54 protein-coding genes (2 of these 54 cut by a window edge) are annotated in these 57,122 nt (G+C 71.2%); 37 read left to right on the top strand and 17 right to left on the bottom strand.

Annotation, left to right across the window (positions count from 1 at the left end; translation table 11 throughout):
• Together FYW99_RS00520 and FYW99_RS00515 are read left to right on the top strand one after the other, a co-directional pair.
• Positions 1-674 carry the 3' portion of a serine/threonine-protein kinase gene (locus FYW99_RS00520; RefSeq protein ID WP_150248697.1) on the top strand. The gene continues 1,474 nt to the left of window position 1, outside the view, so only the last 674 of its 2,148 coding nucleotides appear in the window; its start codon lies off the left edge, out of view; its stop codon occupies positions 672-674.
• A gap of 287 nt (positions 675-961) precedes the next feature.
• Positions 962-3,211: a WD40 repeat domain-containing protein kinase family protein gene (locus FYW99_RS00515; RefSeq protein WP_190394501.1), complete on the top strand. Its 2,250-nt coding sequence runs from the start codon at positions 962-964 to the stop codon at positions 3,209-3,211.
• A 150-nt stretch (positions 3,212-3,361) separates the two neighbouring features.
• Here the strand turns inward: FYW99_RS00515 and FYW99_RS00510 are convergent, their stop codons facing one another.
• Positions 3,362-4,036: a hypothetical protein gene (locus tag FYW99_RS00510; protein ID WP_150248694.1), complete on the bottom strand. Its 675-nt coding sequence runs from the start codon at positions 4,034-4,036 to the stop codon at positions 3,362-3,364.
• Between the two features lie 199 nt (positions 4,037-4,235).
• Between FYW99_RS00510 and FYW99_RS00505 the strand changes: the two genes are divergently transcribed.
• Positions 4,236-4,709 carry a GerW family sporulation protein gene (locus tag FYW99_RS00505; protein WP_150248691.1) on the top strand — a complete coding sequence of 158 codons (474 nt, stop codon included), beginning with the start codon at positions 4,236-4,238 and terminating at the stop codon, positions 4,707-4,709.
• 123 nt (positions 4,710-4,832) lie between these two features.
• Here the strand turns inward: FYW99_RS00505 and eccD are convergent, their stop codons facing one another.
• Positions 4,833-6,167 carry a type VII secretion integral membrane protein EccD gene (gene eccD, locus FYW99_RS00500; protein ID WP_150248688.1) on the bottom strand — a complete coding sequence of 445 codons (1,335 nt, stop codon included), beginning with the start codon at positions 6,165-6,167 and terminating at the stop codon, positions 4,833-4,835.
• A gap of 219 nt (positions 6,168-6,386) precedes the next feature.
• On the opposite strand from eccD, the gene eccCa reads away from it, so the two are divergent.
• The 11 genes from eccCa to FYW99_RS00445 all read left to right on the top strand — a co-directional run bounded on the left by eccCa (position 6,387) and on the right by FYW99_RS00445 (position 23,065).
• The gene (eccCa, locus tag FYW99_RS00495; RefSeq protein WP_394350323.1) at positions 6,387-10,352 is read left to right on the top strand and encodes a type VII secretion protein EccCa; all 3,966 of its coding nucleotides are present in this window, start codon (positions 6,387-6,389) and stop codon (positions 10,350-10,352) included.
• 403 nt (positions 10,353-10,755) lie between these two features.
• Complete coding sequence (locus tag FYW99_RS00490; protein WP_150248683.1) at positions 10,756-11,880, top strand: hypothetical protein; 1,125 nt, start codon at positions 10,756-10,758, stop codon at positions 11,878-11,880.
• 339 nt (positions 11,881-12,219) lie between these two features.
• Complete coding sequence (locus FYW99_RS00485) at positions 12,220-12,555, top strand: hypothetical protein (RefSeq protein ID WP_150248680.1); 336 nt, start codon at positions 12,220-12,222, stop codon at positions 12,553-12,555.
• Between the two features lie 40 nt (positions 12,556-12,595).
• On the top strand, positions 12,596-12,886 hold the full coding sequence (locus tag FYW99_RS00480) for a WXG100 family type VII secretion target (RefSeq protein ID WP_017563398.1): 291 nt from the start codon (positions 12,596-12,598) through the stop codon (positions 12,884-12,886).
• A 14-nt stretch (positions 12,887-12,900) separates the two neighbouring features.
• Positions 12,901-13,245: a hypothetical protein gene (locus tag FYW99_RS00475; RefSeq protein ID WP_150248677.1), complete on the top strand. Its 345-nt coding sequence runs from the start codon at positions 12,901-12,903 to the stop codon at positions 13,243-13,245.
• Between the two features lie 74 nt (positions 13,246-13,319).
• A complete protein-coding gene (locus tag FYW99_RS00470; protein ID WP_150248675.1) occupies positions 13,320-15,842 on the top strand; it encodes a serine/threonine protein kinase in 2,523 nt (840 codons plus the stop codon).
• A gap of 192 nt (positions 15,843-16,034) precedes the next feature.
• Positions 16,035-16,964 (top strand): AEC family transporter, encoded by a 930-nt coding sequence (locus FYW99_RS00465; RefSeq protein WP_061079666.1) that lies wholly within the window; start codon positions 16,035-16,037, stop codon positions 16,962-16,964.
• 264 nt (positions 16,965-17,228) lie between these two features.
• Positions 17,229-19,139 carry a serine hydrolase domain-containing protein gene (locus FYW99_RS00460; RefSeq protein ID WP_223838596.1) on the top strand — a complete coding sequence of 637 codons (1,911 nt, stop codon included), beginning with the start codon at positions 17,229-17,231 and terminating at the stop codon, positions 19,137-19,139.
• Between the two features lie 298 nt (positions 19,140-19,437).
• Positions 19,438-19,770: a hypothetical protein gene (locus FYW99_RS00455; RefSeq protein ID WP_150248672.1), complete on the top strand. Its 333-nt coding sequence runs from the start codon at positions 19,438-19,440 to the stop codon at positions 19,768-19,770.
• 63 nt (positions 19,771-19,833) lie between these two features.
• Positions 19,834-22,494 carry a TPR repeat domain-containing protein gene (locus tag FYW99_RS00450; protein WP_150248669.1) on the top strand — a complete coding sequence of 887 codons (2,661 nt, stop codon included), beginning with the start codon at positions 19,834-19,836 and terminating at the stop codon, positions 22,492-22,494.
• Positions 22,495-22,552: 58 nt separating this feature from the next.
• Positions 22,553-23,065, top strand: coding sequence for a hypothetical protein (locus FYW99_RS00445; protein ID WP_150248666.1), 513 nt, complete (start codon positions 22,553-22,555; stop codon positions 23,063-23,065).
• Positions 23,066-23,157: 92 nt separating this feature from the next.
• Here the strand turns inward: FYW99_RS00445 and FYW99_RS00440 are convergent, their stop codons facing one another.
• From FYW99_RS00440 to FYW99_RS00425, 4 genes are all read right to left on the bottom strand, one after another.
• Positions 23,158-24,570: a dihydrolipoamide acetyltransferase family protein gene (locus FYW99_RS00440; protein WP_150248663.1), complete on the bottom strand. Its 1,413-nt coding sequence runs from the start codon at positions 24,568-24,570 to the stop codon at positions 23,158-23,160.
• Between the two features lie 21 nt (positions 24,571-24,591).
• Complete coding sequence (locus tag FYW99_RS00435; RefSeq protein WP_150248660.1) at positions 24,592-25,572, bottom strand: alpha-ketoacid dehydrogenase subunit beta; 981 nt, start codon at positions 25,570-25,572, stop codon at positions 24,592-24,594.
• A gap of 3 nt (positions 25,573-25,575) precedes the next feature.
• Positions 25,576-26,691: a pyruvate dehydrogenase (acetyl-transferring) E1 component subunit alpha gene (gene pdhA, locus FYW99_RS00430; protein WP_150248657.1), complete on the bottom strand. Its 1,116-nt coding sequence runs from the start codon at positions 26,689-26,691 to the stop codon at positions 25,576-25,578.
• Between the two features lie 492 nt (positions 26,692-27,183).
• Positions 27,184-27,801: a sigma-70 family RNA polymerase sigma factor gene (locus FYW99_RS00425; protein ID WP_061079657.1), complete on the bottom strand. Its 618-nt coding sequence runs from the start codon at positions 27,799-27,801 to the stop codon at positions 27,184-27,186.
• A gap of 281 nt (positions 27,802-28,082) precedes the next feature.
• Here FYW99_RS00425 and purS point away from each other — a divergent pair, with 281 nt between their 5' ends.
• The 6 genes from purS (at position 28,083) to FYW99_RS00395 (ending at position 33,505) form a co-directional block, all read left to right on the top strand.
• On the top strand, positions 28,083-28,328 hold the full coding sequence (gene purS, locus FYW99_RS00420) for a phosphoribosylformylglycinamidine synthase subunit PurS (protein WP_013156400.1): 246 nt from the start codon (positions 28,083-28,085) through the stop codon (positions 28,326-28,328).
• A 241-nt stretch (positions 28,329-28,569) separates the two neighbouring features.
• Complete coding sequence (locus FYW99_RS00415) at positions 28,570-29,049, top strand: ATP-binding protein (RefSeq protein WP_150248654.1); 480 nt, start codon at positions 28,570-28,572, stop codon at positions 29,047-29,049.
• Positions 29,050-29,433: 384 nt separating this feature from the next.
• Positions 29,434-30,129 carry a phosphoribosylformylglycinamidine synthase subunit PurQ gene (gene purQ / locus FYW99_RS00410; RefSeq protein WP_097635783.1) on the top strand — a complete coding sequence of 232 codons (696 nt, stop codon included), beginning with the start codon at positions 29,434-29,436 and terminating at the stop codon, positions 30,127-30,129.
• A 28-nt stretch (positions 30,130-30,157) separates the two neighbouring features.
• On the top strand, positions 30,158-30,676 hold the full coding sequence (locus FYW99_RS00405; RefSeq protein WP_150248651.1) for a hypothetical protein: 519 nt from the start codon (positions 30,158-30,160) through the stop codon (positions 30,674-30,676).
• 71 nt (positions 30,677-30,747) lie between these two features.
• Positions 30,748-33,042 carry a phosphoribosylformylglycinamidine synthase subunit PurL gene (purL, locus tag FYW99_RS00400; protein ID WP_150248648.1) on the top strand — a complete coding sequence of 765 codons (2,295 nt, stop codon included), beginning with the start codon at positions 30,748-30,750 and terminating at the stop codon, positions 33,040-33,042.
• Positions 33,043-33,265: 223 nt separating this feature from the next.
• Positions 33,266-33,505, top strand: a complete 240-nt coding sequence (locus FYW99_RS00395) for a hypothetical protein (protein ID WP_150248645.1) — start codon at positions 33,266-33,268, stop codon at positions 33,503-33,505.
• A 107-nt stretch (positions 33,506-33,612) separates the two neighbouring features.
• On the opposite strand, the gene FYW99_RS00390 is transcribed toward FYW99_RS00395, so the two are convergent.
• Together FYW99_RS00390 and FYW99_RS00385 are read right to left on the bottom strand one after the other, a co-directional pair.
• A complete protein-coding gene (locus FYW99_RS00390) occupies positions 33,613-35,184 on the bottom strand; it encodes a GMC family oxidoreductase (RefSeq protein WP_150248642.1) in 1,572 nt (523 codons plus the stop codon).
• A gap of 29 nt (positions 35,185-35,213) precedes the next feature.
• A complete protein-coding gene (locus FYW99_RS00385) occupies positions 35,214-36,740 on the bottom strand; it encodes an aldehyde dehydrogenase family protein (RefSeq protein WP_150248639.1) in 1,527 nt (508 codons plus the stop codon).
• Positions 36,741-37,070: 330 nt separating this feature from the next.
• On the opposite strand from FYW99_RS00385, the gene FYW99_RS00380 reads away from it, so the two are divergent.
• The gene (locus tag FYW99_RS00380) at positions 37,071-37,733 is read left to right on the top strand and encodes a class II aldolase/adducin family protein (protein ID WP_150248636.1); all 663 of its coding nucleotides are present in this window, start codon (positions 37,071-37,073) and stop codon (positions 37,731-37,733) included.
• Positions 37,734-37,744: 11 nt separating this feature from the next.
• Here FYW99_RS00380 and FYW99_RS00375 read toward each other — a convergent pair whose 3' ends face one another.
• From FYW99_RS00375 to FYW99_RS00360, 4 genes are all read right to left on the bottom strand, one after another.
• A complete protein-coding gene (locus FYW99_RS00375; RefSeq protein ID WP_150248633.1) occupies positions 37,745-37,939 on the bottom strand; it encodes a type II toxin-antitoxin system Phd/YefM family antitoxin in 195 nt (64 codons plus the stop codon).
• 80 nt (positions 37,940-38,019) lie between these two features.
• On the bottom strand, positions 38,020-38,613 hold the full coding sequence (locus FYW99_RS00370) for a hypothetical protein (RefSeq protein ID WP_150248629.1): 594 nt from the start codon (positions 38,611-38,613) through the stop codon (positions 38,020-38,022).
• 69 nt (positions 38,614-38,682) lie between these two features.
• Positions 38,683-39,240 (bottom strand): hypothetical protein, encoded by a 558-nt coding sequence (locus FYW99_RS00365; RefSeq protein WP_150248625.1) that lies wholly within the window; start codon positions 39,238-39,240, stop codon positions 38,683-38,685.
• A gap of 24 nt (positions 39,241-39,264) precedes the next feature.
• Positions 39,265-39,459 (bottom strand): helix-turn-helix transcriptional regulator, encoded by a 195-nt coding sequence (locus tag FYW99_RS00360; RefSeq protein ID WP_223838657.1) that lies wholly within the window; start codon positions 39,457-39,459, stop codon positions 39,265-39,267.
• Between the two features lie 420 nt (positions 39,460-39,879).
• On the opposite strand from FYW99_RS00360, the gene FYW99_RS00355 reads away from it, so the two are divergent.
• On the top strand, positions 39,880-40,287 hold the full coding sequence (locus FYW99_RS00355) for a VOC family protein (protein WP_150248619.1): 408 nt from the start codon (positions 39,880-39,882) through the stop codon (positions 40,285-40,287).
• A 25-nt stretch (positions 40,288-40,312) separates the two neighbouring features.
• Here FYW99_RS00355 and FYW99_RS00350 read toward each other — a convergent pair whose 3' ends face one another.
• Complete coding sequence (locus tag FYW99_RS00350; RefSeq protein ID WP_150248616.1) at positions 40,313-41,080, bottom strand: alpha/beta fold hydrolase; 768 nt, start codon at positions 41,078-41,080, stop codon at positions 40,313-40,315.
• Positions 41,081-41,240: 160 nt separating this feature from the next.
• Between FYW99_RS00350 and FYW99_RS00345 the strand changes: the two genes are divergently transcribed.
• From FYW99_RS00345 to FYW99_RS00330, 4 genes are all read left to right on the top strand, one after another.
• Positions 41,241-41,774 (top strand): DinB family protein, encoded by a 534-nt coding sequence (locus FYW99_RS00345; RefSeq protein ID WP_150249786.1) that lies wholly within the window; start codon positions 41,241-41,243, stop codon positions 41,772-41,774.
• An 86-nt stretch (positions 41,775-41,860) separates the two neighbouring features.
• Entirely contained in the window at positions 41,861-42,082 is a 222-nt protein-coding gene (locus tag FYW99_RS00340; RefSeq protein WP_071623115.1) for a type II toxin-antitoxin system VapB family antitoxin, read from the top strand.
• Complete coding sequence (locus FYW99_RS00335; protein WP_150248613.1) at positions 42,079-42,492, top strand: PIN domain-containing protein; 414 nt, start codon at positions 42,079-42,081, stop codon at positions 42,490-42,492. Before FYW99_RS00340 ends, FYW99_RS00335 begins: the two co-directional genes overlap by 4 nt.
• 372 nt (positions 42,493-42,864) lie before the next feature.
• Entirely contained in the window at positions 42,865-43,623 is a 759-nt protein-coding gene (locus tag FYW99_RS00330) for an SURF1 family protein (RefSeq protein WP_150248611.1), read from the top strand.
• Here FYW99_RS00330 and FYW99_RS00325 read toward each other — a convergent pair.
• Positions 43,599-44,006 carry a DUF3817 domain-containing protein gene (locus FYW99_RS00325; protein WP_150248609.1) on the bottom strand — a complete coding sequence of 136 codons (408 nt, stop codon included), beginning with the start codon at positions 44,004-44,006 and terminating at the stop codon, positions 43,599-43,601. The two genes, FYW99_RS00330 and FYW99_RS00325, sit on opposite strands and share 25 nt — an antisense overlap.
• Positions 44,007-44,146: 140 nt before the next feature.
• Complete coding sequence (locus tag FYW99_RS00320) at positions 44,147-45,676, bottom strand: glycosyltransferase family 2 protein (RefSeq protein WP_150248606.1); 1,530 nt, start codon at positions 45,674-45,676, stop codon at positions 44,147-44,149.
• Between the two features lie 348 nt (positions 45,677-46,024).
• Here FYW99_RS00320 and FYW99_RS00315 point away from each other — a divergent pair, with 348 nt between their 5' ends.
• From FYW99_RS00315 to FYW99_RS00305, 3 genes are all read left to right on the top strand, one after another.
• Complete coding sequence (locus tag FYW99_RS00315) at positions 46,025-46,756, top strand: WbqC family protein (RefSeq protein ID WP_150248603.1); 732 nt, start codon at positions 46,025-46,027, stop codon at positions 46,754-46,756.
• A 96-nt stretch (positions 46,757-46,852) separates the two neighbouring features.
• Positions 46,853-47,566 (top strand): PIG-L deacetylase family protein, encoded by a 714-nt coding sequence (locus FYW99_RS00310; RefSeq protein ID WP_150248600.1) that lies wholly within the window; start codon positions 46,853-46,855, stop codon positions 47,564-47,566.
• Positions 47,567-47,694: 128 nt separating this feature from the next.
• Positions 47,695-48,678 carry an NAD-dependent epimerase/dehydratase family protein gene (locus FYW99_RS00305; RefSeq protein WP_150248596.1) on the top strand — a complete coding sequence of 328 codons (984 nt, stop codon included), beginning with the start codon at positions 47,695-47,697 and terminating at the stop codon, positions 48,676-48,678.
• 371 nt (positions 48,679-49,049) lie between these two features.
• Here the strand turns inward: FYW99_RS00305 and FYW99_RS00300 are convergent, their stop codons facing one another.
• Complete coding sequence (locus tag FYW99_RS00300; protein ID WP_150248593.1) at positions 49,050-49,424, bottom strand: DUF202 domain-containing protein; 375 nt, start codon at positions 49,422-49,424, stop codon at positions 49,050-49,052.
• Positions 49,421-49,777 carry a YidH family protein gene (locus tag FYW99_RS00295; RefSeq protein ID WP_150248589.1) on the bottom strand — a complete coding sequence of 119 codons (357 nt, stop codon included), beginning with the start codon at positions 49,775-49,777 and terminating at the stop codon, positions 49,421-49,423. Before FYW99_RS00295 ends, FYW99_RS00300 begins: the two co-directional genes overlap by 4 nt.
• A gap of 281 nt (positions 49,778-50,058) precedes the next feature.
• Between FYW99_RS00295 and trxA the strand changes: the two genes are divergently transcribed.
• The 8 genes from trxA to FYW99_RS00255 all read left to right on the top strand — a co-directional run.
• Complete coding sequence (trxA, locus tag FYW99_RS00290; protein ID WP_150248586.1) at positions 50,059-50,430, top strand: thioredoxin; 372 nt, start codon at positions 50,059-50,061, stop codon at positions 50,428-50,430.
• 507 nt (positions 50,431-50,937) lie between these two features.
• Positions 50,938-51,810 (top strand): phosphate ABC transporter ATP-binding protein PstB, encoded by an 873-nt coding sequence (pstB, locus tag FYW99_RS00285; protein WP_013156377.1) that lies wholly within the window; start codon positions 50,938-50,940, stop codon positions 51,808-51,810.
• 336 nt (positions 51,811-52,146) lie between these two features.
• Positions 52,147-52,938: a response regulator transcription factor gene (locus FYW99_RS00280; protein WP_150248583.1), complete on the top strand. Its 792-nt coding sequence runs from the start codon at positions 52,147-52,149 to the stop codon at positions 52,936-52,938.
• A 401-nt stretch (positions 52,939-53,339) separates the two neighbouring features.
• On the top strand, positions 53,340-54,506 hold the full coding sequence (gene pstS, locus FYW99_RS00275; RefSeq protein ID WP_150248580.1) for a phosphate ABC transporter substrate-binding protein PstS: 1,167 nt from the start codon (positions 53,340-53,342) through the stop codon (positions 54,504-54,506).
• Positions 54,507-54,619: 113 nt separating this feature from the next.
• The gene (gene pstC, locus FYW99_RS00270) at positions 54,620-55,627 is read left to right on the top strand and encodes a phosphate ABC transporter permease subunit PstC (RefSeq protein WP_150248577.1); all 1,008 of its coding nucleotides are present in this window, start codon (positions 54,620-54,622) and stop codon (positions 55,625-55,627) included.
• A complete protein-coding gene (pstA, locus tag FYW99_RS00265; protein ID WP_150248574.1) occupies positions 55,624-56,535 on the top strand; it encodes a phosphate ABC transporter permease PstA in 912 nt (303 codons plus the stop codon). Before pstC ends, pstA begins: the two co-directional genes overlap by 4 nt.
• A gap of 155 nt (positions 56,536-56,690) precedes the next feature.
• Entirely contained in the window at positions 56,691-56,909 is a 219-nt protein-coding gene (locus FYW99_RS00260; RefSeq protein ID WP_150248571.1) for an EF-hand domain-containing protein, read from the top strand.
• Positions 56,910-56,940: 31 nt separating this feature from the next.
• On the top strand, positions 56,941-57,122 hold the beginning of the coding sequence (locus FYW99_RS00255; protein ID WP_150248569.1) for an HAD family hydrolase. It continues 478 nt past the right edge of the window; the window shows 182 of its 660 coding nt (coding positions 1-182); it begins with the start codon at positions 56,941-56,943; its stop codon lies off the right edge, out of view.

The following is a 57,122-nucleotide window of genomic DNA, read 5'->3' as shown; positions in this document are numbered from 1 at the left end:
ACATCGGCGCGATGGCCTTCTCCCGGGACGGGGGTTCGCTGCTGCTGACCGACGGCGGGGCCGGTGCCGACTCCGACCTGCTCCGGGTGGACCTGGGAACCGACCAGGTCACCGACGCCTACGAGGGGGGCGGCGACGCCCTCAGCCTCACGGTCTCGCCGGGCGGGACGTACGTGGCCGCCGTCGGCTACGCGGGCGGGGTGAAGGTGTGGAAGGCGGACGGCGGTGAGCGGGTCATGGCCGCCGAGGGAGCCAAGGCGGGCTTCGGCAACAACCTGGAGCTGCCCAACGACGAGGGCGACGTCGTGTACATGACCGGGACCGGCGTCGTCCACGTGAACTTCCTCGACGACGGGGAGCCGCGCGTCCTCGAACCCGCCGAGGTACCGGAGAACGGGCTGAGCGAGATCGCCCTGAACCCCGCGGCCGACCGCCTGTACGCCAACTACACCTCCGGGGAGGTGATCATCACGGAGGAGAGCGAGGAGCACTACGGGACGAAGGTGTGGGAGTTCTCCACCGGACGGGAGCTGACCGCGCGGGAGGACGCGGAGTACGTCAGCTGGATCACCGTGCACCCGGAGGGCGAGGTGGTCACGGGGCTCCCCCTGGACCATGCGCCGCTGTGGATCATGGAGCCGGAGGACCTGAGCCTGCGCGACAGCATCGGGTGAACCCTGTGGGTGCTGTGGAAGCGGTGGGAGAGGTGAGCACGGCGGGAGCGGTGAACGCGGTGGGAGCCGCGCCAGTCGCGTCCGTCTCGCTGGTCCCGGCTTTTCCAGCCGCCCCAGCGGCCTCCGGACTCCCACCCATCCTAGGAACTCCAAACCCTCCATCCGCCTCGATAGTCCCGATAGCCCTGACAGCCCCGAGTTTCCCAACCGTCCCCGTCCCCCTGGACCTCCCGCTTCCCTCAACCGACTCGTTCCTGCCGCCAGCCGCCCCGAGCCCGTGAGACGCCATGCTCCCTCTGCACCCCCATGACCCGCCCTCCGTCGGCCCCTTCCGCCTGCGCGCACGCCTCGGGGAGGACGCGTACGCACGCGTGTACCTGGCCTCGGCGCCCGGGGAGGCCCCCGTCGCGGTGCGGGTCGTGCGCTCGGAGTACGCGGTCGACCCGAGCTTCCGCACGGCGTTCGCCCGGCTGGTGGAGGACGCGTACGACCTGGAGGCCCGGTTCGTGTGCCGGGTGCGCGCCGCCGACACCGAGGGCGCGGTCCCGTGGGCCGCGGTGGACCGGCCGCTCGGCCCCGCTCTGGCCGACCTCGTGCGCGAGCGCGGGCCGCTGCCCGCGGGCGCGCTGCACGGCCTCGCGCTGGCACTGGCGTCGGGCATCGCCGACCTGCACGCGGCGGGCCGCGTCCACGGATCGCTGTGGCCGGAGGGCGTGGTGCTCTCCCCCGGGTCGGCGCTGCTCGCCGACCCCGGGCTGGAGTGGGCCGTGGCCGAACTCCGGCAGCGCGCGCCCCACCCGTCGTTCGCCGCTCCCGAGGGCGGGGCCTCCCCGGCCACGGACGTGTTCGCGTGGGCGGGCACGGTGACGTTCGCGGCGAGCGGGGTGGAGGGCGCGTCCGGGCTGCCCCGGGTCCCGCTCCAGCTGCGCGGGCTGGTCGAGGCCTGCCTGCGGCGGGGGCCGGAGCTGCGGCCGAGTTCGGCGGACCTGGTGCGCATGCTCGGCGGCGAGGGGTCCGCCGGAGCGGTGCCGTGGCCGCCGGAGGTGCTCGCGTCCGTGCGGGGGGTCGCGGAGCGCCAACGAGGCGCCCTGGACGGCGCGGTGGACGGCGCGGTGGGCGAGGCCGGTGACGCGGACGCGACCCAGCCGATCACCGGTGCGCCCGCGGACCGGAGGAGGACCGCCAGCGGGCCCGCGACCAGCGATGTGAGCGGGACCGTCCCCGAGGACCCCGGAACGCCTGAGGGCCCCGAAGCGCCCGGAGCTCCCGGAGCTCCCGGAGCTCCCGGGGACACCGGCGCGGCCGGGGACACCGGTGCGGCCGGGGACACCGGTGCGGCCACGGGACAGAAGCGGCGCAGGCGCGTTCTGGCGCTGTCCGCCGCCGGGCTGGTCCTGGCCGTGGTGGCCGGGACCGCCGTGTGGAGGTACCGCGAGCCCGCCGGAGAGGAGGCTGCGGGCTCCGGGCGGGAGACCGGCATGATCACCGACGCCTCGTGCCGGGACGGCACGGCGTACCCGCCCCCCGAGGAGGAGGTGGACGGGGAGGCCGTCAACGCGTGGGAGACGGCGTTCAGCCCCGACGGGAGCCTGCTGGCCGTCACCGCCTCCGGCCCCGGACTCATGGTGTGGGACTGGCGCGCACGCGAGGAGGTCGCGCGGCTCTCGAACGCGGCGGCCCTCGGAACGGGCCCGGTGTTCGCCCCGGTCGGCTGCATGGTCGCCGCGGTCGTGCCCACCGCGTACGAGGACCAGGAGTACCCGGTGGCGGTGGCCACCGCCTTCGACCTGCCGTCGGGAACCACCACCGCACACCTGGGGCCGCAGCGGGGGCCGGTGGACGGGGACTGGCCCGCCCCACCGCGCGACGCCCAGCGGGTGTCGTTCAGCCCCGACGGCTCGCTGCTGGGCGTGACCCTGGAGCGGAACGCGGACGTGAACGCGGACAGCGTGGGCCTGGTGGACACGCGGACCGGGGAGCCGAGCGGCTCCCTCGCCCCCGACCTCGCCTACGGGACGGCGTTCGCGGGCCCCGGGCGCGTGGTCACCGACAACGGCGGGACGATCACCGTCTGGGACGCGGGCACCGGCGAGGAGCTGCACACCGTGCGCGGGACCTCCGACACCGGGTTCGCGGTCGTGCCGGACGGAGACGAGGTGCTCCACCTCGACGGCGACCGGATCGTGTGGTGGGACTACGCCGAGCGCACCGAGGCGGCGTCCTTCCCGATCCCGGGGTTCGCCGAGGCGGAGGAGCCGTACTTCCTGGACCTCGTGCTCTCCCCCGACCGGTCCAGGGTCTACGCCAGCTGGTTCCACGTCGAGGGCGACCTCGCGGACGGGGAGGTCCACCACGCCAGCCACGTGTGGGACGCGGCGACCGGCGAGGACCTCGCCGCGGGCAACCCGGACGCCGTCCCCTTCTGGCGCGTGTCCGTCCACCCGGAGGGCGAGGTGCTGGCGGTGACCACCCCCGAGGAGCGGGTCGTCCTGGTGGACCCCGAGACCATGGAGGCGCTGGGGCCGCCGCTGTGGTGACCTCCGGAGACGCTGCCGCACCTCCGGCCCGCCCTGCGCGCCGTGATCTTGTACTTGTAGCGAGGTTCGAGCGTCGACATCGGCTATGAGTACAAGATCATCGCAGTTCAGAACCCGCGCACAACACCGGCGACAGTTCCGGCCAGTCCACTAGGCACCGGTGGCGGCGAGGATCTCCTCCGCCGCCCTGACGGCGCGCGCGACCATCTCCTCCTCGTCGACGTAGGGGACGCCCTCGTAGTCGACGACCTCCGTCGCCGAGTAGTCGACGCTCACACCGACCTGGCCCTGGACCACCTGGAGGTCGACGTCGGTGCCCTCCGGGTCGATCTCCACGACCGCGTAGTCACCGATCTCGATCGAGGGGTCGGCGTCCTCCTCCGCGGGTGCCGAGGTGTCTTCCCTGTAGAGGCCCTCCTTGATCTCCAGGCGGTAGGTGATGCTGTGGCTGCGCGGCGGCGGACCGATGCTCGTGGCCACGGTGATGCACGACATGGAGAGGCCGCCGAGGCTCTCCACGTCCTCGGGGTCGGGGATACCGGCATCGGACTCCTGGCTGCCGGCCCGGTCCTCGGGCGGACCGAGCAGCTCGGTGCTGGTCTCCTCGGAGAGCACCTGGCACAGGTCGTCGGGGGCGAGTTCCATCGGGTCGACCAGCTCGACCGCCGCCTCGGAGGCCCCCTCGGGCGGGGAGTCCTGGGTGTCGGCCCCGGCGGCGTCGGGGGCGTCCGCGGCCTGCTCGGGCTCGCCTCCGCCGCAGGCGGTCAGCAGGAGGGCCAGGACCAGCGCGGTCGCGGTCTTCGTCGTGTGGGGCGCAGGGGGCACCGGGGGTTTCCTTCCTGGGGAACGCGGACGGCGGACACCATATCGCCCTCCCCTCACATTCCGTCACACAGCGTCCCGGAGAACGCGTCCTCCCACCGGCTGCGACCCGGTGTCCGGAACAGGCCAGGAACGTCCCGGGCACCGCGGCCGCGTTACACAATGGGGCGGGTACGCAACCGCCACGAAGGGACCCGCCGCCATGCCGGACAACGTCCTGGGCCGCCGTGCCCGCCGCACCAGTCCCGCCCTGTCCGCGCTGGCCAGGCTGATCGAGAACACCGGCGCTTCGGCGCGGTCCTCGTCGGTGTTCGGCGACCCGGTGGTCGCGGAGGGGTCCGCGGTCGTCCCGGTGGCCCGGGTCACCGCGCTGACCATGATGGGCGGGGGTTCCAGCCGCCTGTTCACCGCGGGCGGGGACGGCGCCGGGGGCACCGGCTTCGTCCGGGTCCGGCCCGCGGGCTTCCTGCTGATCGACCGGGAGGGGGCGCGGTACCGCCCCATCCGGCAGCCCGCCTCGCTCCTCGTCATCCCGCTGGCCGTGGTGACGGCCGCCGCGGCCACCCGCATCGTGGGCGTGTCGCTGCGCGAGGCGCGCCGCCGCCGCGCCCTGACCGCGATGCAGAAGTCCTGCGAGACCGCGCGGACCCCCTGCGGGACCGAGCACACCGACTGACCGGCCGCCCCGGAAGTCACCCCTGGACGACGCCGGACCGCTCCAAGACCCCGGCCCTCAGCAGGAACCGCGTCGCGCCGGACGCGGATTCCTCGACGAGGCGGCGCGGCGCAACCGGCTCCGTTACGCGGTCATCCGCTCCACGAACGCGAACAGGCCCATCCCCCAGGCGAACACCGCGCACATCGCGATGATCACCAGGATCTCCGTCCAGTTGAGGAGGCGGCGCAGCGAGGCCCGCGGCACGTCGGTCAACCGCACCCAGCTCAGCACGCCCAGCACGATCCCCGCCACGAGCACGACCAGCGGCAGCCACGGCGCCAGGAACGGGTACTCGCCGACCGCCGCGACACCAGCCGCGCCCAGGCCCAGCACCCCCGCCAGGCGCAGCGGCAGCACGTGCCGGATCCGGTCGAACAGCCGCGAACGCAGCACCAGCAGCAGCGAGAGCAGTACGCACAGCAGCAGGTCGGGCAGGCCCGTGGCCAGGTAGGCCAGCAGCACGGTCGTCGCGCCGCCACTCACCGCCGCGCCCAGCACGATGCCCAGCAGGATGCGGTCGGTGTTGCCGAAGGTGTCCTCGAACCGCTCCGTGGTGACCTGCCCCGAGCGCCCCACCTCGTAGTCGAGCCCGGACAGCCCGCCCATCACCATCGCCACGCGCGGCAGCGCGCCCACGCACAGCGCCAGGACCAGCCCCATGGACCGGGCCCCCTGCGCCGGCTCCACGAAGACGCCCACCACCACGAGCACTCCGGCCGTCACCGCGACCACGCCGAGCGCGCAGATGTAGGCCAGCCCCGTCTCGTGCATCGTCCAGCCGATCACCGCCACCAGCAGGGCGCCGGACAGCGCGAAGGCCGCCAGCACCAGGAGGTTCGCGTCGGTCAGCAGGTTGGCGGCGAGCACGGCGGTGACTGCGCCCCACGCGCAGGCCGTCGCGAAGAGCACGTGGGCGACGGCGGGCAGCGGCCTGCGCGCGGCGAGCAGCATCACCGCGACCGTGAACAGGGTTCCCGCCGAGGCGATCCCCATGTGCCAGGCGGACGGACTCAGCCGCATCATCAGCCCCAACAGCAGCAGAGGGCCGATGGCCGCGACGAGGAGGCCGAAGGCCAGCGTCGTCGCCGGGTTCCAGATGTGCGCGGTCGCGTCGACGCGGTCCTCGACCGCGCCGCGGACGTCGTCCACGTGCGCGGGCCTGCCCTGCGCGGTGCGGCGGCCCAGCATCAGCACGTCGCCGTCGTAGACGCCGGCGCTCTCCAGCGGCTGGTCCGGGTGGACGGGCTCGCCCTCCACGGTCGTGAGCGTCCACCCGGCGGGTTCGGTGCCCTCGTCCTCGGGCGCGCAGACCTCGAGGATCCGGGGCATCAGCGTGGCCACGGGAACCGTTCCGGGAAGTGCCAGATCGGCCCAGCGTTCCGGTCCGGTCACCGTGACCCGGCAGTATCCACTCACACCAAGAATTCCTTTGTCGTTCGTCGTGGGAGGTTGTCACCCTCGGGGGGAGGGACGGACGCGAATTAGGCGATTCGCGGGGATCGCGAGATCATTCCTAGCGTAGCCACCCAGACACCAGCCCCCGTAGGCGGACCGAAAGAGATCCCTGTGGCGACGAGACCCGTACCCCGCCCAGCTCGCAGCGTCCCGACTGCCCCCGGGAACACTCCGCTCGTCATCGCGACCCCTCCGCAGATGCCGGAGAACCCGCCCTCGTCGAGTTCCGGCGCGATGATCATCATGCCGATCATCACCGGTTCGGGCTCCCTGCTGATGTCCATCACCATGGGCCACCGGCCGCTGATGGCCGTCGCGGGCGTGATGATCATGATCGCCAGCGTGGTCGTCGGCATCATCATGTTCGTGGCCCAGCACAGCGGCCCGCGCCAGCGGATCCGCGAACAGCGCGAACGCTACGTCGACTACCTCGACCAGCTCCGCGAGATCGTCCGGGACGTGGCCTCCCTCCAGCGCGCCGACAGCGCGTTCCGCCACCCCGACCCGCAACTGCTCATCGATCCGGCGCGGTCGCGGGCGCGCCGGTGGGAGCGGCGGGCCTCCGATCCGGACTTCCTGGACCTGCGCGCGGGCACCGGGACGCGCCCCCTGGCCCGGCGGCTCAGGCTCAAGGTCGACACCTCCTCGCCGCTGATCGTCTACGACCCCGTCTGCCAGGGGGCGGCCGACCAGCTCATCGAGCTGTACGCGGACGTTTCCGAGATGCCGCTGGTGCTGCCGCTGCGCGAGCACGGCGTGGTGTCGGTCGTGGGCGACCGCGAGGCCGCGCGGGGGCTGGCCCGCTCGCTCGTCGCGCAGATGGCCACCTTCCACTCCCCGCACGACCTGCGGATCGGCGTGGTGCGCGACAACAAGCTGCGCTCCCACTGGGAGTGGCTGAAGTGGCTGCCGCACAACACCTTCGACGACGCCAAGGACGGGCCGATGCCCGCCCGGTTCGTCGCGGTCAACACCGTGCAGATCGCCGAACTGCTCTCCGACGAGATCGAACGGCGCACCGTCGACCTCCAGCGGCGCCGCGGCGCCCCGCCCGGTCCGGGCACCCAGCGCCTGGTCGTCGTCCTGGACGGCGAGTACCAGTCGACCCTGTCCGGCCTGCACGCCGAACCGCCGGTGACCTCCCTGGCCGACCTGGGCATCCACGTGATCGCCCTGGTGGCGGACCGGCGCGAGGAGCCGGAGGGGGTGGACCTGCGGCTGCGCATCGACGCCGACGGCACGCTGACCGAGGTCACCGAGCACGCCGACGTCTCCGGGGACTCCCCGCGCGTCCCGCTGGAGGGCCGTGCGGACCGCTCCGGCGTCGCGCACCTGACCTCCCTGGCCCGCGTCCTGGCCCCGTACGGCATCGCCGTCACCGACAACGACGACGCCATGCACGCCACCGTGGGGCTCCCGGAGATCCTGGGCGTGGCCGACGTCGCCCAGCTGGACACGCGGCAGACCTGGCGCAGGCGCAGCACCGGCGACTACCTGCGGGTGCCGATCGGCGTCGGGCCGAGCGGCAACACGGTCCTGCTGGACCTGAAGGAGTCGGCGTTCGGCGGCATGGGCCCGCACGGCCTGGTGGTCGGCGCGACCGGTTCGGGCAAGTCGGAGATGCTGCGGACCATGGTGGCGTCGCTGGTCATCAACCACTCGCCGGAGTCGCTCGCGCTGCTGCTGGTGGACTTCAAGGGCGGCGCGACCTTCGCCGACACCGACCGGCTCCCGCACAGCACCGGCCTGATCACCAACCTGGCCGACGACGACTCGCTGGTCCTGCGCTTCCGCGAGGCCACCTACGGCGAGCTGGTGCGCCGCCAGCAGATCCTCAAGAACGCGGGCAACCTGCCCAACCTGCACGCCTACGAGGCGGCCCGGGAGAACGACCCCGGGATGGAGCCGCTGCCGCACCTGCTGATCATCATCGACGAGTTCTCCGAGCTGCTCACGGCGCACCCCGACTTCGCCGAGCTGTTCGTGGCCATCGGGCGCATCGGCCGGTCGATCGGCGTGCACCTGCTGCTGGCCACCCAGCGCCTGGAGTCGGGCAAGCTCAAGGGCCTGGAGTCGCACCTGTCCTACCGGGTGGGCCTGCGCACGTTCTCCGAGGCGGAGAGCCGCGAGGCCATCGGCGTGGGCGACGCCTACCACCTGCCGCCCGAGCCGGGCTCCGGCTACCTGAAGGTGGACACGTCGGTCTTCGAGCGGTTCAAGGCGGCGATGGTGTCGCAGCCCTACGAGCCGCCGGTCCAGGAGAAGCAGGAGGAGCACGAACCGGTGCTGCCCCTGCTGTCCTTCAACGGGCTGAACAAGGTGACCGGTGCGGGCTCGCTGGTCGAGTCCCTGATGGAGTCGGCCCGCGGCAGGGGCGAGGAGTCCGGGCCCAAGGCGGACAAGCGCACCACGCTCCAGGTCACGGTGGACCGGCTGGTGGCCTCCGGCGCGGAGAAGGTCCGGCCGATCTGGCTGGAGCCGCTGCCGGAGCTGCTCACCCTCGACAGGGTGCTGGAGGACCTTGGCGAGGGCGAGGACCTGGAGGGCACCGGAACCGAACCGCGCCCGTCGGACGTGCGCGCCGTCATCGGCCTGACCGACATCCCCCGGGAGCAGCGCGTCGTTCCGGCCGAGATGGACTTCACCGGCGCCGAGGGCAACGTCATCGTCCTGGGCGGCCCCCAGTCCGGCAAGTCGACGCTGCTGCGCACGGTGGTCGCGAGCCTGGCGTGGCGGTACCCGCCGGGCCGCGTGGGCGTGTACGCGATCGACTTCGGCGGCGGCGCGCTCCAGGCTATGGAGGAGCTGCCGCACGTGGCGGGCGTGGCCGGGCGGGCCGACCCGGAGAAGGTGCAGCGGGTGCTGGTGGACGTGCGCGCCCAGCTGGACCGGCGCCAGCGCGTGTTCCGCAAGTACCGGCTCGACTCCCCCGCCGCGCTGCGCCAGGCCCGCGCGGACGGGACGGTGCCCGCGAACGTGGTGGGCGACCTGTTCCTGCTGGTCGACGGCTGGTCCTCGGTGCGCGACACCTTCGACGAGGCCGACGAGGTCCTGATGGACATCGCCACCCGGGGCCCGTCCCTGGGCGTGCACACGATCCTGACCGGCGCCGCGTCCTCGCAGATCCGGTCCCGGTTGCAGGCGCTGTTCGGCGGCCGGTTCGAGCTGCGGCTGAGCGACCCGATGGACTCGGGGATCGGACGCAAGGCCGCCGAGGCCCTGCCCAAGGACACCCCGGGGCGCGGCCTGACCGCGGAGGAGCACCACACGCACGTGGCGCTGCCGCGGGTGGACGCGGTGGCCAGCGACGAGGACGTCACCGACGGGATCCGGGACCTGGTCAAGCGGATCGGGGAGCGCTGGCCGCAGAAGGCCGTCCAGGGCGTCAAGACGCTGCCCTCCAAGGTGGACCTGGCCGACCTGCTCAAGGGCCGCCGGGCGCCGAAGGGCCGCGGCACCGAGCTGGTGGTGGGCCTGGCCGAGAGCACGCTGGCACCGGTCACCACGAACCTGTCCCGGGACCCGCACCTGGTGGTGTACGGCGATCCGCAGACCGGCAAGACCGCCCTCCTGCGCGGGCTGGTCAAGCAGGTCGTGCAGCGCCCGCCCACGGAGATCGGCGTGGTCATGGTGGACTTCCGCCGCAGCCACCTGGAGCTGGTCCCGGAGGACCACCTGCTGGCCTACTGCACGAGCGCGGAGCAGACCCAGGCGGTCGCGGCGAACCTCGCGGGGTCGCTGAAGCAGCGCCTGCCGGGGCCGGACGTGACCCCCAAGCAGCTGCGGGAGCGCAGCTGGTGGAAGGGCCTGGACCTGTTCATCGTCGTGGACGACATGGACATGCTGGGGGCGAGGGCGAACCCGCTCGCGCCGCTGGTGCCCTTCATCGCGCAGGGCTCCGACCTGGGACTGCACATCATCGCGGCGCGCCGCACGGGCGGTTCGGCGCGGGCCATGTTCGAGCCGGTGCTCCAGGCGCTCAGCGACATGGCCACGCCGGGCGTGCTCTTCTCCGGCGACCGGATGGAGGGGCGCCTGGCCAACGGCACCGCGTCCAAGCAGTTGCCGGTCGGCCGCGCCCAGCTGGCCCGCCGCGGTCAGCGTCCGGACCTGGTCCAGGTGGGGTGGAGCGAGCCGCCCGCGTGACCCGGAGGCCCGCGCCGCGACAGGCGGTGCGGGCCTCCGGATGGTGCGGGCCTCCAGGCGGCGCGAGGGGGCACGCACACGACGCGGGCCCGTCGCCGTGGCCGGATGTGGCCACGCGAACCCGGGCGGACCGCGTGCTCCCGGGGCAGTGTTCGCCGCCTCCGCGGTCCGGGGAGGCCCGCGTGACGGGCCTCCCCGGCGGCGCTCGGGACCGCCGCGGGGCGGGGCACGGCGGCTCGCGGCGGCTCGGTGACGCTCCGGCCGGGGCGTCGTGTCGTCCCGGACCGGATAATGGGTACCGCGTTCCGGACCGAACCCCGGCGGCCCCGGGGTAGTCCCACCCCGTGCCCCGTGCCCCCCGTGGCTTCCCGACCGACCCCGTCGTCCCCCGAAAGGCAGCTCCATGCGGCGCCCCCTCGCCCTGACCTCGGCAGTGTGCCTGCTCGCCCTGACCGCGTGCACCGGCACGTCCGGCGACTCCGGCGGCGAACCCGGAGGCGCGGAGGAACTGGCCGAGGAGGGGTTGTCCGGCCTGGCCCTGCTGCACCGGGGCTTCGAGGGCGGCGATCCGGAGACCGACCAGGTCCTGGTCTTCCACGACCCCGAGACCGGGCAGCCGCTCCAGCGGATCGCGCTGCCCGACGGCGCGGTCGACCCGATGGCCCGGGACCTGTCCGTGCACGCGCAGTTCTCCGCTGACTGGACGTACTTCGCCTACGTCACCGAGGAGCCCAACGCCGTGCAGGTGGCCACGCTCACCGACCCTCAGGAGTCCGGCGCCGAGGAGGTCTCCTACCAGCCGGTCGAGTCCGTCCCCTCCTCGGAGGGGGAGGTCCTGTCCCGTCCGGTCATCAACGGCGACCGGCTGTGGTTCGTCTCCGACACCCCGCAGGACGGCGTGCCCCCGCAGGTGCTGTCGGTGCCGCTGGAGGCCCCGACGGGCACCCCCAACCAGGAGGGCAGCCTCCTGATCGGCGAGAACCAGCGGCCCAGCGACTGGGCGCTGACCCCGGACGGGTCGCTGCACATCCGCAACAGCGTGCAGACCCGGCAGAGCAACGCCGTCGACGGCGGCAGCCTCGTGGTGCGGGAGACGGCGGACAGCGTCGTCAACGCGACCCTCAACGTCGACGGCGGCCAGTGGCAGACCTTCGACAACTCCCTGGTGTGGGGCGGGGGCACCGCCCTGCTGCGTCCCGACGCCCCCGCCGACGGCGGGGAGCCCCCGGCGGGCGCGTACCTGGTGACTGTGGAGGGACAGGGCCACACGGCCACACGGTTGCTGGAGGAGAGCGACGGGCCGGTGGCGCAGTACGCGCCCTCGCCCGAGCGCGACGCGGTCCTGCTCCAGACCAGCGGGGCCTGGCACCGGGTGGACCTGGCCGAGGGGGAGGCGGGAGAGGCCGCGGAGCTCTTCCCCCGCTTCCACGACTCGTCCATGGACGGCTGGCCGCTGGCGGTGCGCTGGGTGACGGAACCGGTGACCGCGGACCCGAGCGCGAGCCCCGGTGCGGACGGCGGCCAGTGAGAGCGGCGACGGTCCGCGTCGGCCGAACGCCCGACCGGACCGGTGGACGGCCGGGCCGGTCCTCCCCCGCCCCGGCCGGGTCCGTGCACGGCGGCGTCCGACCGGACCCGTGGCCGGAAGCGGTCAACCGCCGCGCGCGGGACGCTGCCTGCGATCGGGCCGATCGCCGCCCACAGACCCATGTCACAAGAAGCGCACCTCCGTTGACCGAGAGGTGCGATCCTTACTATCGTCCGTATTCTCCCCTCTTTACCGTGGCCACACGAATCCCCGCTCACACGCGGCCCGAAACGGCGAAGAGGCGGCCCCTTCCACCCCCACATCCCGGGAAAGGCCCAGATGTCCCACGTCGGTCTTGAAAACGTCAACAGCCTCGCGGTCGGCGGTGAGCAGCTCGGGCAGGAGTCCGAGGGCATCCGCACCCAGATGAACCAGCTCATCCAGGACATGAGCAACGACGCCGACGCCCTCCAGGGCGAGGCCCTCGCCCGTTTCCGCGAGGCCCGCGAGCAGCTCACCGAGCGCTTCGACGAGCTGATGTCCTGGTGCAACCAGAACGGCATCAAGCTGAACGAGGGCCAGGGGCAGTTCAACATCACCGACTCCGACTCCAGTTCCGACTTCTCCCAGGCCGGAAGCGACCTCGGCGGCCTCTCCCGCCCGGTCAACGCCTGAGGCGTTCCCCCTCCCCCCGTTCTCCGCAGAAAGGTTTCCCATGAGTCAGTTCGACGTGTACGGCGACGTCGCGGGCCTCCAGGGTCTGGCCGAGGACCAGCAGGCCCACCTCGGCCGCTTCTCCGCCATCATGAGCCAGATCAACGAGCAGTCCCAGAGCACCGTCAGCCAGTGGGAGGGCTCGGGCAGCTCCCAGTTCCAGTCCAAGGCCACGGAGTTCGACACCCAGTTCTCCGAGGTCAACGCCGCCTTCGCCAAGGTGATCGCCGCGACCGGCAACACCGCGGACAACTACGGGAGGCTGACCCGCTACCTCGACGGACTGTTCTAGTAGGCTGAGCGGCGATGTCGTCCCCATCCCCCGCGTCCGCTCCGGCGGACCCGGATCCGCAGCTTCCCGAGGCGTTCCACTACACGCCCAACGAGGAGAAGTACGTCCTCCAGGCGGACGCCCTGCGACACCGGCAGCTGCGGTCGGCCCTCATGTACGGTTCGAGCCGGTACTGGCGGCGGCGGCAGCAGGTGTGGCCCGCGGTGATCGGCGGGCTCATCCTGGTCGCGCTGATCTGCGGGGTCATCGCCCTCATCGGGGCCTTCGGCAGGCAGCAGGAGGTCAACGAGGAGCGCGGTTGGGGCGCCCGCCAGCAGATGTTCCAGAGCCCGGCCACCGAGGAGCCCTCGTCTCCGTAGCACCCGGTGCCGCCTCCCCCGTCTCCTGACGGGGATCCTCCACACCACGAACACCACCAGGGGGTCGCTCTCCCATGTCCGGCTCCGAGCACGCCGCCTGGGCGCCCGGTTACGGCAACCCGGCCCTGCTCCGCCAGGGGCGCCGCGCCCGGATCGTGCGGGCCACGCGCTCCACGAGCGGTGCCGACGTCGTGCTCAAGGTCCTGCCCGAGCACCTGGGACGCGCCGAGCTGAACCAGCTGCGCGACCTCAGCGGGGTCCCTGGTGTGGTCCCCCTGCTGGACGCGGGGACCACCGCCGAGGGCGACCTGTTCGTGGTGCTGCCGTTCTACGAGGACGGCTCCTTCGGCGACATGCTCGCCCGGAGGGGGCCCGCTCCGATCCAGGAGGCGGCGGCCGTCTCGCGGAGCGTGGCGGCGGCGCTGGGATCGATGCACGGGCGCGGGCTGCTGCACGGGGACGTGTGCCCCGGCAACATCCTGCGGGCCGGCCGGACCCCGGTGCTGACCGGCTTCGGTTCCGTCCACCGGTCCGGGGAGGCCCTGCCCCCGCCCGACCCGGCGACGGAGTCGTTCCTGCACGCGGCGCCCGAGGCGCTGCGGGGCGGGCCGCGCACGCCCGCCTCCGACGTCTACCAGCTGGCGTCCACCGTCTGGACGATGCTGGTGGGGCACACGCCGTTCTCGTCGACGGACGGAACGCCGTTCGATCCCCGCGGCTACGCCGAGCGCGTCCTGACGCAGGACCCCAAGCCGGTTCCCCGCTCCGACATCTCCCGCAAGCTGCGGGGAGTGCTCACCCGGGCGCTGGCCAAGCTGCCCGAGGAGCGCTTCGCGACCCCGGCGGCGTTCGCCTCGGCCTTCGAGCAGGCGCGCATGTCCCGGCCCGCCACGGCGCCGGGCGCGACCGGCGGCCAGGAACCCCTGAGCGGTGCGCAGGCGCCGATGAGCGGGCCCCAGACGCCGATGTCAGGGCCGCAGGCGCCCGTGACGGGCTTCCAGACCCCGGCCGCGGACGCACAGACCCCGCACTCCGGACCGCAGCACCCCGCGGCACCGGCGCAGACGCCCGCGTCAGGGCCGCAGACGCCCATGCCGGGACCCCAGTCCTCCGTGTCCGGTGCCCAGAGCCCGGCGTACGCGCCTGATCCGGCGGCACCGCGCCCTTCGGCGTCCGGGCCGCAGCGACCGGTACCGGACCCCGAGGCTCCCGTGTGGGAACAGCGCCCCCACACACCGGACCCGCAGGCCCCGGTGCCGGGTGCGCAGGCGCCGATGAACGGGCCCCAGACGCCGATGTCAGGGCCGCAGGCGCCCGTGACGGGCTTCCAGACCCCGGCCGCGGACGCACAGACCCCGCACTCCGGACCGCAGCACCCCGCGGCACCGGCGCAGACGCCCGCGTCAGGGCCGCAGACGCCCATGCCGGGACCCCAGCTTCCGCCTCCGCCGTACGCCACCGGTCCCCAGCAGGACGCCTACACCCCCTGGACGGGCCCGCAGGCCCCTCCCCCTGCGCCTTCCCGGCCACAGACCCCGTCCGGCGCGGACGCCCCGCCCTCCCCGGCCCCTCCTCCCCCGGGCCCGCAGACCCCGCCCGCCACGGCGTGGTTCCGGCCCTCGGGCCCCCAGGCCTCGCACGCACCCGCCGCCCCGCACGTCGCTCCGGCCGCCCCGCAGCACGCACCGCCCCTCCCCGGGGGCGCGGCCCCGCACCCGGCGACAGGAACGCAACAGCCCCAACAGCCGCAGCCGCCACAGTCACGTGAACTCAGGCCCCGGCACACCGGGCTGGAGGGGAGCAGGCTCCCGGCCGTCGACGCGGGCGGCACCGCCGAGATCATGATGGCGAAGCTGCGCGGCGAGGAGATCTCCGCGCTGCGCGCCTGGTCGCGCCTGGAGGGCTGGACCGGCACCGCCGAGTCCTCCTCCCTGCCCGTGGACGAGTCCGCGCTGGCCGAGGACGACGCCCCCTCCTGGGGGCCGGTGCCCGAGACCGAGCAGGACCAGCCGCGGTGGCGCCGCCACCTCCACATCGCCGTGACCGTGTGCGGCATCCTCATGGTCACCAGCCTCTCCGGGGCGTTCGCCGCTCTGGAGTCACCGGCCCCGGTGGTCGCGGCCGCCGAACAGGAAGCCGAACCGGAGCCCGCGGCCGAGGAGGAGGCCGCCGGGCCGGTCGTCGACCCCTCGGCTCCGCCCGAGGTCTCCGCGCCGACGAACGTCGTCCTGGCGGACAGCCTCAACGCCGTCGAACTCAACTGGACCGACAACAGCGGTGGCACCGCCTCGTTCTTCGTGCTGGGCGGCCCCTTCGGCCACGAGGCCGCCACCCTGGCCCGGACCGGCCCCGGCGTGGTGTCCGCGCAGGTCGCCACCGGCTACACGGGCATGGAGTACTGCTTCACGGTGATCGCCGTGGACGGCTCCGCGTCCGCCGCCGAGGAGGTCTGCACGACCCGCGCCGCCGACCGCGCCGAGGCCGAGCGCCTGGCCGAGGAGGAAGCCGCGGAGGAGGCCGCCCGGGAGGCGGAGGAGGAGGCCGCCGAGGAGGAGGAGCCCTCGCCGTCCCCCGAGCCGGAGGAGACCGCGGAGTGAGGCGTCGCGCCGGAGCCCGTAGCGCCCCGACTCCCACTGCGCCCATGGCAGGCCGAAACCCCTACCGCGCACCACGAACCGCACCGTAGGCCGCCACAACGCCCACGCCGGTGTGATCTGCGACGTATCGCCGGAACGCGACCTTGGATAGCGTCTTCGGGTTGTGTCGCGCGTGCGCAGTGGGGGCGCCTCTTGTCCGGGGTCTTGATCGGTTTCGGTGTCATCACCAGCATCGTCGTCATCGGCTACATGCTCGGGCGCATCCCCCTCCTCGGCCCGGGGGCCAAGGAGGTGCTCACCAAGCTCGCCTTCTACGTGGCCAGCCCCGCGCTGCTGTTCACGATCCTGGCCGACGTCGACCTCTCCGTCCTGGTGTCCGGGCCGGTCCTGGTCAGCGTCCTCAGCGTGGCCGTCGTGGCGCTCGCCTTCGTCGTGTTCGGACTCGTCCGGCGCCAGGGCGTCGGACTGACCACGGTCGGCGCGCTCGCGTCCTCGTACGTCAACGCGGGCAACCTGGGCATCCCCATCTCCGTCTACGTGCTCGGCGACGCGTCCCTGGTCGCACCCATCCTGCTCACGCAGCTCCTGGTCCTGGCCCCCGTCGGGCTCACCCTCATGGACCTGGCCGACGGCGACGTGCGCGGGGTGGGCCCCGTCTTCCGGCGGGCGCTGGGCACGCCGGTCCGCAACCCCGTGGTGATCGCGTCCCTGGCGGGTGTGGCCGTCTCCGCCTCGGGCTGGGTTCCGCCCGAACCCCTGATGGAGCCCTTCCACCTGATCGGCGGCATGGCCGTCCCCGCCATGCTGCTGGCCTTCGGGATCTCCCTGCACGGCAGCCCGTTCCCCGGCCGGGGTCCGGAACGGGTGCCGATGCTGGTCGCCGTGGCGCTCAAGTCCGTGGTCCAGCCGCTGGCGGCGTGGGCCCTGGGCGCCCTGGTCTTCGACCTGGACGCCTCCAGCCTGTTCTCCGTCGTCGTGCTGGCGGCCCTGCCCACGGCCCAGAACGTCTTCAACTACGCCACCCAGTACCGCACCGGCGAGGTGATGGTCCGCGAGGTGGTGCTCGTGACCACCTTCCTCACCATCCCGGCGCTGCTCACCGTCACCTTCCTGCTGGGGTGAGCCGGAGTCGAGTCGCCTCGGAGGCGCCGCGCCCCTCGACGCCGTCTGCGGGGGCTCCTCGCGCGCCCGTGAGGTCGCGGACGACGCCGCAGCCCGACAACGCGGACACGGAGGCGACCACGCCCGTTCCCCCCTCCGCTCCGGACCCGGAACCCTCCCGGTGGTGGAGCTGGCTGTAGTACCGGAACGCCCGTCCGTACCAGTGCTCCGAACAGCGCCGAATCCTAGGTTCGAGGGGTAGCGAAAACACCCTGGGAGCCCCTGATGCCACGAGTCCCCCGCGTCCTGCCGATGCTGGCCGCGCCCCTGATGATCGCCGCCGTCCTGGCGCCCGGAGCGGCCTCGGCCGCCGCCGCGCCCGGCGTCGCCGCGGCCCCGCCGGGCGCCCCGGCCGAGGCCGTACCGCTCAACTCCGAGACCGCGCGTGAGTTCGTGGACACCCGCGTCGCCGAACTGCTGGAGGAGCACGGGGCGCCCGGCGTCGCCGTGACCGTCGTGGCCGGGGGTGAGCAGATCGCCTCCGCCTCCCACGGGTACGCCGACCTCGCCACCGAAACCCCCATGGACCACACGGTCCACACGCTTCCCACCGGCTCGGTGTCCAAGTCCTTCACCGCGGCCGCCGCCCTCCTCCTGGCCGAGGACGGGGAGATCGACCTGCACGAGGACGTCAACACCTACCTGCCCGAAGCCGCCCGGCTTCCCATGGACGGCGTCACGATGCACCACCTGCTCACGCACACCGCCGGGTTCGCGGACGTGCTCGACTTCCCCTCGGCCGGGGACACCGAACGGCACCTGACCCTTGAGGAGGTGTACGGCACGCTCAAGCCCGAGGCGCTCTACGAGCCCGGCCGGTTCACCGCCTACTCCAACCACGGGAACGGCCTGGCCGGGTACGTCGTCCAGGAGGTGAGCGGCCAGCCCTTCGAGGAGTACGTCGACCAGAACCTGTTCGAGCCGCTGGGCATGGACAGGAGCGCGTTCCTCCAGATCTACGACGCCCGCGAGGTCTACGAGGTCCCGACGTTCCACCTGCCCGACGGCAGCGCGGCCGGGGACCTGCACGTCTCCCAGGCGCCCGCGGGCGCCTCCCTCGCCTCGACCGACGACATGGCCCGGTTCATGCTGGCCCTGCTGGACGGGGGCGAGATCGACGGCGAGCGCGTACTGCCCGCCCACGTCGCCGAACAGATGCTGGCCAGCCAGCACGAGTCCCACCCGGAGGCCCCCGCCGTGGGCTACGGCACCTACCAGTGGCGGGGCGGGGAGTCCCCGGTCATCGGCCACGCCGGCGACCTGACGGGCATGCACACCGCCTACACCCTGGTCCCCGGGATCGACGCCGGGATGTTCGTCGCGGTCAACGGCGACGACTCCGTCGCGGGAAACCCCCTTGAGGACCTGCGGATGGCGGTGACACAGGAGTTCTCGGACACGTTCGACCCGCAGGTCCCGCCGACCGGGGAGGCCGACACCGGCGCCGACCTCGGCGCCTACACGGGCACCTACGTCAGCAGCCGCCGCGCCGCCAGCGGGCCCGGCCAGATCGTCGCCCTCTTCGACAACATGACCGTGCGCGACGCCGGGGACGGCACCCTCTCCGTCAACGGCGCGATGGCGGCGGACGACCGCTGGCTGCCCCTCGGCGGGGGACGGATGTCCGCGGAGAACGGTGAGGACCGGCTGACGTTCCTGGAGGAGGACGGCGAGGTCGTCGCCCTGGCCACGGACAGCAACGCCACCCAGGTCTACGAGCGGAGCACTCCGCTGACCAGCCCGATCACGCACGGCGTGGTCACCGCCGCCGGACTGCTCGTCCTGTTCACCGCGCTCGTGCAGTTCCGCCGCGCACCGGACCGGTTCACCGTCCTCGCCCGCGTGCTGGCCTCGCTGACCGCGCTGAGCTGCTTCGCCGCCGTCGGGTTCATCGTGTACGGGCTGCTCGACAGCCACACGCTGGAGCAGTGGATCTTCGGTGAGTCCCTCGCGCTCACCCTGCCGCTCACCGTGGCCGTCCCGCTCACCCTGGCCACCGCGGCCGTGGCCGTGACCGCCTGGGTCAGAGGGTGGCTGCGCCCGGCCGGGCGGGTCCACCTCTCCCTGGTCGTCCTGGCCGCGACGGCCGTCATCGTGACGGGGGCCCAGTACGGCTTCGTGCTGCTGGTGCCCTGAACAGACCCGGGTCCGGAGCCCCGTCCTGGTTCCGGACCCGACGCGGGCTCCGGCGCGGGCTGAACCCGGCGCGGGCTGAACAAGGAACTAACATCCCGGGGCGAAAGGTACACACGCGGCACCTCTCCCGATACCATCCCCACAGTTCAGGGGAACGGCGGAACTCCTGCCCCCGTCCGTGCGTCCCACCCGTCATCCGGACCCGCTCCAGTGGCTTCGACGGCCACGGGCGGGCCTCCGTGCGTGGAGGACGTCGTGTCCCCCGCGGGATCCGCGTTCGAGGAGAGGAGACCCCCACATGACCACCGAAGCGGGCGGCAACCCGATCGAGGGCATGCGTGGCGGCGAGTACGCCGAAACGCTCGCGGCCGCCATGGCCGGGCTCGCCGACGCGTTCGACCTCCTCATGGAGGACGCCGAGAGCGCCTCGGGCCACGACGACGTCAGAGCCGGGTTCGGCACGTTCAAGGAGAACACCGCCCAGGCCCTCATCGACGTCCAGGCGCTCGGGCTGGCACTGGCCGACAACGTCCAGGCGGGCGCGGCGGAGATCGCGCAGAACGACCTGGACAGCTCGGAGGACTTCAACCACCCCTGGGAGTCCCACCGCGACATCAACTTCGAGGGCTGACGGCGCCTCCCGCCGACCCTTCCCCGTCTCCCCCGCCCGTCCGCCGCCCCTCCGAGGAAGACCGTGGCAACCTTCTCCGTCATCTTCGTCCCCCGCGACTTCTACTACGACTCCAAACCCGTCTACGACTGCGCGGCGGACCTGGAGATCCTCAACGCACGTGTCCTCGGCCGGGCCGACGACCTCAACGGGAGCTTCGACTCCGCCGCCGGCGAGTTCACCGACGTCATCGCCTGGGACGTCCGGAGCATCTCCGACGAGGACCTCCAGAACTGGCGGGACGCCGCCGTCTCCATCACCTACGCCGCCTCGGTCGCCGAGATGTGGGCGGACGCCGTCAAGGCGTTCCACGACGAGCGCGACGCGCAGATCACCAGCTGGGAGGGCAGCAGGACGGAGAAGGAGAACGCCGTCCCCTCCAAGTACCAGGACGACCACATCACCTCCTCCCACCCCCAAGCCGACGGCTTCCTCTGGACGGACTGGGGCGCGGGGGACGAAGCACGCTGCCGGGCCCTCTACGACGAGCTCGTCACCGTGCAGGAAGGCCTCATCTCCCGCGAGCAGACCAACTGGCAGGGCCTCCAGGACAGCGCCGAGGAGATCCGGACGATGCTCGAACAGGGGCCGACCCCGGAGAACGTCCGCAAGCTCATGGACGCGGGCAACGCCAACTGGGCGTTCCTCAACATCGACCCCTCCCGCTACTCCTCGCTCATCGAGGACAGCGAGCTCACGCCCGAGAACGCCGAGGAGTACGCCGACGAGCTCGCCGCCTACTGGTCCGGCGACAAGCCGCTGGACGACCGCTACCACGAGATGATGCTCGTGCTCTCGATGCTGGGGACCGGCGCCCGGCAGAACCAGCAGAACGGCACGGAGCTCAGCCCCGAGGAGATCGCGTTCCTGGAGGAGTTCTACGAGCAGCTGGAGGAGCCCTACCGCAGGGACGGGGCCGGAGCGGGCATCATGGTCTACCCCGAGCTCATGGCCGAGTCCGACATGAGCGACGAGGAGCGGGAGGACGCCCTGGGCGTCCTCGGCAACGGGCTGCTCGCGCTCTCGGACCCGGCGCTCGGCGGAGGGTACGACAACCTGCCCGAGAGCTTCCGGTACGCCGTCGAGGGGTCCTGGATCAACCCCGACGCCGAGAACAAGCTCCCCGGCACGCCCGTCAGCATCGGGATGGACATGAAGGCGCTCTCCGCCTTCATGGAGCACACGGACGAGGACCTGGAGGGCGGCTACGGGCTGTCGACGAACCTGCACCTGACCACCGGCGCGTTCCTCGACGCCTGGGGCGACGACCCCGACCCCGACGGGGTGATGCCGGACTCCGAGCAGGTCTCCCACATCATCGACGTGGCCAGCCGCAACACCGACGCCAACTACTACATGCTCACCGGCGAGCACCTCAACGGGGAGGAGGGCGTCGACCACGGCGACGAGGACCTGCGCACGCGGGCGCTGGAGGGCACGCTCACCCACGAGTGGCACGACGACGGCCACACCGCGCGCCAGCTCACCGACTGGCTCGCCGAGGACATCCACAGCGAGGACCCCGACGTGCGCCAGCGGGCCGGGGACGGTTTCGCCGGGTTCATGGAGACCATCACCGACGCGGACATGCACGAGGCCCTCGTCAACACCGGCGTGGACGTCACCGAGGGGGACAACGAGTACTCCGACGCCTCGTTCACCCAGTTCAACGGAGAGCTGGCCGACAGCCTCGCCGACGTCTTCGACGCGCACATCTACAGCTTCGCCAACAGCGACGTGCTCGACAGCGATGACGTGCCTAACTCGGGCATCGGAGAGTTCGAAGCGGATCGGAGCTTCGTGGACATGGGACCCGACGAGCGGGCCATGTACATGCAGCTCCTCATGGGCAACGACGAGACCGCCGGGCGCGTGGTCAACTCCGTGGACGCCTACCAGCAGATCGAGTCGTTCGCGTTCCTGGAGACCGGGAACGAGACGGCCGCCGCACGCGGTGCCGGACAGCTCCAGGGACTGCTGGAGCGGGCACTGTGGCTGGAGTCGGAGGACCGCACCGCCGATCTCGGTGAACAGGTCGATCGCCAGAAGCAGATCACCGAGTTCGTGGTGGGGCAGGCGGGAAGTTTCTCTGAGCGGATTCCGGTCATCGGCACGGCCGTGTCCATGGGGCTGGAACTCGGCCAGGACAGCATCGTGAACGCGATCGTCGACGGCGAGTACGACGTCTCTCCCCGATTCCCCGTCTACACCAGCGAAGAAAGCATCGTGCGGAACTTCCGGATGGAAACCCTCGACTACCTGGCACAGAACTCCCCCCAGTCGTTCCAGGACGACACCCAACGCGGTGATTTCAGGACTCTGGTCGACAGCGGCGTGGTGACCGTCGAGCGCGACGGCCAGGCGCTCGACGCCTCCGACATCGGCAACGACTTCGTCTTCGGCCAGGACGTGACGGTCAGCGTCGCGGCGAACATCGACTGGTCCGAGCTCAACAGCAACGACCGCGACGGCGTCGACGACGCCCTCTCCGGAATCATGGACACGACGCATATCTACGGCGAGTACATCGACAAACACGGGGAGCCCGTCAGGCACGACGGCACCAGCGCAACATGGGCCGGTCAATTCGTCGACGTGTACACGGGTGCCTACGGCGAGACGAGGGACTACTTCAACGGTGAGGTCTCAGGTTTCGACAAGCCGGACGAGGAACCTGAGGGATGACGAACCAGCGGACCACCACACCGATCCGTATCCAACCCGATCCGATCCGGAGAAACCGTTGACTCGTCACGAGGGCCGTACGCCCGCCTTCCTGACAGCCGTCCTGGCCATGTGCGCGGCTCTGACCGCATGCTCCGCGCCTGAGCCAGAACCCGAAAGGAGAGGGCCGCCTCCGGGCTACGTCTCCCAGTCCTGGGTCGAGCGCGAGGTCATGGTGCGTACTCTCGACCGCATGCTCAACGAGAACGACCAGGAGGAAGTCCTCGACAACAGCACCGGCAGTCAGGAATTACTGTTCGACACTCGCATCCTCCAGGAGACCGAAGACGGATACGTCGTCGAGCTCGACAAGGACGAATGGCGAACCGACGAAGCCCTTCACCTCGGCGAACTCGATGCTGCCTTGGCCAATGCCACCGGGTTCAACGAGGTCACCTGGTGCGGCGAACCCGTCAACGGTGAGGATTTCGTCGACGCCTACATGGAGGAGCACTGGGAGACCCTCGACTCCCACGAGGAGTACACGGCCAGCATCGCCGACTACGTCGACTGCGGGGACGGCACCCCGTAACCCTCCCGGGCCCTCCGGGACGGGCTCCCCTCACGGAAAGGGACCGGTGCGGCGTACGCGCACCGGCCCCTCACCCGCTCTTTCGAAAACCCCTAGCCCCAGGCCAGGGCGGTCAGCTCCGGGTCCTCCAGCGCCGTGCCGATGTCGCGCAGCACCTTGGAACCCAGCTCCCCGTCGACCAGCCGGTGGTCGAAGGACAGCGACAGGGTCGTCACCTTGCGGATCCTGAGCTTGCCCTTGTGCACCCAGGGCATGTCCCGGATCTGCCCGAAGGCGAGGATGGCCGCCTCTCCCGGGTTGAGGATCGGGGTGCCCGCGTCCACGCCGAACACACCGACGTTGGTGATGGTGATGGTGCCGCCGGACATGTCCGCCGGGCTGGTCTTGCCCGCGCGGGCGGTCTCGGTCAGTCGCTTCAGCCCCGCCGCGAGCTCCGGCAGGGTCATGGCGTCGGCGTCCTTGACGTTGGGCACCACCAGGCCGCGCTCGGTGGCCGCCGCGATCCCCAGGTTCACGTAGTCCTTGACCACGATCTCCTGGTTCTCCTCGTCCCAGGAGGCGTTGACCTCCGGGTGCCGCCGGACCGCCATGAGCAGGGCCTTGGCGACCAGCAGCAGCGGGGACACCCGCACGTCGGCGAAGTCGGGTCGCTCGCGCAGGCGCGCGACCGCCTTCATCGTCCTGGTGACGTCCACCTGGAGGAACTCGGTGACGTGCGGAGCGGTGAACGCGCTGCCGACCATCGCCGCGGCCGTGTGCTTGCGCACGCCCTTGACGGGCACGCGCCGCTCCCGCGCGGTGCGGTCCGCGGCCGCCGCGGGGGCGGCCTCCACGGTCTCCGCGGCCCGCGGGCCCTCCGGCGCCTGGCCGACCGCGGCCCGGACGTCCTCGCGGGTGACGACGCCGTTCTCCCCCGTGGGGGTGACCGACGCCAGGTCCACGCCGAGGTCCTTGGCCAGCTTGCGCACCGGCGGCTTGGCGAGCGGGCGGCCCGGCGCCTGAGCCGGAGCCGCCTGTGCCGGGGCCGGAGCCGCCCGCGTCTCGCCCACCGCGGGCGTGTTCGCGGGCGCGGGCTCGCTGATCCGCGGCACGGGCGGTGACACGGGCGCCGAGGGGCCCGGGCGGCGGCGCGGGCGGCGCTGGGTGGAGGCCGCCTTCTCGCCGTAGCCGACCAGCGGCTTCTCCCGCTCCTCGGAGCCGGTGTCCGCAGCGGCCTCCCCAGCGGAACCGCCGGAGCCGTCGTCCACGGTGATGATCACCGCGCCGACCTCCACGGTCTGGCCCTCCTCGGCCAGCAGCTCGCGCACGGTCCCCGCGAACGGGCTGGGGAGCTCGACGACCGCCTTGGCGGTCTCGATCTCGCAGATCATCTGGTTGACCTCGACCTCGTCACCCGGCTTGACGTACCAGGTGAGGAGTTCGGCCTCGACCAGGCCCTCTCCGACGTCGGGCAGCCTGAACGACTGCACTCCGCCGACGGCGGGTTCGTTCTTGGAAATCGCCATGTCCTTCGGTTTCCCCGATCCCTAGTACGCGAAAGCCCGGTCGACCCCGTCCAGAACCCGGTCCAGGTCCGGCAGGTAGTGCTCCTCCAGCCGGGACTGCGGGTAGGGGGTGTCGAACGCGGCCACGCGGATGACCGGCGACTCCAGGTGGTAGAAGCACTCCTCGGTGACCCGGGCGGCGATCTCCGCGCCCGGGCCGCCGGAGAGGGGCGCCTCGTGGGCGACGACCAGTCGCCCCGTCCTCTTCACCGAGGCGAACAGGGTCGGGTAGTCCACGGGGGACAGCGAACGCAGGTCGACGACCTCCACGGAGTGGTCGGTGTCGGCCTCGGCGGCCTGGAGGGCCGTCTTGACCATGGGCCCGTACGCCAGGAGGGTCACGTCCGTGCCCGGGCGGATCACGCGCGCGGCGCCCATGGGAGCGGCCTCGGCGATGGGCGCGTCGGTGTCGACCTCGGCCTTCTCGTAGTAGCGCCGCTTGGGCTCCAGGAAGATCACCGGGTCGTCGGAGCGCACCGCCTGCTGGATCATCCAGTAGGCGTCCTCGGGGTTGGCGACCGACACCACGCGCAGCCCGGCGGTGTGGGTGAAGTAGGCCTCCGGGGACTCGCTGTGGTGCTCGACCGCGCCGATGCCGCCGCCGTAGGGAATGCGCATGACCACGGGCATGCTGAGCTTGCCCGCCGAGCGGCGCCGCATCTTGGCCAGCTGGGTGAAGGTCTGGTTCGCGGCCGGGAAGAAGAAGCCGTCGAACTGGATCTCCACCACGGGGCGGTAGCCGCGCATGGCCATGCCGATCGCGGTGCCGACGATGCCGGACTCGGCGAGGGGGGTGTCGATGACCCGGTCGGCGCCGAAGTCCTTGTGCAGGCCGTCGGTGACCCGGAAGACACCGCCGAGCCTGCCGACGTCCTCGCCCATGACGAGGACCTTGGGGTCGTGCTCCATGGAGGCGCGCAGGCCGGCGTTGATGGCCTTGCCGATGGTGAGGTTGGTTCCCATGGCCTAGCGGCCCCCTTCCGCGCCCGCGCCCTCGAAGGAGGCCAGGTAGTCGGCGAACTCGGACCGCTGGTGGTCGATCTGGACGTTGGGCTCGGCGTAGACCTCGTGGAAGATGTCGAGGGGCTCGGGGTCGGGCAGGGAGCGGCACTCGGTGCGCACCTGCTCGCCCAGCCGGTCCGCCTCGGCGTCCACGGACGCGAAGAACCCCTCGTCGGCGTGCCCGCCCCGCTCCAGGTAGCGCCGGACCCGCAGGATCGGGTCCTTGGCCTTCCACTCGTCGAGCTCGGCCGACGCGCGGTAGCGGGTGGGGTCGTCGTTGGTGGTGTGGGCGCCCATCCGGTAGGTGAACGCCTCCACGAGCGTGGGGCCGTTGCCCTCGCGGGCGTTGGTCAGGGCGGCGCGGGTCACGGCCAGGCAGGCCAGGACGTCGTTGCCGTCCACGCGCAGGCCGGGGAAGCCGAACCCGGCGGCGCGCCGGTAGATGGGCACGCGGGCCTGGCGCTCCAGCGGCTCGGAGATCGCCCACTGGTTGTTCTGGCAGAAGAAGACCACCGGGGCGTTGTTGACCGAGGCGAAGTTGAACGCCTCGTTGGTGTCGCCCTGGCTGGTGGCCCCGTCACCGAAGTAGGAGATGACGGCGGTGCCGTCCTCACCGACGGCGCCGTCGCGCTGGACGCCCATGGCGTAGCCGGTGGCGTGCAGGGCCTGGCTGCCGATGACGATCGTGTACAGGTGGAAGCCGTGCTCGTGGGGGTCCCAGCCTCCGTTGGTGACGCCGCGGAACATGCCGAGCAGCTCCCGGGGCTCGATGCCCCGGCACCAGGCGACGCCGTGCTCGCGGTAGGAGGGGAACGCCATGTCGTTCGCGCGCAGCGCGCGTGCGGAGCCGATCTGCGCGGCCTCCTGGCCCAGCAGCGAGGCCCACAGGCCCAGCTCGCCCTGGCGCTGGAGGGAGACCGCCTCGCTGTCGACCCGGCGCACCAGGACCAGGTCGCGGTACAGGGCGCGGATCTCCTCCGCGCTGATGTCCAGGGGGTAGTCGGGGTGCCCCGTCAACTCCCCTTCCGGTGTCAGGAGCTGGATCAGCTCCGGTTCCTCGTGCACGGTCGTGTCCGACACGTTGCTCCCTCGGGTTCTCGGGGCCGAATTCGCGTGGGTGAACGCTGATCGGCCGAATCACGGTCCTCGTCCCACCCGGGGTGGTGGGCGGGAGTCGGACAGCCCTCTCCATATCGTGACAGACCTCACCATGGAGAGCGCAAGCCCTCAGCGCCACCTTTTCAGCTGCGCGCCCCATGATCCCCGATCGCCCAACAGGGCGATTACCAGGGCTTCCTAGCATTGGCAAGGCTCAGCGGCAGCGGTGTGGACGCCGGGCGGCGACCGGCGCGCAACGCCGGGACGGCCCCGTTGGACGGGGCCGTCCCGGCGTGTCGGAAGTGCGCGGGCTGGTCGTGTGGGGAGCGGACGGGAGGAACCGGCCCCGGCGGGCGAGATTCCTCCGGTCGTCGGACGATTTCGGGGACAGGGGCGGCGTGGCCCGGACCGGGCCACGGGGGGCGGTCCCGGACACGGGGGCGCACGACGGGGTTCCGGCCCGCCGGCGGGGTCCTATCCGGCGCTGGGGACGCGTACCCCGCGGTCGCGGGCGTAGTCGGCGAGCATCTCGCGGAGCTGGCGGCGGGCGCGGTGCAGTCGGGACATCACCGTCCCCAGGGGCGTCCCCATGCGCTCGGCCACCTCCTTGTAGGCGTAGCCCTCGATGTCGACGAGGTAGATGACCTCCTGGAACTCCTCGGGCAGGCGGGCGAGCGCCTGCTTGATGTCGGAGTCGGGCAGGTGGTCCAGGACCTCGTTCTCGGCCGACCTCATACCGGACGACGTGTGCGCCTCGGCGGCGGCGAGCTGCCAGTCCTTGATCTCGTCGGTGGTCTCCTGGCGCGGTTCGCGCTGCTTCTTGCGGTAGCTGTTGATGAAGGTGTTGGTCAGGATTCGGTAGAGCCAGGCTCGCAGGTTCGTACCCGCACGGAACTGGTGGAAATTCGCGAAGGCCTTGGCGAAGGTCTCCTGAACGAGGTCCTCCGCGTCGGCGGGGTTGCGGGTCATCCGCAGGGCCGTGGGGTAGAGCTGGTCGGCGAACGGTGTCACCGCGGTGGCGAAGTCCAGCGTCTGCTCCCCGTCGCGGGTCCCACCGGTCGTGGAGGCCTGGTCCATTTCGATAGTCGTCAAGATTCCCCCTCAGGACGACCGGACGGTCACTTCCACTGTGTAAGACGCCGCCGTAGGCCTCCAATGATGACATCAATCCACGTGATACGAGTCACGGGACCCCCGAAACGGTCACCCGCACTGTTCAACGTGAGGTAAAGGCCCGGCGCGCCTCCTGGTCAGGATGCCTACCCGTTTGTGCGTGCCGTACGCTTGCGTCGTCCCTCTCCCCGCCGGTCCGGGGAGGCGGCCCGCCCGCCGCAGGCACGTGCGGCACACCCCTTTTCCTTGTGGAGGACCCTGTGGCCCGCGTCGTTGTTGACGTCATGCTCAAGCCCGAGATCCTGGACCCCCAGGGCCAGGCCATCGCCGGGGCCTGCTCCCGGCTGGGCTTCGAGGGGATCGAGCAGGTCCGCCAGGGCAAGCGCTTCGAGGTCGAGGTGGAGGGCGCGGTGGACGAGGCCAAGCTCGCCGACGTCCGCCGCCTGGCCGAGACCCTCCTCGCCAACACCGTCATCGAGGAGTACAGCGTTCGCGTGGAGGACTGACCCCGCGCGTGTGATCCGGGGCACTCCTCGTGCCGTGCCGCCCCCCGAAGGCCGCCATCGCGCGAAACCCGCGGGAAATCCGTGAGAATTCGCCCGCACGGTGTCCGACGTGCCCGAAGTGCCGGAGAAAACAGCCGTGTCCCCGCCGGGGACACGGCTGTTCGTTTTACTCCGTCCACCCTCGGGGAAGGTTCCCAACATGCCGGGATGAACACGACAACGGAGCACGAGAGGTGTACGAATGGACGCCGATTTCTCGATCTCCCTCCCTAGGCAGGCGTACACGGTCGCCGTCGCTCGCGATGTTCTGGGCACTCTCCTCGTTCGCGCGGGGGTGTGCGGGGACTGCGTCGACGACATCCTCCTGGCCGTCTCCGAGGCCTGTGCCAACGCGATCGACCACGGCGGGCCCGCCCGCGACTACAGGGTCGAGGCGGAGATGGGTGGGCGATGGTGTGAACTGCGGATATCCCATACCGGGAGAGCGCCCGATCCCGTGGCGCTCGCCGAGCGGTTCACCACCGACCACACGCCCCTCCCCGGTCTGGAAGCGGAATCGGGCAGGGGCATTCTGTTGATGCGCTACCTCATGGACGAGGTCGCCTTCGAGGGGGAGCCAAGGACCACGGTCCTGCTGCGCAAGCGGCTCACGGCGTGCGACGGGCCGCCGGAGGCGGAGGCCGCCGAACGGGTGCCCGCCCAGCGCTACGCCCTGATGTGAGTCGGCCGAGCCGCGTGTCCCCCGGCCCCGGGACGCGGCGGCCCGCGGCGAGGGCAGGGACCGCGCCGACGATGCGTGGCCCCCACCGTCCCGCCGCGAGCGCGGACCACCCCGTGACGCACACCACAGGGGCTTCCCCGCGCCGCCGGTCCCGCCTGTGGAATGCCACACCGGGACGCGGTGCGTGACCGCGGGAACTTGGAGCATCCTCCAATCGAGGGGCCTCCGAGGGGATCCTCTGTCGTACCCGACCACAGGTGAGCGGGTACGCTGCGAAGTGCGGACGCACCGTCCCCAGTGACGGGGCCAGGCAACGGCGTCTCCTCGCCGTACGCTCCCCGTGCACGCGGGGACGGACTCGACCCGATCTCTCGGAGTGTGCTCATGACAGCCCGTGTGGGCGTCGTCACCTTCCCCGGCTCCCTCGACGACAAGGACGCCGCGCGCGCGGTCGCGCTGGCGGGCGCCGAACCCGTCTCGCTCTGGCACGCGGACGCCGACCTCAGGGGCGTCGACGCCGTGGTCCTGCCCGGCGGCTTCTCCTACGGCGACTACCTGCGCTGCGGCGCCATCGCCCGGTTCGCCCCCCTGATGTCGGAGCTGGTCCCGGCCGCCCGCTCGGGCGCGCTGCCGGTCCTGGGCATCTGCAACGGCTTCCAGATCCTGTGCGAGAGCCACCTGCTCCCCGGCGCCCTGACCCGCAACTCCTCGCTGCGGTTCGTCAACCGCGACCAGGTGCTGCGTGTGGAGAACACCGGCACCGCGTGGACCAGCGCCTACACCGAGGGCCAGGAGGTCCTGGTGGTGCTCAAGAGCGGTGAGGGCAGCTACGTCGCCGACGAGCACACCCTGGACGAGCTGGAGGCCACCGGCCGCGTGGTGGTCCGCTACGTCGGCGGCAACCCCAACGGCTCCCGCCGCGACATCGCCGGGATCACCAACGAGCACGGGAACGTCGTCGGCCTCATGCCGCACCCCGAGCACGCCGTCGAACTGCTCACCGGCCCCTCCGACGAGGGCCTGGGCTTCTTCTCCTCGATCCTCGCCCACCTGGCCGCCGGTTCGCCGGTGAACGCCTGAGCCGTATCCCGAACTGGAGGGTTGGCCGATGATGGGGCTGCTGCGCTCCAGAAGGACGATGTTCGTCCTCGTCGGGCTGGTCGTCGTCGGACTGGTGGTGTCCGCGGGCATCGGCCTGTTCAACGCCATCGGCTCGGCACCCGTCGCCTCGCCCCCTCTCCAGGGCCAGCCGGACGGGGGCCAGGACGGCGCCCCGTCCCAGAACCCGCCGCCGGACGTGGACGTGCTCGGCCAGGCGCCCTCCGGTCTGACCTACGTCTCCGACCCGGAGGCCGACGTCTACTGCGAGGGCACCGAGTGCGTCCGGCTGGTGATGGTCGTGACCGAGGACGGGGAACTGACCGAGGACTCGCGCGAGACCGTCGACACGGTGGTCGCCCACCTCCTCGGTCAGGGCTGGGAGGAGCAGGAGCCCCAGGGAGCGCCCGAGGAGCAGGTCTTCCTCAGTGACGGCGACCACATGCTGGCCGACACCTCCGCCCACGACGAGCCCGAGTCCCCGGCGACGCTGATGCTCGGCGACGCGAGCGGGCCCGAAACGCCCTGACCCGACCTTCCGCGCCGTTGGTCGGACGCCACGGCCCGGCTTCCACCCGCACATCCCGAACGGAACCACGCATGTCTGAAGCACCTGGTCTCGACACCGTCGCCGTGGCGCACGACAACCCCGACACACCCCAGCCGTACGCCGAGCTGGGCATGGCCAAGGACGAGTACGAGCGGGTACGCGAGATCCTGGGCCGCCGCCCCACCTCCGCCGAGCTGGCCATCTACTCGGTCATGTGGAGCGAGCACTGCTCCTACAAGTCGTCCAAGGTGCACCTGCGCCAGTTCGGGGAGAAGGCGCCCGAGAACGACGCCCTGCTCGTCGGCATGGGTGAGAACGCGGGCGTGGTGGACGTCGGCGACGGCCGCGCGGTCACGTTCAAGATCGAATCGCACAACCACCCCTCCTACGTGGAGCCGCACCAGGGCGCGGCCACCGGCGTGGGCGGCATCGTGCGCGACATCCTCACCATGGGCGCCCGTCCCGTCGCGGTGATGGACGCGCTGCGGTTCGGCCCGGCCGACGCCGACGACACCAAGCGGGTGCTGCCCGGCGTGGTGTCGGGCATCTCCTTCTACGGCAACTGCCTGGGCCTGCCCAACATCGGCGGCGAGATCGGCTTCGGCCCCGGGTACATCGGCAACCCGCTGGTCAACGCCCTGTGCATCGGCGTGATGCGGCACGAGGACATCAAGCTGGCGCAGGCGCCCGGCCCGGGCAACAAGGTGGTGCTGTTCGGCTCCACCACCGGCCCCGACGGGATCGGCGGCGCCTCGGTGCTGGCCAGCGCCACCTTCGACGACGAGTCGCACGCCAAGCGGCCCAGCGTGCAGGTCGGCGACCCGTTCATGGAGAAGCTGCTCATCGAGTGCAGCCTGGAGCTGTTCGAGAAGGACCTGGTCGTCGGCATCCAGGACCTGGGGGCGGCGGGCGTGTCCTGCGCCACCACCGAACTCGCGGCGGGCGGCACCGGCGGCATGCGCGTCCAGCTGGACCGGGTCCCGCTGCGCGACCACCGGCTCACTCCCGAGGAGATCCTCATGAGCGAGTCGCAGGAGCGCATGATGGCGATCGTCGAGCCCGCGAAGCTGGACGAGTTCCTGGCCATCTGCGACAAGTGGCAGATCCTGGCCACCGAGATCGGCGAGGTCACCGACGTGTCCCCCGAGGAGGCCGAGCGCGGCGGCCGCCTGGTGATGACCTGGCACGGCGAGACCGTGGTGGACATGCCGCCGCGGACCGCCTCCGACGAGGGGCCCGTCTACCAGCGCCCGTACGCGCGCCCGGCCTCGCAGGACGCGCTCCAGGCCGACGACGCCGGGAAGCTGGCCCGGCCCTCCGGCGACGCCGAGCTGCGCGAGCAGGTGCTGCGCGTGCTGGGCGCCCCGGGCGTGGGCGACCCGACGTGGGTCACCCAGCAGTACGACAGCTACGTGCGCGGCGACACGGTGGTCTCCACCCCGCACGACTCCGGGATGATCCGCGTCTCCGACGACTCCCACCGCGGCGTGGCCCTGTCCACGGACGGCAACGGCCGCTTCACCCGGCTGGACCCGTACACGGGCACGCAGCTGGCCTACGCCGAGGCCTACCGCAACGTCGCCGCGACGGGCGCGCGCCCGCTGGCGGTGACCAACTGCCTCAACTTCGGCTCGCCCGAGGACCCCGGGGTGATGTGGCAGTTCGCCGAGTCCACCCGTGGGCTGGCCGACGCCTGCCAGCAGCTGGGCACCCCGGTGACCGGCGGAAACGTGAGCTTCTACAACCAGACCGGTGACGTGGCGATCAACCCGACCCCGGTGATCGGTGTGCTCGGCGTGATCGACGACGTGCGCACCCGGCTGAGGACGGCATTCGACACCGACGGCGCCCGGGTGTTCCTGCTGGGCGAGACCCGGCCGGAGTTCGGCGGCTCGGCGTGGGCCGACACGGTCCACGGCCACCTGGGCGGGCTGCCGCCGCGGGTGGACCTGGCCGCCGAGGCCGCCCTGGGCGAGGTGCTGGCCGCCTCCGCCGAGCGCGGCCTGGCCGGGGCCGCGCACGACCTGTCCGACGGCGGCCTGGCGGTCGCGCTGGCCGAGTCGGCGATGCGCGGCGGCCGGGGCGTGCGGGTGACCGTGGACGGGGACGTGTTCACCGTCCTGTTCAGCGAGTCCGGCGCCCGCGCGGTCGTCGCGGTGCGGCCGGGCGAGGAGGAGGCGTTCGTGGCACTGGCCCACGAGCACGGCGTGCCGGTGGAGCAGATCGGCGTCGTGGGCGGCGAGACCCTCTCGGTCACGCACCCCGGCGGCGCCGTGGAGGTCGCGCTGACCGAGCTGCGCGCCTCCTACGAGGCGGCCCTGCCCGCCCTGATGGAGGGCGTGTAACACCGCCTGTCCGCGGCGGGGGCGTCCTTCGGGGCGCCCCCGCCGCGTCGTCCCAGCCGACCCTCATCTGCTCACCTCCGCGCGCGGCGCCCGGAGGAGGTTTTCCGCGTGGTTGCCGCTGGCTGGGTAGGGGACCGGAAAGGAACAGGTGGACCGGGTCCCTGCGGCACGCGCGGGGCGCCCGGAGGCCGGGAGCGTACGGCGACGGAAGGGAGCGGACGTCATGCGACGCGGCAGGTTGAAGGGCCCCCTGGGCAGCCACGAGCGCCCGGCGAGCGCCCTGGGTTTCCGTGCGGTGCTGGCCGTGTTCGGCGCCCTGGTACTGCTGGTCGGCGCGATCGCCGCGTACGTGTGGACCGACCAGGTCTGGCTGGTCGTCCTGCTCGGCGCGGGCTTCGTCGCCGCCTGCGTGAACGTGTACTGGGTGTCCAGGCGCCGCAGGCACGAGCGCCCCTCTCCCTGACGGTCAGACCGCGGGGGTCAGCGTGACGGCCACCGCCCGGTGGTCGGAGCGGGGCACGTCCGGGTTCTCCCGCGCCCGGATCCCGGCGGCCCCGGCCGCCGGGGCGCTCACCGCGTGTCCTCCCCGGCCAGGGCGTCCTGGCGGATGAGGTCCGCGGCGCGCTCGCCCAGGGCCAGGACCATGACCATGGGGTTGGGCGTCGGCAGCGTCGGGAACACCGACGCGTCGGCCACCCGCAGGCCGCGCAGCCCCCGCACGCGCAGGCGCGGGTCGACCACGGCGCCGTCGTCGTCGGCGGCGCCCATCCGGCAGGTGCCCGCCGGGTGGTAGACGGTGTGGGCGGCGCGGCGGCCGTACTCGGACAGCTCCTCGTCGCTCTGGACGCCGGGACCGGGGGCGACCTCGCGGGCGATCCAGGAGCGGAACGGCTCGGTGGCGGCGACCTCGCGGGCGATCTTGAGCCCGTCCACGATCGTGCGCTCGTCGTAGCCCTCCGGGTCGGTGAAGTACCGGAAGTCCAGCGCGGGCTTCTCCTGGGGGTCGCCGCTGGTGAGTCGGAGCTTGCCGCGCGAGCGCGCGCGGGGGATGTTCGGCGTCATGCAGACCGCGCGTCCGTCGGGCGGGGACTCGTAGCCCAGCCGCTTCGTGTTGTCGTCGAAGGGGACCTGGTAGATGTGGAACATCAGGTCCGGACGCGGGTCGGAGTCGTCGCGCCGCACGAACAGGCCCGCGTCGGAGTGCATCACCGTGTTCTGCGGGACCGGCCTGCTGGTCTCCCACATGATGATCGACTCGGGGTGGTCGAGCAGGTTCTCGCCGACTCCGGGCAGGTCGTGCCGGGGTTCGACGCCCACCTCGCGCAGTTCCTCGGCGTTGCCGACCCCCGAGAGCATGAGCAGCCGGGGCGAGTCGACCGCTCCCGCGCACAGGACCACCTCGCGGCGGGCTCTGACGGTGGCGCGCGTGCCGTCCTTGGCCGTGGCGCTGACCCCCGTGGCGCGGTCGCCGTCGAACAGCAGCCGGTCGACCCAGGTCTCCAGCATGACGGTGAGGTTGTCGCGCACGTCCATGATCGGGTGGAGGTAGGCCACCGAGGCCGAGGAGCGGTGGCCGGTGTAGGGGTCGTAGGCGATGGACAGGAAACCCGCCCCGCACGCGAAGCCGCCCCCGTGGGAGGTCAGGGCGTTGAAGTCCTCCACCACCGGGACGTCGGCCGCCTCGGCCGCCGAGGCCACCCAGTCCTTGACCATGGTGTTGCGGTCCTTCTCGGCGACCGGGACGATGTTGCACTTGATCCGGTCCGCGTAGGACTGCACGGTGGCGTTGTCCCAGCCCTCGGCGCCCGCCGCGACCCAGTCGTCGAGGTCCTCGGCGAACGGCCGGAAGCTGATGAGCGTGTTGTGCGAGGAGCATCCGCCGAGCACGCGGGCCCGGGAGTGCAGGATGTGGGAGTTGCCGCGCGGCTGCTCGACGGTGGTGTAGCCGTAGTCGAGTTCCCCGTCCAGGACGCTCAGCCAGTCGCGCAGGCGCAGGACGTGCTCCAGGTCGCGGTCGTCGGGACCGCCCTCGACCAGGCACACGGTGGTGCCGGGGTCCTCGGTGAGCCGGTTGGCGATCACCGATCCCGCGGTGCCTCCCCCCACGATCACGTAGTCATAGGTGCTCTCGGTCGGTTCCACGGTCCGGTTCCTCTCGTCGTTCGGCACCGTCAGCCGAACCAGCGCTGCGGTTCGGGGGACAGGTTGCGGTAGACGTGCTTGGCCTCGCGGTACTCGTCCAGGCCCGCGAGCCCGAGTTCGCGGCCGATGCCGCTGCGACCGTAGCCGCCCCACTCGGCGCCGGGGAAGTAGGGGCCGTAGTCGTTGATCCAGACGGTGCCGTGGCGCAGGGCCGCCGCGACGCGCTCGCCGCGGGCGGTGTCGTCGGTCCACACTCCGCCGGAGAGGCCGTAGTCGGTGTCGTTGCCCAGCTCGACGGCCTGCCGCTCGGTCTCGAACCGCTCCACGGTCACGACCGGGCCGAACACCTCGGTCTGGACGATGTCCATGGCGCGGTCGCAGTCCACGAACACGGTGGGCCGGTAGAAGTAGCCCTGCGCGAGGTCCGGGTCGTCGGGCCTCCTGCCCCCGGCGATGATCCGGGCGCCCTCCTCGACGCCGCGCGCGACCGCGGCCTCCACCTTGGCGCGGTGCTCGGCCGACACCAGCGGTCCGCAGCGCACGCCCTCGTCCTGGCCGCGACCGATGCGGATGGCCTCGGCGCGGCGGGCGAGCTCGGTGGTGAAGGCGTCGTGGATGTCGTTGTGCACGATGAGGCGCGCCCCGGCCGAGCAGACCTGTCCGGAGTGGAAGAACGCGGCGCTGAGCGCGTAGTCCACGGCGGTGTCCAGGTCCACGTCCGGGAAGATGATGTTGGGGTTCTTGCCGCCGAGTTCCAGGGCGATCTTCTTGACCGTCTCGGAGGCCGCCGCCATGATCCGCCTGCCGGTGGCCAGACCGCCGGTGAAGGAGACCAGGTCCACGTCGGGGTGCTCGGACAGCGGGGCGCCCGCGTCGGGGCCGCTGCCCGTGACCAGGTTGACCACGCCCGCCGGAACGCCCGCCTCAGTGGTGAGCTCCACCAGCTTGGCGGTGGTGACCGGCGTGATCTCGCTGGGCTTGACCACCATGGTGTTGCCCGCGGCCAGGGCCGGGGCCATCTTCCAGGCGAGCTGGAGCAGCGGGTAGTTCCAGGGGGTGATCATGCCGCAGACGCCGACGGGTTCGTAGACCACCTTGCTGTGCACGCCCTCGGGCGCGGAGACCAGGCGGCCCGCGTCCTTGTCGGCGAGGCCCGCGTAGTAGCGGAAGACGTTGGTGACGTCGTCGACGTCGATCCCGCCCTCCTCGATCGTCTTGCCGGTGTCGAGGGACTCCATGACCGCGATCTCCTCGCGGTCGCGCTGGAGCAGGTCGGCGATGCGGTCGAGGACGCGCCCGCGCTCCTCTGCGGGGGTGCGGGGCCACTCCCCGCCGTCGAAGGCGCGGCGGGCCGCGGCGATGGCCTCCTCGGAGTCGGCCCTTCCCCCCTCGCTGACGATGGTCAGGACGGAGGCGTCGGCGGGGTTCAGGATCTCTCGCACCCGGCCGTTCCCGGCCGCCCGCCACCGACCGTCGATGTAGAGGCTGGTGGCCGTCGCCGACCCCGGCTCCGACAGGTACGGCACGGATGGCAGCGTTACGTAGAGTTCGTTCACGGGTCCGGTTTGCCCAGGATCGTTAGCCACAAACAGCCTCGTCTCATCAGTCTCTTCAGTCGTATCCGCCCTGGAGACCGGACTGATCTGCACTGACAACCTGACCCAGCGGAGTCGCCAGTGGTCCGGCCCACGTCATACCCGGCCCCACAACTACTCCGGGTGACGACCGGGTGAGGGGACGGACACCCGCGCCCGGGGAAGACGGGGACGAGAGTTTGACATACATTGAGGTGTGCCCCCTTAGTTGAGGCATACCTAAGCGGGTTCGTCCGGACTCCCGAGCCCCGCGGCACGGACCGCGCCCACCGCGCACCCCTTGAGGAAGGCATGCTGCTCGAACAGGAACGCCGTGACGTGTGTCTGACCGCCCGCGCACTCGCCGCGGGCACGGGCACCGCACCCGGCGAGTCGGGGACCGTCAGCGTCCGCAGCGGCGACCTGGTGGTCGTCACTCCCCACGGCGTCTGCCTCGACCAGATCCAGCCCGCCGACTGCCCGGTGATGTCGCTCGACGACCGCGTGCTGGAGGGGAGGCGCGACCCCGCCGCCGAGGCCACCCTGCACATGGCCGTGCACCGCCTGGCCGCCGAGCACGACCGCGACGTCACCGCCGTGGTGAACGCGTTCACGGTCGACACCGTCGCGGTGTCCTCGGTCCTGGCCGAGCTCCCCGCCATCCACCACCGCGCCGCAGGTCTGGGCGGGGCGATCGCCGTCACCCCCTACACCACCTACGGCACCGGCGAGATCGCCGACCACGCCGTCAAGGCGCTCAAGGGCCGCGACGCCGCGCTGCTCGCCGACCACGGCGGCCTCGCCCTGGGCCGCGACCTGGGGCACGCGCTGGAGAACCTGCGGCTGCTCGACTGGCTCAGCGGCGCGTACCTGAGGGCCCGCCAGATCGGCGAGCCCCGCGTGCTGTCGGAGGACGAGCTGGCCCGGGTCCGCGAGCGCGACACCTACGGCTGGGCGGGCCCGGACATCCTCTGAGGCCCCGGCCGTCAGACCTCCCCGTCGTCGGGCGATCCCACGCTCTCATGAACCGTCCTCGGATCGGCGTCCGTCCGGCAACGGACGGGCCCGATCTCCGCGACGGGAACCCCTCGTCGGGTGATGGTGAACCGTTCACCGCTCTCAACGGCGTCGAGAAGCTCCCAGAACCTGCTCACGGCCTCGGTCTCGGTGATCGTACGCATGTCTGCCACAGACCCTGGTTACCAGGCTCCGCCCCCGAACACGGGAAAACGAAGAAAGCCTGTGCACGTCTCCTGAGTCGTCACGCCTCCCCGTCGTCGGGGATCTCGTCCGGCTGCGTCCAGGCCAGGTACAGGGCGGGAACCGCGACGTGGGCCATGTAGATCACCCACAGCACGGGCAGGAACAGCTCCTCCGGAAAGTACAGGTGATCGGGCGTGGGCCCCTCCAGCACGGCGACCACGAGGAACGCCGCGAGGATGAGCGCCGACGTCACCCCGTGCCCGAGCCGGGTGGCCCGGTCCAGCTCGGCGCGCTGGCGCTCGTCCAGGCTGCGGTAACCGGCCGTCACCCCGGTGGCCCGGCTCAGCCGCGTGTGGACCACGGTCGCCACGGCGAGGAGCACGAGGAAGGCGGGCACCAGCACGGTCATCGTCAGCACCGTGCCCGCCTGGAAGAGGGAGGCGGTCATGAGCACCGTGGCGGCCAGGAAGATCAGCGCGAGCAGCGCCGTGCGGCGCCGCCGCCGGGACCGCGAGGCCCGGAGCCTGCGGAGCTTCGGTTTCTCCTCGAACCCGCGGTGCCCCGGGTTCTCCGCGCTCATCTGGGCGGTGCGTTCACGGTCCTCCCGGATCTGGGTGGAGCGCAGTTTCGGGAGGATGTTGGACAGGAACATGGGGGAACTCCTTCGGGTCGCTGGCCGACGCGGGGGAAGGGCTCGGGCTTCCGCTGCGAGCCCCAGTTGTCAGGCCTCCTCGTCGTCCGTGTCTTCCTCGTCGGGGATCTCGTCCGGACGGGTCCAGGCCAGGTAACAGGCGGGGAAGGCCGCGTGGCACATGGTCGTGAGGAGCACCAGCGGCACCAGGAGGGTGAGCGGGATCCGCGCGTCCATGTGGCCCATGGAGAGCCAGCCACCGAAGCCGCAGGTCACCGCGATCAGCAGGGTCAGCAGAGCCATGGTCACGTTGTGACTCAGTCTGGCTGCGTGGTCCATCTCCGCCCGCTGGAACTCGTCCACGCCCTCGTACCCGACCACCCAGCGCGCGGCGATGTTGATGTGTGTGCCGAGTACGGCCGACGCGCCCAGCGACAGGGCGAAACCGATCACCAGCACGGTGGACGACGGCGGTCCGGTCACCACCGCGGTTGAGAACAGGGCGGCGGCCAGGACGGTGGCGAAGGCGCACGCGGCCACCGCCTGGCGACGGCGGGACCGCGCGGCCCAGAACCGGCGGCGGCGCGGGTTCTCGACCAGGGCTCGGAGGCGTTCCTGCTTCTGCGAGCTGGGCTTGCTGACGAACATGCGGGGTCTCCTCGGGTTCGGTGGCTACTGGCCGATGCGGGGGAAGGGCTCGGTGGAGAAGACGACCTCCACCGGAACCTCGAAGTAGCGCGCGATGCGCAGTGCCAGGTGGAGGCTGGGGCTGTACTCGCCCCGCTCCAGGTAGCCGACCGTCTGGTAGTGCACGCCCAGGGCCTCGGCCAGCTGGCGGCGGGACACGTCGCGCTCCGCCCGCAGCATCGCGATCCGGTTGTAGACGGCCTCGCCGCCTCCGGCCGCGGCCCTGGGACGGCGGCCGGCCACCCTGTCGCTCTCAGCGGGCACGCTTCACCGCTTTCTTCCGGACCGTCCGGGCCCTCGCCCGAGCGCCCGACCGGACATCCGCGCTCATCACACTGGTTCTCCATTCCATCATCTATCTACTGCCATTGATAGTACATGTACTACATTCTGAGCAACAGGGGCTACAACACCGGACCGAAGGCGCACCGCGAAGCACGGCGCACCGGCGACCCGGGCGGAGGAGCCCGAGCGGCAACGCGGAAAACGCGTTTCGAACACGGTGCTGGGGAAGAGGAGAAACGGGTGTGGACAACCCCCCACGCGGCTCCCGGAACGGGACAATGGTGCTGAGAACGATGCCGAACGGCAGGAGACCCCATGCGTTGCAGCTACATCAGGCTCCTCGTCAACGACTACGAGGCCTGCTTCCGCTTCTACTCCGAGGTGCTCAAGCTCCCCGTGCTGCGCGGTGACGAGGGCAGCCGCTACGCGGAGTTCGACGTCGAGTCGGGGACGCGGCTGGCCATCAACCAGCGTGAGGTGATGGCGGAGGCCCTGGAGACCGACACGGCCGACCCGGCGCTGCCGCACCAGGACCGGTTCGCGGTGATCTTCGAGGTGGACGATGTCGACACCACGGCCGCCAGGCTGGTCTCGGACGGCGCCCGCCAGGTGATGGAGCCGCGCGACTGGACCGCGTGGGGCATCCGCGCCGCGCACTTCCGCGACCCCGACGGCTACCTGCTGGAGATCAACAGTCCGCTGATCCCCGTGGCGGAGGTCTGATCCCGCTTCCCAGGGCGGGTCCTCCTCAACCGGGCAGGTGCTCCACCAGCAGCTCGTTCACCCGGTCCGCGCGTTCCACCCCGAGCAGGTGCGCGGCCCCGGTGACCACCTCGAACCGGGCGTCGGGGACCCCGTCCGCCAGCCTGCGGCCGTGGCCGGGCGGCAGCATCGGGTCGTGGGCGGCCGACACCACCAGGGTCGGCACCCGCACGGAGGCCACCAGGTTGCGCTGGTCCATCCCGGCCACCGCGTCGCACGCCGCGGCGAAGCCGTTCGGGTCGAGCCCGCCGAACTCCTCGGTCAACCGGGCCACGGTCTCCGGCCGCTCCTCGCCCATGTCCGGGGTGAACCAGGGCCGCACCACGTCCCCGGCCACCGCGTCCAGACCCGACGAGCGCACCCGCGAGGCGAGGAGGTCCCACCGGTGCGTCCGCGGGGTGCGGGGCGCCGCGGCCAGCAGCGCGAGGCGTTCCAGGGTGCGCGGCGAGTTGGCCGCGATCCACACCAGCAACGCCCCGCCGAGCCCGGCGCCGACCGCGTGGACCCGGGTCAGGCCCTGGGACTCCAGGACTCCGAGCAGGTCCAGGGCGAGTTCCTCGACGGTGTAGGGGCCGGCCGGGGCCGGGGAGGAGCCGTGCCCCCGGTGATTGACCCGCAGAACCCTGTGGTCGCGGGTGAGTTCGGGCAGCTGCGGTTCCCAGACCGACATCGTGGTACCGAAGGGCGGCACGAGCAGTACGACGGGCGCGTGCCGGGGTCCGTCGAACCGGTACTGGAGTGGAATCAAGGTCATGGAACCTCCCAGTCGCCAGAACGCCAGGCTATCGGCAGAGCCCCGCTCGGGACCGCACCCTTTCTCCCGTTTTCAGTCCAGTGGAGGACAGTAACTGACCGCCAGGCTTTCTAGAGTCCTTCTGTACCGAGGCGGACAGGGCGAGAAAGCGGTGGTCATGATGGTCACAACGGCGACGAGCACGGTGGACGCGGAGCGCGCGAGCCTCCTGCGGTTCCTGGAGGACCAGCGCGACTTCCTGCGTCTCACGGTCAAGGGCCTGGACGACGCACAGGCCGCGCGGCGCACCACGGTGAGCGAACTGACCCTCGGCGGGCTGGTCAAACACGTGACCCGGGTCGAGCGCAACTGGATCCGGTTCGCCCGTGAGGGCTCGACGAACGAGGCCCAGACGGACTACGAGGACCCCGCCACCTGGCAGGAGCACGCCGACAGCTTCCGACTGTTGGAGGGCGAGACCCTCGACAGCGTCCTGGCGGACTACGCGCTGGCCGCGCGGGAGACCGAGGAGTTCGTCGGCGGCCTGCCGGACCTGGAGGTCAGCCACCGGCTCCCGGACGCGCCGTGGTTCGACGAGGGCGCCTCCTGGTCCGCCCGCGACGTGCTGCTGCACGTCATCCGCGAGACCGCACAGCACTGCGGGCACGCCGACATCCTGCGTGAGGCCCTGGACGGCCAGAAGAGCATGGGCTGACACGGCCGTTCCTCCGCCAGCGCACTATCATGGCGATGTACATGTCCCCTATAGATCATGTACATCGCCATGATACGAGGTGGAACATGAGTCTGACCCAGATCGACGTCGACGACGAGGCGCTCCAGGAGGCCATGCGCCTGTCCGGTACGCGCACCAAGAAGGAGACGGTGAACCTGGCCCTCAGGGAGTACGCGCGTAGGCATCGACGCATCGCGGCCCTGGAGCACTTCGCCGACCTTGCCAAGGACTGGGACTACGAGGGCTGGAAAGAGCAGCGGGCGGCCGCGAAGGAGCCGTACACGTGATCCGGTACCTGATCGACTCGTCCGCGCTGTGGCGTGTACTCCGGGACGAGAAGCACAGGCTGGCCTGGCGTGAGGTCGTCACCGAAGGCGCCGTGGGCTCCTGCACCGTACAGCGCGTCGAGTTCCGCCGCTCCGCGCGCAACCTCGACGAGTACGAACAGTTCAACGACATGTTCGAGATGCTGTACCCGAACGTCCCCACACCGAAGAGCGCCTGGCAGTGGGTGGAGTCCGCCCAGTACCGGCTCCTGCGCGCGGGCGCACACCGCGCGCTGTCGTCGGTGGACCTGCTCATCGCCGCCACGGCCGCTCACCACGGGCTGACCGTCCTCCATGACGACAACGACTTCGCGACAGCCGCGCGCCACCTCACCGACCTGAGGGAGCGCAGGATCCAGGACACCCCCTGAGAGAACTCCCAAGAGCGGTGGGAAAACGACAAGGGGCGTCCCCACCGACCAGTGGGAACGCCCCCGGTTACGAGGTGGCGAGGGTCGCTTCCGCATCCCCCCTCAAAGTACGGAAGCGACCCTCGCGCTGGGAAACGGCCAGCGACTCCTCCCCCCTGGAGTCGCGGCCTCGAAGGCCTGCCGCGGAATCGACCCCGTCGTTCCGCGTTGATGGAGACACTACCCACCACACCCTCGAAGGACAACCCTCAGTCACGGAGAACTACTTAAAGTGATCGTCATTCCTCGACAGACAACGAGCCAAGCGCGTGCGGGCGAGCGTCAACCCGGGGTCATGGCGGGGCGCTCGGGGACCGCGCTTAGCCTGGTCTGGTGAGATCACCGCTCCTCAGCCCACGGTGGCTCGGCATCCACCTGCTCGCCGTGCTGGTCGGCCTCGTCTGCGTCGCCGGTACCGCCTGGCAGTTCGTCCGCGCCTTCGAACCCGACCGCGAGGTCATCACCAACCCGGTCGAGGACCTGGCCGGCGCCGTGCCCGTCTCGGACCTGCTCGAACCGGGCCAGTACATGCACCCGGACTCCTTCGCCAACAGCGCGGTGGAGGCCAGCGGCAGCTACGACGCCGACGCCCAGCTGCTGGTGCCGCGCGTCGTGGACGGCGTGCGCGGCTACGACGTCATCGTGCCCCTGGTCACCGACGGCGGCGCCGCCGTCACCGTCAACCGGGGCTGGGCCGAGGAGGGCCAGGACATCCCGTCCGTGCCGGGGGGCGAGGTCACCGTCACCGGCTGGCTGCTGCCTCCGGTGGGCGCCGAGGGGGTCGTGCCGGTCGAGGTCTCCGAGGGCCAGGTCGAGCGCATCGCCACGTCCGTGCTCGTCAACGAGTGGGACCACCCGCTCTACGAGGGCTACGTCACCCTGCCCGAGACGGACCCGGCCACCGCCTCGCTCGTCCCGGCACCGCCGCCCGAGCCGCCCACCGGGTTCACCGTCAACTGGCGCAGCCTCAGTTACACCGTGCAGTGGGCGATGTTCGGCGTCTCCGCCGTGGTCTTCTGGATCCTGCTGATGCGCCGGGAGCTGCACGAGGGCGGCTCCCGGGAGGATCAGCCCGCGGTCGCGGGCTCCTGAGCCCGTCCGGCCTCGCGGTCCCTGGCCTGCTCCGAGCGGACGATCCGGTGCTCGACCACGAAGCCGAGCACGGGAATGGTGCCCGCGAGCGCCACGCCCAGGGTGCGGGACGCGCTCCAGCGACGGTCCAGGGACACCCACAGGACCACGAGGACGTAGGCCATGTAGATGTAACCGTGCGGCATCGCGATGTAGAGCATGAGCGGCGACTCGGGGCCGAACCAGTGCTCCAGGCCCTGCGGCGCGGCCACCAGGGAGAACCGGGCGGTCTCCCCGACCAGGTACTTGGCGGGCATGGCCACGAAGGTCAGGCCCAGCAGGAAGATTCCGGTCACGTACGCGAGCACCCGGTACAACGCGAACGACACGCGCCTCTTGTCCACGGCTGATCCCCCTCAGACGACTGCGTCCCCGCTCCGGAAGGCAGGTCCACGGGCGGGCGAAAATCAGCCTAAACGCTGTCCGGTACCCCGGGCGCCCGGGGTACCCGGGGCCGGACGATCTCACATCACCGCAGGTCGGATCACCTGCCCGAGACGCGGTCGGGGCTGCTCCACCGGCCGTCGGACTCGGTGGTCCACGCCTTGGGGATCATCCGCAGCGCGAGGTAGGCGTCCACGAGCCGGATCGGGAAGAAGAGCAGTCCGTAGACCAGGTAGGACGGCCGCCGCCGGATCGCCGCCATCAGGCAGGTGAGCATGTAGTCCGGGATGAACAGGCCGATGGCGATCGCCAGCAGCGGCAGGAAGGCCGTCACCGCCGTGAAGGACTCCCCGGCGAACGGCAGGCTCAGGAAGAACTCCCCGCCCAGCGTCCCCGCGAGGACGAACAGGCCGACCACGGTGGTGACCAGCAGCACGGCGGAGACCAGGACGACCTCCAGGATGTACAGCGCCAGGCAGGCCCAGAACAGGCTCGGCCACACCCGGTGGCGCCGGACGGTCTGCCAGAAGCCCAGCGTCCACCTGGTGACCTGCCTGTAGTAGTCCCGGAAGGTGAACGGGTCCTGGCTGTAGGCCTTGGTGTCGGGGTTCATCGAGACCCGGCCGAGGCGCTTGTGGTGCACCTCGAAGGTCATGTTGAAGTCCTCGATCACCAGCCCCTTGGGGTTGACCTCGATCTCCCTGAGCGCCTCGCTGCGGTAGACGCTGGCGAAGCCCGGCACGATGAAGGCCGTGTTGGCGTGCCGCCAGGTCTGCCCGAAGCGCATGAGGTACTGGAGCATGAAGTACAGGCGGTCCCGGTAGGCCGAGATCATCCGGCCGACGAAGCCGCGCTCCTTGGGCTTCCACTCCGAGACGACGAAGCCCGCGACCGCCGCCACGGACGGGTCGGCCAGCTGCCTCCGGGCGCCCTCCACGTACCCGGGGTCGAGTTCGGTGTCGGCGTCCAGGATGAGGACGCCGTCGTAGTTGTCGGTCAGCGAGAACTCCTCGATGACCGCCTCGATGGCCCCGGCCTTGCCTCGGTTGGTGAGGAGTTCGAGGACGTTCACGCCGGTCTTGGCCGCGATCTGCGCGGTGGAGTCCCTCGACGAGTCCGAGACCACGTAGATGTCCCAGCGGTCGAACAGCCCCATCGCGGAGGCGATGGCCCCGCCGATGACGGGTTCCTCGTTGTGCGCCGGGATGATGACGGCCAGGGACGCGCCCCCCTGCCCGGAATCCGCCGCCCGGGCCGCGGCGACCGCCGAGGCGCCCTCCCCCGCGGCGTCACCGCCCCGCTCGGCGAGGGCGGTACCGCCGCCGGGACCGCCCGCGCCCACCAGGACGCGTTCGCGCGCCCTCCCCCCGACGGCGCCGCGGTGCCCCGCCCGGGACGACCGGAGCACGGCGCGCACCGAGTCCTCGCCCAGGCGCACGAGTCCGATGGCGGTCCACAGCAGCAGGTTGGCGCCGAAGGCCAACCACAGGAACGCGTAGCCCAGGGCGCCGAGACCGGAGGCCTCGGCCATGTCCGTCGCGTAGCCGAACCAGTAGACAAAGAGTGCCGCGGCCAGGGCGAGGGCGATGAGCCCGATCAGCAGGCCGCCTATGAAACGTGCGATACGCACAGCGCTAGGACCCTCCGAAGTTCTCGGTTTCGGACCGACATTAACCCGCGAAGTCGGTGTTATCTTGACGCCCTACGACACCGAGAGGTTCACCCGGGTTCGCGTCCTATGTAGGCCACGCAAATCGTATACACGGGCTTGCGGAAGATGGTAACCATAAGAGGATATTTGTGAGCTGTAGCTACGGCTCGTCTGTGGTTTGTCCAACATTGTCCAGATCCCGGGAAAATCTGCGGAAAGTGACCAACGGAGAGAAGGAGAATGCTCGGAGTGATCAGCGTTCCGTCCTCACCCTCATCCGGTTCCACTCGAATCCCACAGGCCACTGGCCCCGGGGGTCGCTTCGCTATGAGCAGCCAGGACGACGCGGTCCGCACCGTGGCACTGCACCAGCCGCACTACCTGCCGTGGCTGGGTCTTTTGGATAAAATTGACCGTTGCGACCGTTTCGTCATCCTCGACAACGTCCAGTTCGAGCGCCGCGGCTGGCAGAACCGCAACTACGTCGGAGGTGGCGGAAAACCCGTCCTTCTCACCGTTCCGGTCGTCCAGGGCAGCCGAAACGACCGCATACGGGACAAGATTGTTGACAACAGCCAGAATTGGAAGCTCAGGCACTACAAGGCACTCGCGGAACACTGTTACCGCAAGGCGCCCTACTGGAGGGATTACCGCGACGAGATCGCCCACCTGTACGAAGAGGAGTGGGACGGTCTCGCGGACCTGTGCATAGCGACCACGCGCATGCTGATGCGGTGGTTCGGGATCGACACGCCGTTGCTGCTGGCCAGTGAGATCGGGGACTTCCCCGGACGCAAGAGCGAGCTCCTCGCCCAGATCTGCGCCAGGACGGGAGCGCACACCATGCTCTCGGGCGACGGTGCCCGGGACTACCTGGAGCCCGAGACCCTGCGCCGCTACGGGATCGGCGTCCGGTGGCAGAACTTCCGCCACCCGGTGTACCCGCAGCACGGGCGCGACCCGGCCGACTTCGTCCCTCGTCTGTCGGCGATCGACCTTCTCCTCAACACCGGCCCGGAGGCACTGCACGTGCTCAGGCAGGCGAGAACCCAGAGCTGACCCGAACGAGGGTCCACCACAGCGCCGCGCCACCGGGCGCGGCGTCGCTCCCCGGGAAAAACCCGATCGCTCTCTAGGCAAAGGACGGAAAACGGTATGACGACGGACTGGTCCCAGGAACGCATCCTGGTCTTCGCGCCCCATCCCGACGACGAGACGCTCGGCTGCGGCGGCCTCATGAGCAAGGCCAAGGCGGCCGGCGCCGAGGTGTTCGTCCAGTTCCTCACCGTCGGGGACACGGCCGACATGTCTCCCAAGGGCTTCTCCACCGCGGAGGAGCGCTACGCGGAGATCAAGAAGGTCGCCGACCACTTCCGCTGGGACGGCTGGCACATGGCGCTGCCCGGCGACCAGTACCACCTGAGGCTCGACTCCGTCGCCCGGGTGGACCTCGCCCAGCTGGTCGAGCGCGAGAGCCCACTGTCCATCGAGCGGCTCCGCCCGACCGTGGTGCTCGGACCGCACCACTCCAGCTACAACCAGGACCACCGGGCCGTGGCCGAGGCGGTGCACACCGCCCTGCGCCCGTCCAACACCGCGCTGCGCCACCACCCGCACCTGGCGCTGGCCTACGAGGAGGCCGCCGACCACTGGCGCTCGGAGCCGCTGTGCCCGCCCAACCTCATCGTGGAACTGGACGAGGTGCAGGTGGTCGACAAGCTCCACGGCATGCAGCTGTACGGGTCCCAGTCCCACCAGCACCCGCACACGCGCTCCGAGCCCACCCTGCGCAGCCTCGCCGTCCTGCGGGGCATGCAGGCGGGCGTGGCGCTCGGGGAGGGGTTCCACGTGCTGCGCTGCCTGGCCTGAGCGCTCCCGAACCCGCGGCCGGCGGCGCCGCGCGCCGCCTCGCCGTGCTCGCGGACGCGCCGACCGCGCACACAAGCCGTTTCCAGTCAAGAAACAGCGAGAGAGAACACCTAAGTGGAGGGGAAACCATGAAGGCTGTAGTCACCGGAGGAGCCGGTTTCATCGGCTCGCATCTGTGCGACCACCTGATCGCCCAGGGACACCAGGTCACCGTCCTGGACGACCTGTCGACCGGGTCCCTGGCGAATCTGGTCCAGGCCCAGGGCTCGCCCGGGTTCCGGTTCGTGGAGGGGGACGTCCTGGACCGGGAGTTGGTCGACTCCCTGGTCGCCCCGGCGGACGCCGTGTTCCACCTCGCCGCGGCCGTGGGCGTGTACAACATCGTCGACAACCCGCTGCGCTCCCTGCGGATCAACCTGCACGGGACGGAGAACGTGGTGGAGGCGGCCGTGGCGCACCGCGTGCCCTACATGGTCGCGTCGACCAGCGAGGTCTACGGCAAGAACGACGCCGACGGGCTCAAGGAGAGCGACGACCGCGTCTACGGCCCGGCCACCAAGAGCCGCTGGTCCTACGCCGCGGCGAAGGGGCTGGACGAGCTCGTCGCCTACGTGCACGGCGTCGAGTCGGGCGTGCCGTGCGTCATCACCCGTTTCTTCAACGTGGTCGGCCCCCGCCAGACGGGCAGGTACGGGATGGTCGTCCCGCGCTTCGTCGACCAGGCGATGGCGGACGAGCCCATCACCGTGTACGGGACGGGGGCGCAGCGCCGCTGCTTCGGTTCGGTGTTCGACGTGGTGCCCGCGCTCCCGCGGCTCATGGACACCCCCGAGGCCTACAACCAGGCCGTCAACCTCGGCGGGCACGAGGAGATCTCCATCAAGGGCCTGGCCGACCGGGTCGTGGAGCTGGCGGGTTCCAGGAGCGCGGTCACCTACGTCAACTACGAGGAGGCCTACGGCGAGGGTTACGAGGACATGCAGCGCCGCTACCCGGACACTTCACTGGCCGCGCGGCTGATCGGGTACCGCCCCGAGCGCGACCTCAACGACATCATCCGGTCGATCATGGAGCACCGCCGCGCGGTCGGCTCCGTGCCGCAGCCGGCGTAACCGAACCGGAGGGTCCGGTCCGGGGCGCCCTCTCCGCCTCGGCCGACCGACCACGAGACAAGGCGACGAAGGGCCACGGCTCCGGCCCTTCCCCCGACGGGGTGGTCGCGCTGTCCCCCGACGGGGCCCGGTGCTCCCCCATGCCCGCACGAGGGCGATCGGCACCGGTGGACCACAGGCCCGCCAAGGGCATGGACGGTCGTGTCCGCCCCCGGACAACGAGAACGACGGGGCCGAGCGTCCGGCGGGCCCCCGCGGTCGGCCGGGTGCACGCGGGTCCCGAGGCGCCGCTCAGCCCCCACGCACCGAGATCCCCGAGCGTCCGGCGGCTCCAGGGCACCGGACACCACGGCCCCCAGGGCACCGGGGCCTCAGGGCGCCAGCAGCACCGTCAGCGCCAGGACGCCGCTCAGGGCGAGGACGCCCGCGCACAGGAGCACCATCGCCCACGGGCCCGCCACGGACGGCGGAGGCCGCCCGGTCCCCGGAGCGCGCACACCGTGCCCGTTGGCCCGCCACCGCAGCCACACGTGCACGGCCAGCACCGCCGCCAGGAGCAGCAGTCCGGCCGTCGATGCCACACGCACCCCGACCGGCGCCTCCGGGAAGGCGTGGTCGCCGGGGGCCAGGGACCCGCGCAGGAACAGCAGCCCCACCACGACCAGCAGGGCGATCGTGCGGTGCCATGCCATCAGGGTGCGCTCCGGCTGCATGCCGGGGTCGTCGCGTTCGACGGGAGTGGTCACAGCAGGTGGCCCAGGACGACCAGGGCGCACACCAGTCCCACCGCAAGGGCGGTGACGAGCGGAAGCGCGCTCAGCTTCAGGGCTCCGCCCCGGCTCATGATCCGCTGCACGCGGTACCAGCGCAGCGGGGCGTAGACGGTGATGACCCCGGCCAGCGCCGCCAGCAGCAGGCCGACCACGGTGCGCGGCCCCTCCTCCCAGCCGAGCGGGAGCAGGTGCAGGACGGCGACGGCACCGGCGAGCAGGGCCAGCGCGGTGCGCACCCAGGCCAGGAAGGTGCGCTCGTTGGCGAGGGTGAACCGGTAGTCGACGGGAGGACCCGCCGTGTCCCGCGGAGAGGTCTCGGAACCCATCCCACACCCCCTTTCAGCAGGGAAGATCCCGGGTTCGCCCCCGACCCGGCCCGGGCCCGTCATGTGGGTCCCGCGTCCCTCCAGACGACACTAGCCGTCGTCCCTCTTTCCTCCCAAACAGGTATGTAAGGCGTGTTATGGCGCAAAACAACCGACTGCGGGGTGGCTCACCGCCCCCAGCAGGCATGCGGAACAAACGAACGGGCACGACCGCTGTAGCACTGAGAGATGGCGGTTGGCCGACGGTCGACACCAACCAACGAACAGATACAGGAGACCACGTGCCCACGGTCGAGCTCACCAAGGACAACTTCGCGGACACGCTGAAGGACAACGACTTCGTCCTCATCGACTTCTGGGCGGACTGGTGCGGTCCCTGCCGGCAGTTCGCCCCGGTGTTCGAGACCTCCTCGGAGAAGCACACCGACATCGTCCACGCCAAGGTGGACACCGAGGCGCAGCGCGAGCTCGCCTTCGAGTTCAAGATCCAGTCCATCCCGACCCTGATGATCGTGCGTGAGCGCACCGTCATCTACAACGAGCCCGGGGCCCTGCCCTCCGAGGCTCTGGAGAGCCTGATCACGCAGGCCAAGGAACTGGACATGGACGAGGTGCGGGAGAAGATCGCCGAGCAGGGCGGTTCGCCGGAGTAGCGCTCCCCGGAGCAGCACGGAACAGACCCGCGCGCCCCGGACGCCCCCTCCCCCGGAGGGCGGCGTCCGGGGCGTTCGCGCGTCCGGACGGGGACCGGGGACGTGCGCCCGCGGCGGTGGTATCCGGGCGGGAGCGCCGCCCCGTCCCGGCGGGACCGAGCCCGACCTTGGTGGGACCGAAAAGGGTGGATTAGGAAGACCGAAAAGTCATCAAGGGGTTTGTGGCCGGTCACCTGCCCACCCGTCCGGCGCGTCTCGGTCCGCCCGGGAGCCGATCCCTCCGGACGGGACGAACCGCACTCCAGAGGCGGTCCGCACCCCTTTCGGTGACGGGAGGACAACGCCTGGCGATCGGAGCGCCTCCGAGTTCACCGCCCACGTTCACCTTCGCCACGGGGTTCGTTCACCGTTGCTTCATACGGACATATTTGCATGGGAGTCGACCGCGCTCTGCGGCTCCGGCCGCGCACCTCCCGCGCACGCACCGTCCGACCCGGAAGTGGCCTCATGTCTGTCAGCAACACCGCCTCCCCTCGCGGCACCGAGACCGGTCGCGGCGTCGCCCCCGACACCGTCCGGTACAACCGCGAGGTTCCCGACCTGGGCGACCCCGTCTTCGACGTCTCCGGGCTCTCCATCTACTACGGCTCCAACAAGGCCGTGCGCGACGTGGACCTGAAGGTGGGCCCCCGTCAGATCACGGCGATGATCGGGCCGTCCGGCTGCGGCAAGAGCACCGTGCTGCGGACCCTGAACCGCATGAACGACCTCATCCCCGGCGCCCGTATCGAGGGGAAGGTCACCTACCACGGCGAGGACCTGTACGCCTCCGAGGTGGACCCCATCGAGGTGCGCCGCCGGATCGGCATGGTCTTCCAGAAGCCCAACCCGTTCCCCAAGTCGATCTACGACAACGTGGCCTACGGCCCCAAGATCAACGGCGTCCGCGGCAACATGGACGACCTGGTCGAGGAGACGCTGACCAAGGCCGCCCTGTGGGACGAGGTCAAGGACAAGCTCAAGGAGAGCGCCTTCGCCCTCTCCGGCGGTCAGCAGCAGCGCCTGTGCATCGCGCGCACCATCGCGGTCAACCCCGAGGTGATCCTGATGGACGAGCCCTGCTCGGCGCTCGACCCCATCGCGACCCTCAAGATCGAGGACCTGATGTACGAGCTGGCCAGCGAGTACACCATCGTCATCGTCACGCACAACATGCAGCAGGCGGCGCGCGTGTCCGACCGCACGGCCTTCTTCACCGCCGGTGTGGACGACGCGGGCGACCGCTACGGCAGCCTGGTGGAGTTCGACGAGACCGCGACGATCTTCAGCAAGCCCTCCGACCAGAGGACCGAGGACTATATCAGCGGTCGCTTCGGCTAAACCGCTGGCCACCGGCTCCCCCACGGACCGGGACCGCTGATCGGAGGGTCGCCCCGGCCAAACCACCGGCCACCGGCTCCCCCACGGACCGGGACCGCTGATCGGAGGGTCGCCCCGGCCAAACCACCGGCCACCGGCTCCCCCACGGACCGGGACCGCTGATCGGAGGGTCGCCCCGGCCAAACCGCTGGCACCGGCTCCCCGGAGGGCCGTTTCGGGCGAACCGACGGCCGCAGGCCCTCCGGTCGCGACCGCCGACCAGAGGGTCGTTTCGGTCAGGCCGGAGCACCCGCCCGGGACCCCGCCCCGCTGTTCCTTCGACGAAGTGGACCTCCCATGCCCGCGCTCACAACGTCCGCATCCGTCCCGTTTCCGGGTACCCCGGTCGAGGACGAACTGGTCGAGCGCCCGGAACGGTCGGAGGGACCGCTCCGGGTCCTGCTGGTGGAGCCCGAGTCGGAGCAGTCGCACCAGCTGGTGCTGTCGCTGAGCGGGCACGACGTGGACATCACGGTGTGCGTGGACGGGGCCGAGGCGCTGCTGCGGGTGGGGATGATGCGGCCGGACACCCTGCTCACCAGCGCCACTCCGCCCGAGGTGGACCTGGAGACGCTGGTGCGGGTGACCCGGCGGGCGACGGACATCCCGATCCTCATCGGGGTGGGCCCCGGCGACTCCCAGCGGGCGATGCGCGCGCTGGCGGCCGGAGCCACCGCGTGCGTCAACCGCCCCTACCGGATACCGGAGCTGGCGGCGCTGCTGCGCGGCTCCCTCCCGGGACCGGACGGCGGCGGCCCGGACGGCACCGTCTCCTCGGCCGCGCTGCGCTCGGGCGCCCTGGAGCTGGACGCGCTGGGACACCGGCTCTTCGTGGACGGCAACCCGGTCAACCTGGCGCTGCGGGAGTTCGGGATCATGGACTTCCTGCTGAGACACAGCGGCAGGGTGGTCAGCCGTGAGGAGTTGTGGACCGAGGTCTGGCACAAGCCGCTGCCTCCGGTGAACAACACCATCGCCGTGCACATCCGGCGTCTGCGCCACAAGCTGGGCGACTCCGAGGCACAGCCCAGGTTCATCCACACGGTCCGAGGAATCGGCTACCGGCTGGACACGGCGAACGGTTCCTGAGCGGAGAAAAATCGCGGGACGAGGTTCGTCAATTCCCCACAGGGTCCCCGGGTGATACCGACGAGACCCCTTGTTCACCTTCACGTCATCTCGCTTCGAGACGAACGCGAAGGTGAATCGTCGAATAATCCGACGCGTCACCTTCGCTGCCTGGGAACCGCCGTGCCACCCGGGCCTACACGTCCATACCCGCAGGTCATCACCGCCTGTCCCCTGCACATCACAGAATCTCCGCAGAGCCGAAAACACACACCCGTTATCAAATGGTTACCGCCATTCACTTCGCATTCACCCTTCTTCTACCATCCCGCCTTCATTTCGATGACACCGCGCCTTCCTGCGCGCTTACTGTCGTTTCACGTCAGCCCCGACAGCGGTGATTCAACGAGGAGAACTACGACATGCGCAACGGGCGTTCCAAGCTCGCCGTCCTGGCGGCCATCCCCCTGCTCGCGGCGGCGTGCAGCAGCGGAGGCGACACCGGCGGTGACGACTCCGGCGGCGGCGGGGGCGACCTCAGCGCCTCCCTGACCGGCGCTGGGGCCAGCTTCCCCGACCCCCTGTTCCAGGACTGGATCTACACCTACTCCAACGACGTCCAGCCCGGCGTCAGCGTCAACTACCAGAGCGTGGGCTCCGGTGCCGGCGTGGAGCAGTTCCTGGAGCAGACCGTCGACTTCGGTTCCTCCGAGGAGCCCCTGAACGATGAGGACCTCGCCGCAGCGGCGGACGCCCGCGGCTGTGAGGCCGTGCAGTTCCCGGTCGTCTTCGGCGCCGTCGTCATCGCCTTCAACAACCCCGAGCTGGACGGCCTGGTCCTGGACCCGGCGACCATCGCGGCCATCTACGACCGCGAGATCACCACGTTCGACGACCCGGCCATCGCCGAGCTCAACCCGGACATGGAACTGCCCGGCGACGAGATCATCCCCGTCCACCGCTCCGACAGCTCCGGCACCACCTACGTGTTCTCGCACTACCTGAGCACCGAGGTCGACTCCTGGGCCGACAAGTACGGCGAGGGCAAGGAGATCGAGTGGGCCGACGGCCTGGTCGGCGGTCAGCAGAACGACGGCGTCGCCCAGGGCATCACCCAGAACCCCGGCGGCATCGGCTACGTCAACCAGTCCTTCGCGCAGGAGGCGGGCCTGTCCGTCGCCCACATCGTGAACGAGGACGGCAACCCGATCGAGCCGACCCTGGAGTCCACCATCGCGGCCTCCGAGGAGGCCGAGATCCCGGAGAACTTCCAGTTCGCGATCGACAACATCGGCGGCGAGGGCTACCCGATCGCCGGGTCGAACTGGATCTTCACCTACACCTGCGGCTACGAGCAGGCCAACGCCGACGCCATCATCGACTTCTGGACCTGGGCCCTGACCGACCAGGGCGCCCGCGACCTGGCCGGTGAGCTGGGCTACGCGCCGCTGGGCGAGGAGCTGACCGACCGCGTCGTCGCCGAGCTGGAGAAGACCAACTCCGGTGAGGGCGGCGGCGACGCCGGCGCCGAGGAGGAGGCCGGTTCCGAGGAGAGCGCCCCCGCCGAGGACGAAGCCACCACCGAGTAGGAACGCCCCGCGGGGCCGGGAGAGGTCTCCCGGCCCCGCACGCCTTCTTCCCCAGCCCCCGTCCCGGGGCGGGACGCTCTCCACTCCCCACGAAAGCCACAGAGGAGAAGCACATGTCCACCGAGGCCCGCGAGGCCCCCCAGGCCCCCGAGGACTCCCGGCGGGGGACGCTGAAGTCCGGCAAGGGGCGCCTGGGCGATCCGATCTTCAAGTGGGCCGTCGCGGCCTGCGGCACCATCGTGCTGATCATCCTGGCGCTGATGGTCATCCGGACCACCAGCGAGGCGTGGCCGGTCTTCGCCAAGGAGGGCTTCTTCGGCTTCCTCCTCGGGGAGGACTGGCAGAGCGGCGGCTCGCGCACCGAGATCACCGGTACCTACGGCGCCTGGCCCTTCATCTACGGCACCCTGGTCACGGCGGCCATCGCGATCGTCATCGCGCTGCCGCTGGCGATCATGGTCGCCGTCTACCTGACCCACCTGGCCCCGCGCCGTCTCGCCAAGCCGCTGTCGTACATGGTCGAGCTGCTCGCCGCCGTGCCCAGCGTCATCTTCGGCCTCTGGGGCCTGCACTGGTTCCTGCCGAACGTGATGCGCCCCTTCTTCGTCTGGCTGGAGAGCACGTTCGGCTGGTTCTTCCTCTTCGAGGGACCGGTGCGCGGCGTCGGCTACCTGCCCGCGGGCATCGTGCTGGCCATCATGATCCTGCCGATCATGACGGCGCTCATCCGCGAGGTCGTCGTCGTCCAGCCGGTCGAGCAGCAGATGGCCGCCTACGCCCTGGGCTCCACCCGGTGGGAGGTCATCACCAAGGTGATCCTGCCCGCCAGCTTCTCCGGAATCGTGGCCGCCGCCATGCTGGGGCTGGGCCGCGCCCTCGGCGAGACCATCGCCGTGCTGATGCTGATCGGCGGCACGCAGGGGTGGAGCGGCAGCCTGTTCGGCACCGGAAGCAGCATGGCCTCGCACATCGCCGCGTCCTTCGGTGAGGCCTCGCCCGAGGTCCGGACGGCGCTGATGGCGATCGGCGTCGCCCTCTTCCTGGTCACGATGATCGTCAACATCCTGGCCCGCGTCATCGTCTGGCGCCTGGGGCAGTTCACGGGAGACTCCGCCGTATGAGCACAGCAACCACCACTCCTCCGGACGCCCGGCACACCCCCCTGAGCGAGCGTTCGCCCGGCTCCGGCTTCCGCAGGTTCAAGGACCGCTCGGCATCGGTGGTACTGACCGCCGCGATGGTCCTGGCGATGATCCCGCTGGTCCTCATCATCTTCGAGGTCACCCGGCGCGGCATCGGCGTCGTCAACCTGGAGTTCTTCACCGCGACCGAGCCCCCGCCGCGGCGCGAGGGCGGCGGGTACGCGGCCGGGTTCTTCGGCACGCTCTACATCATGGCGCTCGCGGTCGTGATGTCGATCCCGTTCGGCATCGCCACGGCCGTCTACGTCGTGGAGTACGGGCCCAACCGCCTGACCGGCGCGATCCGCTTCTTCACCGACGTGATGACGGGTATCCCCTCGATCTTCGTCGGTCTGTTCGTGTACGGCCTGGTCGTGATCGGCTGGGGCAGCATGGGCTTCGGCACCTTCGCCGGTGCTCTGGCGATCGCCATGATGATGCTGCCGATCGTGACGCGGTCCGCGGAGGAGATGCTGCGGCTCGTGCCCAACGAGATGCGCAACGCCAGCTACGGCCTGGGCGCGCGCAAGTGGCAGACCATCGTGCACACGGTGCTGCCAGCCGCCGCCCCCGGGCTGACCACCGGCTCGATGCTGGCCGTCGCCCGCGGTATCGGCGAGACGGCCCCGCTGCTGCTGACCGCGTTCGGAACCGGCCTGGTCGTGACCGCCTTCCAGGGCGAGCCGCAGGGCGCCGTGCCGATGCAGCTGTACCGGGGGGCCATGCAGCCCTTCGAGGCCGGTATCGACCGCGCCTGGGGCGCCGCCCTGTGCCTGTTCCTGCTGGTGCTGCTGTTCACCGTGATCGCGCGGTGGATCGGCTCGCGGGCCTCCGTGGGCAGCCGCTAGCGACCCGACCCCGTGGGGCCGTGTGCCGGAGAGCCCTCCGGTGCGCGGCCCCTTCGGCTCTGCGGGGACCAGTGCCCGCCCAGCTTCCCGAACCGCCCCCTCACCGGTAATCTTGCGCCGGACCCGCCACCGCGACTCCCTGGAGACGAACGCAGATGCCCGACACCAACGAGTACGCGACGACCTTCGCGTTCGTCGACGCCGACAGCGACGGCCGCATCTCCGCCCAGGAGTACGCCGACCTGATGCACCGCCTGGGGGACAGCTGCACCGAGGAGCAGGCCCTGCGGGCGATCGAGGCCATGGACCAGGACGGCGACGGGCTGATCACCCTGGACGAGTTCACGGCCTACATGTCCGACAGCAGGGGCTGAGCCCCCGAGGGGCTCGCCCTACGGCGCCGTCCTGTGCGACGTCGACGGGGTGCTGCGCCTGTGGCCCCCGGACGCCATGCCCGGCGTCGACCGGACGTACGGGTTCGCTGAGGGGACGCTGGCGGCCACCGCCTTCCACCCGGACCTCCTGCTGCCCGCGATCACCGGACGCGTGTCCGACGAGGAGTGGCGCGAGGGCGTCGCCCGGGCGCT

The sequence above is a fragment of the Nocardiopsis deserti genome (genome assembly GCF_008638355.1).
Classification (GTDB): Bacteria; Actinomycetota; Actinomycetes; order Streptosporangiales; family Streptosporangiaceae; genus Nocardiopsis; species Nocardiopsis alborubida.
This window is presented reverse-complemented; position numbering and strand designations above follow the sequence as displayed.

Excerpts from the sequence above, each read along its gene's own strand:
- purL (WP_150248648.1), top strand. The coding sequence starts at position 30,748 with ATGTCTGAAGCACCTGGTCTCGACACCGTCGCCGTGGCGCACGACAAC.
- FYW99_RS00310 (WP_150248600.1), top strand. The coding sequence starts at position 46,853 with ATGACGACGGACTGGTCCCAGGAACGCATCCTGGTCTTCGCGCCCCAT.
- FYW99_RS00295 (WP_150248589.1), bottom strand. The coding sequence starts at position 49,777 with ATGGGTTCCGAGACCTCTCCGCGGGACACGGCGGGTCCTCCCGTCGAC.
- FYW99_RS00440 (WP_150248663.1), bottom strand. The coding sequence starts at position 24,570 with ATGGCGATTTCCAAGAACGAACCCGCCGTCGGCGGAGTGCAGTCGTTC.
- FYW99_RS00340 (WP_071623115.1), top strand. The coding sequence starts at position 41,861 with ATGAGTCTGACCCAGATCGACGTCGACGACGAGGCGCTCCAGGAGGCC.
- FYW99_RS00395 (WP_150248645.1), top strand. The coding sequence starts at position 33,266 with ATGCGACGCGGCAGGTTGAAGGGCCCCCTGGGCAGCCACGAGCGCCCG.
- FYW99_RS00505 (WP_150248691.1), top strand. The coding sequence starts at position 4,236 with ATGCCGGACAACGTCCTGGGCCGCCGTGCCCGCCGCACCAGTCCCGCC.
- pstS (WP_150248580.1), top strand. The coding sequence starts at position 53,340 with ATGCGCAACGGGCGTTCCAAGCTCGCCGTCCTGGCGGCCATCCCCCTG.
- FYW99_RS00260 (WP_150248571.1), top strand. The coding sequence starts at position 56,691 with ATGCCCGACACCAACGAGTACGCGACGACCTTCGCGTTCGTCGACGCC.
- FYW99_RS00480 (WP_017563398.1), top strand. The coding sequence starts at position 12,596 with ATGAGTCAGTTCGACGTGTACGGCGACGTCGCGGGCCTCCAGGGTCTG.
- FYW99_RS00455 (WP_150248672.1), top strand. The coding sequence starts at position 19,438 with ATGACCACCGAAGCGGGCGGCAACCCGATCGAGGGCATGCGTGGCGGC.
- FYW99_RS00380 (WP_150248636.1), top strand. The coding sequence starts at position 37,071 with ATGCTGCTCGAACAGGAACGCCGTGACGTGTGTCTGACCGCCCGCGCA.
- pstB (WP_013156377.1), top strand. The coding sequence starts at position 50,938 with ATGTCTGTCAGCAACACCGCCTCCCCTCGCGGCACCGAGACCGGTCGC.
- FYW99_RS00360 (WP_223838657.1), bottom strand. The coding sequence starts at position 39,459 with ATGCTGCGGGCGGAGCGCGACGTGTCCCGCCGCCAGCTGGCCGAGGCC.
- FYW99_RS00515 (WP_190394501.1), top strand. The coding sequence starts at position 962 with ATGCTCCCTCTGCACCCCCATGACCCGCCCTCCGTCGGCCCCTTCCGC.
- FYW99_RS00475 (WP_150248677.1), top strand. The coding sequence starts at position 12,901 with ATGTCGTCCCCATCCCCCGCGTCCGCTCCGGCGGACCCGGATCCGCAG.
- purQ (WP_097635783.1), top strand. The coding sequence starts at position 29,434 with ATGACAGCCCGTGTGGGCGTCGTCACCTTCCCCGGCTCCCTCGACGAC.
- FYW99_RS00490 (WP_150248683.1), top strand. The coding sequence starts at position 10,756 with ATGCGGCGCCCCCTCGCCCTGACCTCGGCAGTGTGCCTGCTCGCCCTG.
- FYW99_RS00365 (WP_150248625.1), bottom strand. The coding sequence starts at position 39,240 with ATGTTCGTCAGCAAGCCCAGCTCGCAGAAGCAGGAACGCCTCCGAGCC.
- FYW99_RS00435 (WP_150248660.1), bottom strand. The coding sequence starts at position 25,572 with ATGGGAACCAACCTCACCATCGGCAAGGCCATCAACGCCGGCCTGCGC.
- FYW99_RS00485 (WP_150248680.1), top strand. The coding sequence starts at position 12,220 with ATGTCCCACGTCGGTCTTGAAAACGTCAACAGCCTCGCGGTCGGCGGT.
- FYW99_RS00345 (WP_150249786.1), top strand. The coding sequence starts at position 41,241 with ATGGTCACAACGGCGACGAGCACGGTGGACGCGGAGCGCGCGAGCCTC.
- FYW99_RS00280 (WP_150248583.1), top strand. The coding sequence starts at position 52,147 with ATGCCCGCGCTCACAACGTCCGCATCCGTCCCGTTTCCGGGTACCCCG.
- pstC (WP_150248577.1), top strand. The coding sequence starts at position 54,620 with ATGTCCACCGAGGCCCGCGAGGCCCCCCAGGCCCCCGAGGACTCCCGG.
- FYW99_RS00460 (WP_223838596.1), top strand. The coding sequence starts at position 17,229 with ATGCCACGAGTCCCCCGCGTCCTGCCGATGCTGGCCGCGCCCCTGATG.
- FYW99_RS00370 (WP_150248629.1), bottom strand. The coding sequence starts at position 38,613 with ATGTTCCTGTCCAACATCCTCCCGAAACTGCGCTCCACCCAGATCCGG.
- FYW99_RS00305 (WP_150248596.1), top strand. The coding sequence starts at position 47,695 with ATGAAGGCTGTAGTCACCGGAGGAGCCGGTTTCATCGGCTCGCATCTG.
- FYW99_RS00350 (WP_150248616.1), bottom strand. The coding sequence starts at position 41,080 with ATGACCTTGATTCCACTCCAGTACCGGTTCGACGGACCCCGGCACGCG.
- FYW99_RS00415 (WP_150248654.1), top strand. The coding sequence starts at position 28,570 with ATGGACGCCGATTTCTCGATCTCCCTCCCTAGGCAGGCGTACACGGTC.
- pstA (WP_150248574.1), top strand. The coding sequence starts at position 55,624 with ATGAGCACAGCAACCACCACTCCTCCGGACGCCCGGCACACCCCCCTG.
- FYW99_RS00315 (WP_150248603.1), top strand. The coding sequence starts at position 46,025 with ATGAGCAGCCAGGACGACGCGGTCCGCACCGTGGCACTGCACCAGCCG.
- FYW99_RS00355 (WP_150248619.1), top strand. The coding sequence starts at position 39,880 with ATGCGTTGCAGCTACATCAGGCTCCTCGTCAACGACTACGAGGCCTGC.
- FYW99_RS00470 (WP_150248675.1), top strand. The coding sequence starts at position 13,320 with ATGTCCGGCTCCGAGCACGCCGCCTGGGCGCCCGGTTACGGCAACCCG.
- FYW99_RS00375 (WP_150248633.1), bottom strand. The coding sequence starts at position 37,939 with ATGCGTACGATCACCGAGACCGAGGCCGTGAGCAGGTTCTGGGAGCTT.
- FYW99_RS00405 (WP_150248651.1), top strand. The coding sequence starts at position 30,158 with ATGATGGGGCTGCTGCGCTCCAGAAGGACGATGTTCGTCCTCGTCGGG.